The 57,671-nt window shown below is 34.9% G+C and carries 43 protein-coding genes (2 of these 43 running past the window's edge); 19 read left to right on the forward strand and 24 right to left on the reverse strand.

Features of this window, described 5'->3' with window-relative positions; translation table 11 throughout:
• Nucleotides 1-256, reverse strand: partial view of a phosphoribosylformylglycinamidine synthase gene (purL, locus tag ABJ955_RS10250; protein ID WP_347374807.1) — the beginning only. The gene continues 3,443 nt to the left of window position 1, outside the view; only the first 256 of its 3,699 coding nucleotides appear in the window; it begins with the start codon at nucleotides 254-256; its stop codon lies beyond the left edge, outside the window.
• Between the two features lie 161 nt (nucleotides 257-417).
• Between purL and ABJ955_RS10255 the strand changes: the two genes are divergently transcribed.
• Complete coding sequence (locus ABJ955_RS10255; protein ID WP_347374528.1) at nucleotides 418-3,336, forward strand: GEVED domain-containing protein; 2,919 nt, start codon at nucleotides 418-420, stop codon at nucleotides 3,334-3,336.
• A gap of 162 nt (nucleotides 3,337-3,498) precedes the next feature.
• A complete protein-coding gene (locus ABJ955_RS10260) occupies nucleotides 3,499-6,423 on the forward strand; it encodes a GEVED domain-containing protein (protein ID WP_347374529.1) in 2,925 nt (974 codons plus the stop codon).
• 88 nt (nucleotides 6,424-6,511) lie between these two features.
• Here the strand turns inward: ABJ955_RS10260 and ABJ955_RS10265 are convergent, their stop codons facing one another.
• The gene (locus tag ABJ955_RS10265; RefSeq protein WP_347374530.1) at nucleotides 6,512-7,723 is read right to left on the reverse strand and encodes a methyltransferase domain-containing protein; all 1,212 of its coding nucleotides are present in this window, start codon (nucleotides 7,721-7,723) and stop codon (nucleotides 6,512-6,514) included.
• A gap of 146 nt (nucleotides 7,724-7,869) precedes the next feature.
• Here ABJ955_RS10265 and ABJ955_RS10270 point away from each other — a divergent pair, with 146 nt between their 5' ends.
• Complete coding sequence (locus ABJ955_RS10270; RefSeq protein ID WP_347374531.1) at nucleotides 7,870-8,913, forward strand: oxidoreductase; 1,044 nt, start codon at nucleotides 7,870-7,872, stop codon at nucleotides 8,911-8,913.
• A 70-nt stretch (nucleotides 8,914-8,983) separates the two neighbouring features.
• Complete coding sequence (locus tag ABJ955_RS10275; RefSeq protein ID WP_347374532.1) at nucleotides 8,984-9,604, forward strand: hypothetical protein; 621 nt, start codon at nucleotides 8,984-8,986, stop codon at nucleotides 9,602-9,604.
• 34 nt (nucleotides 9,605-9,638) lie between these two features.
• Here the strand turns inward: ABJ955_RS10275 and ABJ955_RS10280 are convergent, their stop codons facing one another.
• The 9 genes from ABJ955_RS10280 to ABJ955_RS10320 form a co-directional block, all read right to left on the reverse strand.
• Nucleotides 9,639-11,345: a sodium:solute symporter gene (locus tag ABJ955_RS10280; RefSeq protein WP_347374533.1), complete on the reverse strand. Its 1,707-nt coding sequence runs from the start codon at nucleotides 11,343-11,345 to the stop codon at nucleotides 9,639-9,641.
• 122 nt (nucleotides 11,346-11,467) lie between these two features.
• Nucleotides 11,468-13,960, reverse strand: a complete 2,493-nt coding sequence (locus tag ABJ955_RS10285) for a PIG-L family deacetylase (RefSeq protein WP_347374534.1) — start codon at nucleotides 13,958-13,960, stop codon at nucleotides 11,468-11,470.
• 52 nt (nucleotides 13,961-14,012) lie between these two features.
• Nucleotides 14,013-14,573, reverse strand: coding sequence for a mechanosensitive ion channel family protein (locus ABJ955_RS10290; protein ID WP_347374535.1), 561 nt, complete (start codon nucleotides 14,571-14,573; stop codon nucleotides 14,013-14,015).
• A gap of 6 nt (nucleotides 14,574-14,579) precedes the next feature.
• Nucleotides 14,580-15,536, reverse strand: a complete 957-nt coding sequence (locus tag ABJ955_RS10295; RefSeq protein WP_347374536.1) for a septum formation inhibitor Maf — start codon at nucleotides 15,534-15,536, stop codon at nucleotides 14,580-14,582.
• A 13-nt stretch (nucleotides 15,537-15,549) separates the two neighbouring features.
• Entirely contained in the window at nucleotides 15,550-16,137 is a 588-nt protein-coding gene (locus tag ABJ955_RS10300; protein WP_347374537.1) for a Maf-like protein, read from the reverse strand.
• A gap of 31 nt (nucleotides 16,138-16,168) precedes the next feature.
• Nucleotides 16,169-17,080, reverse strand: coding sequence for a geranylgeranylglycerol-phosphate geranylgeranyltransferase (locus tag ABJ955_RS10305; RefSeq protein ID WP_347374538.1), 912 nt, complete (start codon nucleotides 17,078-17,080; stop codon nucleotides 16,169-16,171).
• Nucleotides 17,081-17,125: 45 nt separating this feature from the next.
• Complete coding sequence (locus tag ABJ955_RS10310; RefSeq protein WP_347374539.1) at nucleotides 17,126-17,659, reverse strand: HAD-IIIA family hydrolase; 534 nt, start codon at nucleotides 17,657-17,659, stop codon at nucleotides 17,126-17,128.
• A complete protein-coding gene (locus ABJ955_RS10315) occupies nucleotides 17,643-18,407 on the reverse strand; it encodes a DUF2520 domain-containing protein (RefSeq protein WP_347374540.1) in 765 nt (254 codons plus the stop codon). The genes ABJ955_RS10310 and ABJ955_RS10315 overlap by 17 nt, the downstream gene beginning before the upstream one ends.
• A 25-nt stretch (nucleotides 18,408-18,432) precedes the next feature.
• Complete coding sequence (locus tag ABJ955_RS10320) at nucleotides 18,433-19,020, reverse strand: Crp/Fnr family transcriptional regulator (RefSeq protein WP_347374541.1); 588 nt, start codon at nucleotides 19,018-19,020, stop codon at nucleotides 18,433-18,435.
• A 79-nt stretch (nucleotides 19,021-19,099) separates the two neighbouring features.
• On the opposite strand from ABJ955_RS10320, the gene ABJ955_RS10325 reads away from it, so the two are divergent.
• From ABJ955_RS10325 to ccsA, 3 genes are read left to right on the forward strand one after another with little or no spacing between them, the layout of a single operon-like run.
• Nucleotides 19,100-19,387: a hypothetical protein gene (locus ABJ955_RS10325; RefSeq protein ID WP_347374542.1), complete on the forward strand. Its 288-nt coding sequence runs from the start codon at nucleotides 19,100-19,102 to the stop codon at nucleotides 19,385-19,387.
• Between the two features lie 3 nt (nucleotides 19,388-19,390).
• The gene (locus ABJ955_RS10330) at nucleotides 19,391-19,795 is read left to right on the forward strand and encodes a group III truncated hemoglobin (protein WP_347374543.1); all 405 of its coding nucleotides are present in this window, start codon (nucleotides 19,391-19,393) and stop codon (nucleotides 19,793-19,795) included.
• A gap of 60 nt (nucleotides 19,796-19,855) precedes the next feature.
• The gene (gene ccsA, locus ABJ955_RS10335; protein WP_347374544.1) at nucleotides 19,856-23,095 is read left to right on the forward strand and encodes a cytochrome c biogenesis protein CcsA; all 3,240 of its coding nucleotides are present in this window, start codon (nucleotides 19,856-19,858) and stop codon (nucleotides 23,093-23,095) included.
• Nucleotides 23,096-23,178: 83 nt separating this feature from the next.
• On the opposite strand, the gene fumC is transcribed toward ccsA, so the two are convergent.
• Complete coding sequence (gene fumC / locus ABJ955_RS10340; RefSeq protein ID WP_347374545.1) at nucleotides 23,179-24,564, reverse strand: class II fumarate hydratase; 1,386 nt, start codon at nucleotides 24,562-24,564, stop codon at nucleotides 23,179-23,181.
• A 161-nt stretch (nucleotides 24,565-24,725) separates the two neighbouring features.
• On the opposite strand from fumC, the gene ABJ955_RS10345 reads away from it, so the two are divergent.
• Nucleotides 24,726-24,899: a hypothetical protein gene (locus ABJ955_RS10345; RefSeq protein WP_347374546.1), complete on the forward strand. Its 174-nt coding sequence runs from the start codon at nucleotides 24,726-24,728 to the stop codon at nucleotides 24,897-24,899.
• Between the two features lie 69 nt (nucleotides 24,900-24,968).
• Here ABJ955_RS10345 and ABJ955_RS10350 read toward each other — a convergent pair whose 3' ends face one another.
• From ABJ955_RS10350 to ABJ955_RS10360, 3 genes are all read right to left on the reverse strand, one after another.
• Nucleotides 24,969-27,464, reverse strand: coding sequence for an outer membrane beta-barrel family protein (locus ABJ955_RS10350; protein ID WP_347374547.1), 2,496 nt, complete (start codon nucleotides 27,462-27,464; stop codon nucleotides 24,969-24,971).
• 85 nt (nucleotides 27,465-27,549) lie between these two features.
• Nucleotides 27,550-27,891, reverse strand: a complete 342-nt coding sequence (gene arsC, locus ABJ955_RS10355) for an arsenate reductase (glutaredoxin) (protein WP_347374548.1) — start codon at nucleotides 27,889-27,891, stop codon at nucleotides 27,550-27,552.
• 41 nt (nucleotides 27,892-27,932) lie between these two features.
• Nucleotides 27,933-28,412 (reverse strand): hypothetical protein, encoded by a 480-nt coding sequence (locus ABJ955_RS10360; RefSeq protein ID WP_347374549.1) that lies wholly within the window; start codon nucleotides 28,410-28,412, stop codon nucleotides 27,933-27,935.
• 226 nt (nucleotides 28,413-28,638) lie between these two features.
• On the opposite strand from ABJ955_RS10360, the gene ABJ955_RS10365 reads away from it, so the two are divergent.
• Genes ABJ955_RS10365 through ABJ955_RS10380 form a run of 4 tightly spaced genes read left to right on the forward strand, consistent with a single transcriptional unit; the run spans nucleotide 28,639 to nucleotide 35,099 of the window.
• Complete coding sequence (locus tag ABJ955_RS10365; RefSeq protein ID WP_347374550.1) at nucleotides 28,639-29,373, forward strand: hypothetical protein; 735 nt, start codon at nucleotides 28,639-28,641, stop codon at nucleotides 29,371-29,373.
• Between the two features lie 19 nt (nucleotides 29,374-29,392).
• Nucleotides 29,393-32,146, forward strand: a complete 2,754-nt coding sequence (locus tag ABJ955_RS10370; RefSeq protein WP_347374551.1) for a carboxypeptidase-like regulatory domain-containing protein — start codon at nucleotides 29,393-29,395, stop codon at nucleotides 32,144-32,146.
• A gap of 5 nt (nucleotides 32,147-32,151) precedes the next feature.
• Nucleotides 32,152-33,363 (forward strand): DUF4249 domain-containing protein, encoded by a 1,212-nt coding sequence (locus ABJ955_RS10375; protein ID WP_347374552.1) that lies wholly within the window; start codon nucleotides 32,152-32,154, stop codon nucleotides 33,361-33,363.
• A gap of 2 nt (nucleotides 33,364-33,365) precedes the next feature.
• Nucleotides 33,366-35,099 carry a hypothetical protein gene (locus tag ABJ955_RS10380; RefSeq protein ID WP_347374553.1) on the forward strand — a complete coding sequence of 578 codons (1,734 nt, stop codon included), beginning with the start codon at nucleotides 33,366-33,368 and terminating at the stop codon, nucleotides 35,097-35,099.
• A 32-nt stretch (nucleotides 35,100-35,131) separates the two neighbouring features.
• Here the strand turns inward: ABJ955_RS10380 and prfB are convergent.
• A protein-coding gene (prfB, locus tag ABJ955_RS10385; protein WP_347374554.1) for a peptide chain release factor 2 occupies nucleotides 35,132-36,239 on the reverse strand; the annotation gives its coding sequence in 2 pieces (ribosomal slippage) (nucleotides 35,132-36,175 and nucleotides 36,177-36,239; 1,107 coding nt in all).
• A gap of 107 nt (nucleotides 36,240-36,346) precedes the next feature.
• On the opposite strand from prfB, the gene ABJ955_RS10390 reads away from it, so the two are divergent.
• Both ABJ955_RS10390 and ABJ955_RS10395 read left to right on the forward strand, forming a co-directional pair.
• Nucleotides 36,347-36,973: a hypothetical protein gene (locus ABJ955_RS10390; protein ID WP_347374555.1), complete on the forward strand. Its 627-nt coding sequence runs from the start codon at nucleotides 36,347-36,349 to the stop codon at nucleotides 36,971-36,973.
• Nucleotides 36,974-36,979: 6 nt separating this feature from the next.
• Nucleotides 36,980-38,002 carry a GntG family PLP-dependent aldolase gene (locus ABJ955_RS10395; protein WP_347374556.1) on the forward strand — a complete coding sequence of 341 codons (1,023 nt, stop codon included), beginning with the start codon at nucleotides 36,980-36,982 and terminating at the stop codon, nucleotides 38,000-38,002.
• On the opposite strand, the gene ABJ955_RS10400 is transcribed toward ABJ955_RS10395, so the two are convergent.
• From ABJ955_RS10400 to ABJ955_RS10420, 5 genes are all read right to left on the reverse strand, one after another.
• Nucleotides 37,999-40,812 carry a metalloprotease gene (locus tag ABJ955_RS10400; RefSeq protein WP_347374557.1) on the reverse strand — a complete coding sequence of 938 codons (2,814 nt, stop codon included), beginning with the start codon at nucleotides 40,810-40,812 and terminating at the stop codon, nucleotides 37,999-38,001. The two genes, ABJ955_RS10395 and ABJ955_RS10400, sit on opposite strands and share 4 nt — an antisense overlap.
• A gap of 13 nt (nucleotides 40,813-40,825) precedes the next feature.
• Nucleotides 40,826-41,515: a TIGR00730 family Rossman fold protein gene (locus tag ABJ955_RS10405; protein WP_347374558.1), complete on the reverse strand. Its 690-nt coding sequence runs from the start codon at nucleotides 41,513-41,515 to the stop codon at nucleotides 40,826-40,828.
• A 56-nt stretch (nucleotides 41,516-41,571) separates the two neighbouring features.
• Nucleotides 41,572-44,403 carry an excinuclease ABC subunit UvrA gene (gene uvrA / locus ABJ955_RS10410; RefSeq protein ID WP_347374559.1) on the reverse strand — a complete coding sequence of 944 codons (2,832 nt, stop codon included), beginning with the start codon at nucleotides 44,401-44,403 and terminating at the stop codon, nucleotides 41,572-41,574.
• Nucleotides 44,404-44,543: 140 nt separating this feature from the next.
• Complete coding sequence (gene ggt, locus ABJ955_RS10415) at nucleotides 44,544-46,256, reverse strand: gamma-glutamyltransferase (protein ID WP_347374560.1); 1,713 nt, start codon at nucleotides 46,254-46,256, stop codon at nucleotides 44,544-44,546.
• The gene (locus tag ABJ955_RS10420) at nucleotides 46,253-46,837 is read right to left on the reverse strand and encodes an acyl carrier protein phosphodiesterase (protein ID WP_347374561.1); all 585 of its coding nucleotides are present in this window, start codon (nucleotides 46,835-46,837) and stop codon (nucleotides 46,253-46,255) included. Before ABJ955_RS10420 ends, ggt begins: the two co-directional genes overlap by 4 nt.
• Before the next feature lie 158 nt (nucleotides 46,838-46,995).
• On the opposite strand from ABJ955_RS10420, the gene glmM reads away from it, so the two are divergent.
• The gene (glmM, locus tag ABJ955_RS10425; RefSeq protein WP_347374562.1) at nucleotides 46,996-48,384 is read left to right on the forward strand and encodes a phosphoglucosamine mutase; all 1,389 of its coding nucleotides are present in this window, start codon (nucleotides 46,996-46,998) and stop codon (nucleotides 48,382-48,384) included.
• Here the strand turns inward: glmM and ABJ955_RS10430 are convergent, their stop codons facing one another.
• Entirely contained in the window at nucleotides 48,385-49,260 is an 876-nt protein-coding gene (locus tag ABJ955_RS10430) for a lysophospholipid acyltransferase family protein (protein ID WP_347374563.1), read from the reverse strand.
• Nucleotides 49,261-49,381: 121 nt separating this feature from the next.
• Between ABJ955_RS10430 and ABJ955_RS10435 the strand changes: the two genes are divergently transcribed.
• Both ABJ955_RS10435 and ABJ955_RS10440 read left to right on the forward strand, forming a co-directional pair.
• On the forward strand, nucleotides 49,382-50,032 hold the full coding sequence (locus ABJ955_RS10435) for a rhomboid family intramembrane serine protease (RefSeq protein WP_347374564.1): 651 nt from the start codon (nucleotides 49,382-49,384) through the stop codon (nucleotides 50,030-50,032).
• A gap of 18 nt (nucleotides 50,033-50,050) precedes the next feature.
• Entirely contained in the window at nucleotides 50,051-50,737 is a 687-nt protein-coding gene (locus tag ABJ955_RS10440) for an SIMPL domain-containing protein (RefSeq protein ID WP_347374565.1), read from the forward strand.
• 70 nt (nucleotides 50,738-50,807) lie between these two features.
• Here ABJ955_RS10440 and ABJ955_RS10445 read toward each other — a convergent pair whose 3' ends face one another.
• Nucleotides 50,808-51,923: a TlpA disulfide reductase family protein gene (locus ABJ955_RS10445; protein ID WP_347374566.1), complete on the reverse strand. Its 1,116-nt coding sequence runs from the start codon at nucleotides 51,921-51,923 to the stop codon at nucleotides 50,808-50,810.
• Between the two features lie 134 nt (nucleotides 51,924-52,057).
• On the opposite strand from ABJ955_RS10445, the gene ABJ955_RS10450 reads away from it, so the two are divergent.
• The gene (locus ABJ955_RS10450) at nucleotides 52,058-54,424 is read left to right on the forward strand and encodes a GAF domain-containing protein (RefSeq protein ID WP_347374567.1); all 2,367 of its coding nucleotides are present in this window, start codon (nucleotides 52,058-52,060) and stop codon (nucleotides 54,422-54,424) included.
• Nucleotides 54,425-54,426: 2 nt separating this feature from the next.
• Here the strand turns inward: ABJ955_RS10450 and ABJ955_RS10455 are convergent, their stop codons facing one another.
• A complete protein-coding gene (locus tag ABJ955_RS10455; protein WP_347374568.1) occupies nucleotides 54,427-55,611 on the reverse strand; it encodes a Pycsar system effector family protein in 1,185 nt (394 codons plus the stop codon).
• Nucleotides 55,612-55,663: 52 nt separating this feature from the next.
• On the opposite strand from ABJ955_RS10455, the gene ABJ955_RS10460 reads away from it, so the two are divergent.
• Nucleotides 55,664-57,671, forward strand: the 5' portion of a protein-coding gene (locus ABJ955_RS10460) for a phosphoesterase (protein WP_347374569.1). 1,673 nt of this gene lie beyond the right edge of the window; only the first 2,008 of its 3,681 coding nucleotides appear in the window; its start codon is at nucleotides 55,664-55,666; its stop codon lies off the right edge, out of view.

A 57,671-nucleotide genomic window follows, 5' to 3' on the forward strand; every position in this document is an offset into this window, starting at 1 on the left:
TTCCGTCAATCCCCATGTTTTGGGAAATCTCAACAGCATTTGTGCTCCAAGGAGTAACCATAGCTGCTCGGGGACCAATAAAAAAATCCGCCGTGTTTGTAGACAGGACGGATTTTTCTATTTTAGGTTGGTTTCCGAAAAGCCATTCTAACTTTTTAATAGTTTCTGTTGAAATTTCTCCGTGGGTCTGGACTGCAAAAACGTTGTTGTCAACGTTCCCAAAAAAGTGAATCATACGTTTAAATATTTGTTCAATTTTGAAGCTGCAAATATAACCAAATTTGAGGATAATTAAATTATTATATGATTCATGAATTTTCTATTGTGTTTTTTTTTATAATCTACTGGTTTGTATGGGGGAATAATTAAAAACAAACCTTTACCTTTCGGTTCTTAAAAATTTAAAAACCAAAAACCATGCAAAACAAATTACTGTTAACACTAATTCTTTTTTCAAGTCTTGGAGTTTTTGCACAACAAAAATTTGCGCCAGAGCAAGTAATTGTTGGAGAACTTGTAAGACAGACAATGCCATTAAGGGACTACCCAACACTTCCAAATAACCTTAATTTGGATCCAAAAACATTAACAATAGTGCCTAATGAGTCTAAAACTCAGATTGAAATTAATGAAGTACCCCCGACAGTTATTGATAATATTCAAGAAACTATTGGTAAAATTGCTTCAAGAAATTTAGAACAAAACTTTATTGGTGCATCTTCTACCGAATCTGGGTTTTATCCACCAGATCCAACAGGAGCTGTTGGACCAAACCATTATGTACATTCGGTAAACTCACTAGTTAAAATATTTAGTAAAACAGGAACTTTATTATTAGGTCCAGTTAATCTAGGTACTTTTCTAGGTTTTGGAGGAAATAGCGGAGATCCTATTGTATTATACGATCAATTAGCTGACAGATGGGTTGTTAGTGAGTTTGGTAATATTAGTGGTGGAAACTCATTAGCTATTGGCGTATCAACTTCAAGTGATCCTACAGGTAGTTATAATGTATACCAATATACATTTAGTGGTTTTCCAGATTATCCAAAATATGGAATGTGGCCAGATGCATACTATGGAACTGTAAATTTAGATGGGGCATCAACACGTGCATTTGCTATGGAACGCGATGCCTTATTAAGCGGAGCTCCAAATCCTAAATTTGTAATATTTTCACTTCCTGGAGTTGTGGTTAATCCAAATCAAGTTAAAAGTCCTGTGCCGGTTAATCTTTTAGGACAAGATCTTGCTCCAAATACGCCTGGGTATATAATCTATTTACAGGATGACGCATGGACAGGAGTTTCAAACGATCACTTAAAAATATGGGAGATTGATATGGATTGGAATAACACTTCAAATTCTACTATTTCTTCACCTATTGAAATTCCAACAGATCCTTTTGATGCAGGTGAAATATTTGGACAGGGGGCGGTCTCACAACCTGGAACCAATCAAAAATTAGCTGCTCACGGTGGGATTATTTCATTTGGAGCCAACTATAGAAGTTTTGCGAATCACAATTCATGGCTTATCACATTTAATACTTTTATAGATGCTAACGATACAGGAGGTATACGATGGATAGAATTGAGAAATAGCAATACCGATCCATGGTCGTTATATCAAGAAGGAACATACGCACCCGCTGATGGTCATAGCCGCTTTATGAGTAGTTCAGCTATGGATGCTTTAGGAAATATTGGGCTGGCTTACAGTGTAGGGAGTTCAACCTTACCGGTTGGTCTTCGATATACAGGGCGTTTTGATGGAGATCCATTAGGAACTATGACAGTTGCAGAAACAACCATCATTAATGGAGTTGGTGTGCGTACTAATAGTTATAGATATGGGGATTATGCGCATACGTCTATGGATCCAGATAACTTAACATTTTGGCATACTTCAGATTATTTTTTTGCTAATAACGCATGGAGAACACAAATTGCTTCATTTAAAATTTCAGGAACATTTGCAAAAGATGTTGGTATTAGTGCTATTATTCAACCTGAGAATGGTGTTTTAACCAATAACGAAACAGTACAAGTTACTGTGCGAAATTATGGTACTGTATCACAATCTAATATTCCACTTCAGCTTCGTGTGAATGGAAACTTGATTGCAACAGAAACACTTTCTGCAGCAGTAGCATCTGGCGCTACAGCCAATTATACATTTACTCAAAAAGCAGATTTGTCTACTCCTGGAGCGACATATACTATTGAAGTAAAAACCAATTTAACTGGTGATGAATTTAACCCTAATGATCCATACTCCAAAGAGGTTACTAATCTTTTCGCGAATGATGTAGGTGCAACTACAATTACAGAGCCTATTTCTGCTCCTGAATTATCGAACAACGAGACTGTTAAAGCAGTAATTAGAAACTATGGCGCTGCTCCACAGTCAAATTTTAATGTTCAATATGACATTGATGGGGGCACTCCAGTAATTGAAGCATTTACCGGTACTATTGCTCCAGAACAGGAAGCAACCTATACTTTTACACAGAAAGCAGATTTTTCTGTAATAGGAACTTATAATCTTACTGTAAAAACTGACTTAACAGGAGACGGAAAACCTACAAATGATGCAGTTACTACAGAAATTGAAAATTTGATTTGCCAGCCTAATATGAATTGTTCATTAGGTCATGGATTTAGATTGTTTTCAGTTGCTGAAATTAACAACCCATCTGCTTGTGAAGGATATGGTGACTTTACTGATATGGTAGCTAATCTTGCCCCAAACAGTACCAATCAGTTGGAAATTACAACAAATTATGGTGGTCAATATGTAAAAGTTTGGATAGACTTTAATGATGATTCAATTTTTACAACTGACGAAATAGTAGTCGAAAGTGAACAACTTAACCCAGGGCAAGGAGCAGGTACTTATACTACCACGTTAGATATGAACATACCGGCTGTAAATGCGGTAGGTTTACATCGTATGAGAGCAAAAACGAACTGGAATGGCGTTGTTCCAAATGATGCTTGTGAGGACACTCCTTTTGGGGAAACTGAAGATTATACTGTAAACTTAGGTGTATTGGGAGTTGATGATTTGTCAATTAGAAACGGTGAACTGCTAATTACAAGTACAGACAATAAAGTTTTTAATATATCATTAGTTTCGGACTACGATGGTATGGGATATATTTCAGTTTATAATATTGCAGGACAGGAATTAGGTTTTAAGCCAATCGGTAAGGTTGACGGTGCTTACAACTTAAAATTAGATATGTCCTTTGCTGCAAGCGGGGTATACATTATTAAAGCTGGCGGACAATCAACCAAAGTCAATAAAACGGCTAGAATAATTGTGAGGTAATTAGTTGATTATTAATCTTATAAGCCACCTTGAAGTATTTTTTAGGGTGGCTTTTTTTTTAAAAAAATAACATAACAGTGAATTTTTTTACATTATATAGTTCATTTACAATCAAATAAATGCATTTAATTATTTAAGTTTACCTTCTTAAAACCATATCATATGAAATTAAAAAACCTATTAGTAGTAAGCTTTCTATTATTTTGGGCAGGGATTTCCGCCCAACAGAATTTTCCCCCTGATGAAGTTATCGTTGGAACTTTTATTGGAAAAACTATTCCCCTGAGTGAATTTTCCAAACAAGAACATATTGGAAATATAGATGTTCAAGAGATAAAAATTGTAACTAATAAATCTCGTTACAACCCACAGGTTAATGCAAATGCTTTACCAATTGGGATAGACCAAAATGCACAAAGAGATTTTGGTATAATCAATACACGGGCCATAGAGCAAAATTTTATTGGAGCATCTTCCTCAGAGTCTGGTTCAGTGCCACCAGACCCAACTGGAGCTGCAGGTCCAAACCATTATGTTCACGCAGTAAACTCTATTGTAAAGATTTTTGATAAAACAGGTGCTCTTTTAGTTGGACCAGTACCATTAGGAACCTTTTTAGGAATTGGCTCAAATTCTGGAGATCCTATTGTTATGTATGATCAACTTGCTGATCGTTGGTTTGTAAGTGAGTTTGGTAGTATTAATAATGGAAACTCTTTAGCAATTGGAGTTTCTGAATCTGGTGACCCAACGGGCGCTTATAATGTATATCAATTCACCTTTAGTTCTTTCCCAGATTACCCTCATTATAGCATCTGGCACGATGCGTATTACCTTACCGCCAATATAGGAACTGCTAATAAAGTATATGCAGTAGAAAGAGATGTAATGCTTGCAGGTGGACCAGCTCCAAAAATAGTTGGATTTCCACTTCCAGGAAGTACACAAAACACCAATACCGTATTAAGCCCAGAACCGGCAAACCTTTTAGGAACAAATTTTCCGGCAAATGCACCTGGTTATGTAACATATCTTCAAGATGATGGTTGGAACGGAGTAACCTTCGATCATTTAAAAGTCTGGGAAATAGACCTTGATTGGGCTACTACAACTAACTCTACAATTTCAGCAGCATTAGAAATTCCCACAACCCCATTTAACTCAGTCTTTGCACCATTTGGATCCGGTGATGTTGCACAACCTGGCACAAATAATAAAATAGATATGATAGGAGGTGTAATTTCTTACGCCGCTAATTACAGAAGTTTTGCAGGACACAATAGCTGGGTTATTACTTTTAATACGGATGTTGACAACAATGATACTTCAGGGATTCGGTGGATAGAATTGCGAAATGACTCCACAAATCCTTGGTCAATATTTCAAGAAGGTACCTATGCACCTGCTGATGGACATAGCCGATTTATGGGGAGCGCAGCAATAGACGCAGCAGGAAACATAGGCTTAGCTTTTAATATTGCTAGCTCAACTATTCCAGTAGGAATTAGATATACAGGAAGATTTGATGGTGATCCCTTAGGACAAATGACTGTTGCCGAAACAGAAATTGTTCCTGGAGTTGGAGTTCAAACTTTTACAAATAGATTTGGCGATTATTCACATTTAACAATGGATCCAAATAATTTTACTTTTTGGCATACAGCTGAATATTTTTCATCAAATAACAATTGGCGCACCCAAATCGCAGCATTTTCATTGTCAGGTGGCTTTGCAAAAGATGTAGGTGTAAGTGCAATAGCTCAACCAGAAAATGGTATGTTATCGAATGCCGAAACAGTTGAAGTAAGTATTCGAAATTTTGGTACTGCTGCTCAAAGTAACATTCCTCTCGAGCTTCGTGTGGATGGAAACCTTATAGCAACTGAAACCTATACAGGTTCTATTGCTTCCGGCATATCTGCTAATTATACCTTTACTCAAACAGTAGATTTATCTACCACAGGGCAAACATATGAAATAGAAGTAAAAACCAATTTAATTGGCGATGAGTTTAATCCTAACAATCCATACACAAAAGAAGTTACCAATCTTTTAGCGAATGATGTTGGTGCAGTTGAAATTATAGCCCCTCTTTCTGGTGCAGGTTTAGAAAATGAAACTATTACTGCAAAAATTAAAAATTTCGGGGCAATACCACAATCAAATTTTAGTGTGCAGTATGCAGTTGATGGAAATCCGCCAGTTGTTGAAACTTTTGCAGGACCCATAGCGCCTGAGCAGGAAACAACGTATTCTTTTATGCAAACAGCTGATTTTTCTACTGTAGCAACTTATAACCTTAGTGTTTCAACTGCACTAACGGGTGATGGAATGCCAGCAAATGATGAGGTTGCTACAGAAATTGAAAGTTTAATCTGTCAACCGACTATGAATTGTTCGCTAGGTCATGGATTTAGATTGTTTTCAGTTGCTGAAATCAACAATCCTTCTGACTGTGAAGGTTATGGTGATTTTTCAAATTTGGTAGCAAATTTAGAACCAAATACTACATACCCACTAAATATTAGAACCAACTACGGTGGTCAGTATGTAAAAGTTTGGATTGATTTTAACGATGATGCTGTCTTTACTGCAGACGAAATAGTTGTAGCAAGTGAACAACTAAATCCTGGGCAAGGCGCAGGAACCTATAATGTAACTCTTGATATGAATATACCAGCTGTAAATGCTGTTGGTCTTCACCGTATGAGAGCAAAAACAAATTGGAATGGACCTGTTCCGAATGATGCTTGCGAGGATACTCCTTTTGGTGAAACAGAAGATTATACAGCGAATATAGGTGTTTTAGGTATTGAGGATTTATCAATCAGAAATGGTGATTTCACAATTACAACTGAAGGAAATAAAAGATTTGAAATAAATTTAACGACACGCTTTGATGGGCCTACCTATATGGCAGTTTACAATATGTTAGGGCAGCAACTAAAAGTGAAAATGATCAATAAGCTTGGAGATTCATATAAAGCTATACTAGATATGAATGAAGCGGCAAGTGGTGTTTATATTATAAAAATTGGTGGTAAAGACACCAAAACTTTTAAAACAGGACGGATTATTGTTGAATAATTTTTTATTAGTTCTCCAACTAGAAAAGAGCGAGTATATACTCGCTCTTTTCTAGTTGTTGTAATTACGAAATGCTTGTTGTATGTTTTTAAGCTTTCTTCTGAAGTAAAGAAATATAAAATCCATCAAAGCCACTTTTGCTCGGCATTATTTTTTCTTCGCTCAATAATGAAAAATCCTTCCCAGATTCACGTCCTAAAAAAGCTTTTATTTGTAATTCATTTTCTGAAGGAAGTATTGAACAGGTAGCATAAACTAATTGCCCGCCTGGTTTTACCATTCTAGAATAACTATCTAAAAGTTCTTTTTGTGTTGCGCGAATAGTTTCTAAAAATTCTGGTTGCAATTTCCATTTTGAATCAGGGTTTCTTTTTAAAACACCTAAGCCAGAACATGGAGCATCAATTAAAACTTTATCTGCTTTATCTATTAGTTTTTTTATCACTTTCGTAGTATCAATCACCCTCGTTTCAATATTGAAAATATCATTTCGGCGTGCACGACGCTTTAATTCATTCAATTTGTTTTCATAAATATCCATAGCAATCAACTGGCCTTTATTTTCCATCATTGTAGCAATGTGAAGACTTTTCCCACCAGCTCCCGCACAGGTGTCTATAACGCGCATACCAGGTTTTGCATCGAGAATTTCAGCCACCCTTTGTGAAGATGCGTCTTGTACTTCAAAATGTCCGTTTTTAAAAGCCTCAGTTGTAAACACATTTCCACGTTCTTTTAATTTTAAAGCGTCTGGATATCCTTTTATAGTTTCCGTTTCAATCTCTAAATCTGAAAGTTCATTTTGAAGCTTCTCAACAGTAGTTTTTAAAGTATTTACACGTAAAACCACATCTGCTAATTGGTTTAGCGCTGCAATTTCTTTATCCCACTTTTTGCCTAATTCTTTATGCCCTAATTCATCTAACCAATCAGGAATAGATTCACGGTATTTTCTAATTTTTGAAAGCTCATCAAATTTTCCTTTTATTCGGCGTGTAGGCGTATCTTCAAATTGCTTCCATTCTGGAATTGTAATTCCATTTAAAGTTGCCCAAACAGTAAATAATCTAAATAGGTTTGGACGGTCAAAAGGTTCGCGAACTTCAGCGATTTCGGCATAAAGTCTTTTCCAACGAACAATATCATACGTAGTTTCGGCAATAAACCCTCTGTCGCGCGCGCCCCATCGTTTATCTCGCTTTAAGGTATTTTTAAGTACTTTGTCAGCTTTCTTGTTTTCGTTAAAAATTAAATCCAACGAATCAATAGTTGCAAATACTAAATTTCTGTGTAGTTTCATTTTAATTATTTTATTTCCGCTTAACATTTATTAAAAAACATTTTGCGGTTGCAAAGGTATCACAATTTTAGATGTAAGATTTTAGATTTTGAATTTAAGCGCAAGGAATTTAAAGTTATTCTTACTTTTGACAAAAAAATGAATCTATGCGCTTTATAATTATTTTACTTACCGTTTTTACTTTTATCTCTTGCCAGCAGAAATCCAATATTGAATTTAGCTCTGTAAAAATAACTGCTGTTTTTATTGATAGTCTCAGTATTCGTGCTATTCAGCCTTTAGATGAAAACCGAGTGTGGTTTGCTGCAGATAAAGGAAAGGTTGGTTTAATAGCCGGCGATACACCGAAACTTGCTGTGATAAAGTATGGGGATTCTTTGCTACATTTTCGTTCAATAGCTACTACAAAAGAAGCGGTTTTTGTGTTGAGTATTGCAAACCCTGCGGTGCTTTATAAAATTGGTTTTAATGGTACTGAAGCTACAAACATTGAAGAAGTTTATATTGAAAAAGGAGAAAATGTTTTTTATGATTCTTTGAAATTTTGGAATGAAATGGAAGGCATTGCTATTGGGGACCCCATAGCAAACTGTATGTCTATCATAATTACCCGTGATGGTGGAAATTCTTGGAAGAAAATTTCTTGTGAAAACTTACCAAAAGTTGAAAAAGGGGAAGCTGCTTTTGCAGCAAGTAATTCTAATATTGCAATTGTAGGTGATCACGCATGGGTTGCAACTGGGGGTAAAAAAGCGAGGGTTATGCATACAGCAGATAAAGGAAAAACTTGGGAGGTTTTTGATACGCCAATTATTCAAGGCAAAGCAATGACAGGAATTTATAGTATCGATTTTCTTGATGAAAATAATGGAATTATTTTCGGAGGAAATTGGGAAGACAAATCGTTTAATGAAGGCAATAAAGCTATTACTGAAAATGGTGGCAAAACATGGAAACTTATTGCAAACGGCAAAGAACCAGGGTATAGATCATCTGTTAAATACATCCCGGGCACAGAAGGGCAGGGGATTGTTGCTATCGGGTCGCCAGGGATTTCTTTTAGTGGGGATGGCGGAAAAACATGGAAAGAACTTTCAAAAGAAGGTTTTTTCGCTCTTGAATTTGTAAACGATAGCATTGCCTTTGCTTCAGGAAACAATAGAATTTCAAGACTGGTTTTTAGGAAATAATTTTTTTTAAATATTGAAACATATTGTATTATTACATCAATAAATAACCTTTACTATTTAAACCTCACTGATGAAAATGTTTAAAATCACACTGCTTCTTCTTTCAATTATTTCACTAACAAGTTGTGCTTCAGGCTATAAAACAATACAGCCAAATACAATTAATTATCTTTCTGCAGATGTAGCTAACGATATTAAAATGGAGTATAAATATGATTTACTTCGTAAGAAATATGCTAAAAAGGAAGTAAAAAAAGGAATTAAGTTAGTTGCAATTAAAATTACCAATGATTCAGATAAAGATGTGATGTTTGGTCGCGATGTAAAACTGACATATGAGAATGGTAAGGAGATACATATTGTTGAAAATGATTTAGTTTTCACAACGCTAAAGCAAAGTTCGGCTTCCTATCTTTTATATCTTCTACTAACGCCATTAAATCTTTATACTTCAAAGACATCAAGTAATGGTATAGAGGAAACTACTTCTTCTTTTCCTGTAGGTTTAATTTTAGGGCCTGGAATTGCTGTAGGTAATATGATAACTGCAAGTTCTGCCAATGCAAATTTTAAATCCGAATTATTAGTTTATAATATAAACGGCTCGGTGATTAAAGCTGGCGAATCTAAATATGGTTTGATTGGAATAAGAACGGACTCTTACGATGCTTTAAAAATAAAAGTAGAATAAAAAGGCAGCTTTTCGTATTCCAATCAAACCGTATTTATATTTCTTCGGAAGTAATTATGCCTGGATTAGGATCTTTCGGCAATAAAACTTGAAGTACTATTGCAATCCCCATTACCAATGCACAACCTGCAACATTTAACCATAAATAGGGCATTAGGTCAATATACCAGATATAAACAATAATTGCTTGTGTTATTAATGCTGCAATAAAAACGGCTTTACTTCGCACATATTTTATAAAAAATGCTAGTAGGAAAATACCCAGCACATTTCCGTAGAAAATAGAACCAATAATATTGACTAACTGGATAAGGTTATCAAATAAATGTGCTGTACAAGCAACAATTATTGCGATAACGCCCCATAAAAGCGTAAACCCTTTAGAAGCATTTACATAGTGTTTTTCTTGCTTGCCGTGTACGTTTCTTTTGTATAAATCTATAGCAGTGGTGCTTCCTAAAGCATTCAATTCTGAAGCAGTTGAAGACATAGCAGCACTTAAAATTACAGCCAAAAGTAAACCGATTAATCCCCGAGGAAGATTGGTTAAAATAAAATGTATAAAAACATAATCCTTATCGTTTGTTTCCGCATTTGGATTTGCTTTTTTAATTACCGCAACAGATTGTTCACGTAATTCGTTTTCGGAAGCGTTTAGTCTTTTTATTTCTTGCGCATAGTTTTGTTTTTCAAGCTCATTTGCTGCTTTTGAGTAATCAATTTGTGTTTTAGCAAGCTCTTTGTCTATTGCTGCTTTTTTTACTTCTAATGCTTGGTACTCGTCTGCATGCTCCGAATTTTTAACATCTTTTACTGCTGCAGGGTTAAAATGAAGTGGTGAAGCGTTAAATTGATAAAAAACAAAAACCATGATCCCCACTAATAAAATAAAGAATTGCATAGGCACTTTTAGAAGCCCATTCATAATTAAACCCATTTGGCTTTGCTTAACAGATCTACCAGAAAGATAGCGTTGTACTTGGCTTTGGTCTGTTCCGAAGTAGGAGAGTGCTAAAAAGCTTCCACCAATAATTCCACTCCAAAAAGTGTATCGGTTATCAAAATCAAAGGAGAAATCAAGAATGTCCATTTTCCCATTAGCACCAGCAATTTCTAGCGCTTTCGTAAAAGTAATATCAAGAGGTAAGTAATTTAAAATTAGCATAAAAGCAATAAACATTCCGAAGAAAATAACAGCCATTTGCTGTTTTTGTGTTACACTCACTGCCTTGGTACCTCCACTAACAGTGTATATTATTACTAAAACTCCTATGATAATGTTTAAGTAAATTAGATTCCAACCCAATACTGCTGAAAGTATAATGGAAGGCGCGAAAATGGTAATTCCACAGGCTAATCCACGTTGTATTAAAAAGAGAATTGCGGTTAGCGTTCGTGTTTTTTTATCAAAACGCGTTTCAAGATATTCATATGCAGTGAAAACTTTTAGCTTATGGTAAATCGGAATAAAAACCAGGCAGATAATTACCATTGCAATGGGTAGCCCGAAATAGAACTGTACAAACCCCATTCCGTCATGAAAAGCTTGTCCTGGTGTAGAAAGAAAGGTAATGGCACTGGCTTGCGTAGCCATAACACTTAGCCCAATAGTCCACCAATGTGCATTGCTTCCACCTTTTAAATAATCGCCCACATCTTTTTGCTGGCGGGATTTCCAGGTGCCATAAAGAACGATGAAAAGAAGGGTTCCAATTAAAACAATCCAATCAATTTGCTGCATTTAGGAGAAGTTTTGCATTAGTAGATAAAATAGCCAAATATAAACTGCGTTGAGTAAAAGAACCAGCGTAAATTTTGATTTCCAAACGAATTTTTGTTTTTCTTCTGTCATATTTTCAAAAATTAGTTGCCCAATGAAAGCAGATTGGTAAAGAGTCTATAAGCCCCTGGAACGCCTGCTGGAAGTTCACGAAAGAAACTCAATCCAGTATATATATAATATCCCTTTCCGTAGTTAGCAACAAGTAAAGCGCCTTTAGTTTGGGCTTCATTTTTGTCGTTCATTCCTAAAATTGGGGTGAATTCCTTAGCCCATTCATTTGGAAAATATAAACCGCGTTCCTGCACCCAACCTTCAAAATCTTTTTGAGTAATTTTATTTGGAGTATGTAGCAACTGATTTTCTGGCGCAAGTATTTTTACTTCCGAAAATTCATCTGTAACACGCTCACGAGAAAGTTTTAGCCTATAAGGTGCAATGTTTTCAGAAACCAACCCTCGACTGGTGTTGTACTGTACAATCATTGTTCCGCCATTTTCTACATATTTATTAAGAATAGGTTGTATAAAAGCGAGTTCAGGTACTGTGTTGTATGCACGAATTCCAATCACGATTGCATCATAATCCTGTAGCTTCTCTTCTTGTATCTTAGAAGGATCTATCGTAGTAACGGTATAGCCAATTTGCTTTAAACTTTCTGGAATTGCATCGCCAGCCCCATTTATATACCCAATATGCGCACCTTTTTTCTGAAGATCAATTTTAGCAACTTTTGCTTCCGAAGGCAAAAGCACACTTTGATAAGGTATGTGCTCATAATCGATGGTTACTAATTCCTTGTCATAAACCTGCCCTTCAGCATTTACAATGGCTTTTAAATACCCCTCACTTTGGTTGCTAGGAGGCGTAACTGTAAAATTGAAGGATTGTGTTTCTCCCATTCTTTTAAGTTGAAAATTTTGTTGTGCAGGTGCAACTTTCCAGCCTTTAGGGTGCTGTAGACTTACATTTCCAGCTATATTATCTTTTCCAGCGCGAACAATTACAGAAACATTTTCGGATGAATTATCAGCAAAAATCAACACTTTTTCAGGAATAGATGCAGTTACTTCTGGAAGCACTTCCAGCGGACGATATACTTCTCCTTTTACAGGATCATTGAATTTATATATTATATTTTTTGTGAAAGGAATTGTAATAGCTCCAAATTTAAGCTCAAAGACCAACTGCTCTAATGCTGGAGTTTCAGGGAAACCTATTAATTTTTCAGGCGCATTATACATTCCAAGTGTTCCTTTTTCATTCAACCAATAGGGGGAAGAATAGGGTGGGTCTTGTATTTCAGCATGCAGAGAAACTGTTATTTTTTTATTGTCGTTATATGGAAGCGTTTCTGATTGATTCCAAATGATTTTTCCGTCAACTTTCTTAATTGAATTTAAAATTACTTGGGTAGTACCGCGATTAATAACTTCAATGTTTACATTAAAATCTTTTTTTGGATTGATAGCATTTTCTTCGGAAGCAGCTTCAATAAAAATACCACCACAGTCCAAAATAAGTTGTTTTAACTGTTTAATCTTTATGGTTCGCCAATGTTTATCTTCTAATTTTGAAATCAATACATACGCTTTTATAAGCTCTGGCAGTATTTCGGAAGGGTTTTTAAAATTGAAATTATCTTGTAACGGATTTAAAATGGAACCGATTTCTTTGCCGCCTTTAAGTCGCGACCAGTTGGTATTTATACCTTCAAAAAGATTGTTTTCTGAAGGCATACTACCTTTTAAAAGTTCTAAATATTCCGTTTCCATTCCACGTGAACCAGTACTTCCAAAGCCTTGTGATTTATGCATGCTTCTACTTAGAGAAGCTATTTCGCCATTGGAAAGACCTAGGGCAGGGAAGTAGCTTCCAGTTTGCACTGAAACGAGATTTGATTTATCTGCTTTTTCAAATTTCTCCTGACTTCCGTAAAACCACCAAGAGGTATTAAAAAACAAACGTTGGGGTTTCCAAGCACCGTATTTCGAGGCAGATTTCGGAAATTTTGATATGTCATTAACCATATCAAAAGCATCAACGCTCAACATTGCCGAGGCTGTGTGGTGGCCATGAGTGCTTCCAGGACTGCGGTGATCGAAACGGTTAATGATAATATCTGGCTTAAATTTTCGAATGGTTTGTACTACATCGCTTAAAACATTTTGACGATTCCAAAACTCAAAAGTTTCATCAGGGTTTTTGCTATAACCAAAATCATTTGCTCGTGAAAAGAATTGGTGTCCCCCATCAGTTCTTCTCGCTGCTACAAGTTCTTGTGTGCGAATTACACCAAGCAGTTCCCGTAATTCAGGACCGATTAAATTTTGCCCACCATCGCCACGCGTAAGGGATAAATAGGCTGTTTGGGCATGTATGTCATTAACTAAATAACTAATTAGTCGGGTGTTTTCATCGTCTGGATGCGCAGCAATATATAATGCCGAACCTACAAAATTGAGCTTTTGTAGTGAATGATAAATTTCAGATGCTGTGGGTTTTTTTGGGGTTTGTGCGGCGGCAACTATTGAGAAAAAAAATAATAGAAGTTTGAAAAAAAATGATTTTTGCATAAAATTGTGTACTGGTATATTGAGACTTTTCAAATATACTTATTTGTAAAAATTAATCGTGTGGAAGCGCTTTCTTATTTTTATCCAATTCGTGTTGCTGTTCATAAAACGCTTCCGCCTTTACTATGCTTACACCTTTTTGTAGCATCATACTGTTTGGATAGGTAATTATTTCGTTGTTGGTAGTGTGTAGGATGATATGAAATGTTTTAATGTCTTCTATAATTCCTTCACAGGGCATTTCTTTGTCATGAATTTTTATGTAATCGCCAATTTTATAAGGAAAAGTAAAAAACATAATAACGCCGCTTGTTATATTACTAAGTATAGACCATTGCGCAAAAAAAGCAATGCCAATTACGGCAAAAACGGAAGACATTACTAAGCCTAGATTTCTAAAATCTACGCCCCAAATTAAAATTAACCCTATACCAACGATACTAAAAACAGCAAAGTCCACATGCTTCATAATTAAGCCTGTTCTGTGTTCTAGTCGTTCAATTTTTTTTGCAAAATTGCGTACCGCTCTCTTTAAAGCCAGTCTAAGAATAATAAAAACCACAATAAGTATTGCAGATTCAATTAATTGTAAAGAATAGTCTTGTATATTCATAAAAACCTATTTTAATCCAAGTGAGTCTTGTAGGAAACTATGTTTGTTCTTATTTTCATTCCAGTACGCACGGCGCATTCGTTTTATTTTAACCGCAGTGGTTTTCAAATTTAAGGTGTCGTTTTGATTAGCGGAATTTACTTCTTCCCATTTTTCAATTTCATATGGAAAAACACTGTTAAAATATACGATTAATTGTCGTTGTAAATCTTTGTAATTCAAGGTGTATGTAGTAATGGAATCACCTTGTTTTATACTCGCAAAGGCATTATACTGTTTTACTTCTTTATGGTAAAGTCTTAAATATTCAAACGAAGGAATAACAGAAACATCCCCAGTTGGTAATTCCTCAGGACTTATACGTATCAGATTCCAAAGTTCATTTTCGAGCCATGTTTTGGGGACATTGAAAATTTGATCTGCATCCCCTTCGAAATACGAATGACTTTTAACCTCAAATTCAGAGCGATTATTAAGTTGCATATACACTTGTCCGCACCATTCCTGCACACTATTACTCACTTTTATAGCATGCGCTTTACTTGAAACCGGATTAAAAGTGCTCGTCATTATAGCGTATGGATAAATACCGGTGTTAAAATTTTTCATTTGGTTCAGTTTTAAAACGGAGGTGTTTTTTTCTGAAAAATTAGTTGCCTTAACGTGTTCTTTTGGTAAAAAATCTTCTGTAACAAAAATTGTTACTGCTGTACCTTGCCGAATTTCGCCATAGCGTTCCTGTAAAAGATTGTAGGAAGTAATTTCCGCTTTGCCATCATACCAGTGTTTTTTAAATTGCTCTGAATTTACTCTTGGTGGTGCCGTTTGGTGCACTTCATTATTTGTTGAAGTGATTTTAGAACTATTCTTTGTTTTAGAATTGGTGCAACTACTCACTGCTAAAAGAAAAATTGAAAAGGCAAGAAAATGATGATAGTTCATTTGTGGTGGAATTTCTTTCAAAAATACCACATTTTCAATGGTCGGCAATCTCAGTTAACGTTTTATAAACAAGTCGCGTGGGAAGCCCCATTACATTAAAATAACAGCCTTCTATTTTTTCAATACCAATGTACCCAATCCATTCTTGAATACCGTAACTGCCAGCTTTATCAAAGGGCTTGTAAGTTTCTATATAGTAGGTTATCTCTTCTTTAGAAAGTTTCTTAAACCAGACTTTAGTTACATCGTTCTTTGTTTTTTGAAACTCCTTGGAGGTAAAACAAACAGAAGTAATAACCTCATGCATTTGCCCACTTAAACTTTGAAGCATTTGTCTTGCTTCATCACTGTTTTTAGGTTTTCCGAGTGCTTTTTTAGCTTTCCATACAATGGTATCACTCGTAATTAAAATATCATTCTGTTGTAATTCTGTAAAAACAGCTGCTTTAAGTTGCGACAGAAAATCCGTTATTTCTGTGCGTTTTAAATTTTTATTGTAGGTTTCTTCTACTTCCTTTACTTGAATAGAAAAATCGATGTCTAATTCCTTAAAAAAAGCATGCCTTCTTGGGGAGGCTGAGGCGAGAATAATCTTATAATTTTTTAATTTATCGCGAAGCATAGAGGGGGTAATTTCCTATTAAAATGTATTCCTATAAAATAGTAAATTGAAACAATGGGATGGAACAAATTCCTAAAAACATTATTAATTTCAAGAGTTTTGATAACATTCCAAATTCACTTTTACTTTTTGCAGCCCATGTTTTTATACAGAAAAATAGCAATGGGCCAACTAGTGCTAACAAAAAATAGAGCATTAAAAATTGTTTGTCGTATAAATATTCATACATATAAAATACAACCGCCAAAGTGATAAAAACCCCTAAAGCGAAAACAGTTAAAACAGTTCTTTTTCTTCCAATTGCTATTGGTAAGGTATTCATTTCCCCTTTTTTATCTCCGTTAATGTCTTGTACGTCCTTTACAATTTCCCGAATAAAATTTATAAAAAAAGCAAATAAAGAATAGTGCAAAACAATTTTAAAAAGTGCCGATTGTGCAATTTGATTTTGAGCGTTTATTGCTGGAAGTACATCAAAAAGTACTACAATTATCAAACTCATCGCTACCAATGCAGAAACAACGAGGTTTCCAATTAAAAGCATGCCTTTTAAATAGGAAGCATATAAATACAGCAAGGCGGAAAAAATAATAAACATGGCCGCAAATCCAGGTTTTCCTATACTGTTTGAAAGATAAAAACCAATGCTAACACCTATAATATTCAAAATTATAAAGAGACGATTTGCATTTCTTTCAGGTATTTTTTTTCCAATCAATACCTTATTTGGTTTGTTTATTTTATCAATTTCTACATCATAAACATCATTGATGATGTTTCCTGCTGCGGCAATAGAAAGGGTCGCGATTACAAGTAAAGCAAAATCGAAAGTAGTTAAGGTAGTGTCAACTTCGAAGGGAAGAATGAGGCCGTATTTTATAAAAATTTGGACCAATGCTATAAATAGCAAATTTTGATACCGTATGAGTTTTAAATAATTCAAAATTGTGTCAAGTTTTCGATTTCAATTTTAATTTGGTTTATATTTTTAGTCATATTTTGCGCTTACACCACCAGTAATAATCCATTTTTCTTGAACTTTTAATACTTGTTCAATAACATCACGAACGCACCCTTTTCCACCCTTTTTATGAGAAACGTATTTGGAAATTGCTTTAATTTCCGGCACTGCATCTTGTGGACAACAAGGAAGACCTACTTCTTGCATTATTTTATAATCAGGTAAATCGTCTCCCATATAAAGTATGTTTTCCCGTTTTAAGTTATTGCTTTTCGCGTATGTTTCCAGAATTTTTGTTTTTTGATGCGCCCCCAAAAAAATATCTTTTATCCCTAAATTTTGAAGTCGCACACGAACACCTTCATTGGTTCCGCCAGAAATAATGCAAACTTTATACCCTTGTTCCACAGCAGTTTTAAGCCCGTAACCGTCTTTAATATTCATAGTTCGGAACATTTCGCCTTGCGTATTTACTTGTATTGTGCCGTCGGTTAAAACACCATCAACATCAAAAATAAAGGCGGTAATGTATTTTAAATATTCTTTATAGCTTTTTTCCATATTTCTGCTTTAATGCTTCTGTGAACAATTCGTAAAAATTTCGATTTTTAGAATCGCCCAACAAATGTAAATGTTTTTCAATGGTTTTACTATCATTGCGTTTTGCAGGGCCAGTCTGTGCTTCTTCAGGAGAAAGTTTTTCAATTTTCGAAGCGGTTTCTATAATAAGTGGTTTTAATAATTCAAAAGATACATCGTCTTCATTTAAAATTTCATTACCAATTTCATACAAGTGGTTGGTGAAATTATTAACAAAAACAGCTGCAAGATGTAGTTTAGCTCTTTTTTCGGAAGAAATTTCGACTACCGTATTTGAAATGGTATTTCCTAATTGTTTTAATAGCGCTAAATCTTTTGAGTTTTCGGCCTCAATACAAATTGGAATAGCCTTAAAATTTACGTCATGTTTTTTTGAAAACGTTTGTAGCGGATAAAATACACCACGCCTGTTTTTTGAGGAAAGCGCATCTAAAGCAACGCCACCAGATGTGTGAACAGTTAGTTTGTCTTGAAACTTTAAAGCAATAGAAAACTCTGTAATAGCATCATCAGGAATTCCAATAATATAAATATCGGCAGCGGCTACCTTTGAAATATCATCTGTAAAAGGAATATTTTCAATAACAGAATTTTGTTGGATAGCGTTTCTGTTAAAAATTTGTTTTATAACAACGGTATTGGCTTTGCTCATAGCCTTAACCAAATGGCTATTCACGTTTCCAAACCCTAAAAAAACCACATCTACCATAGTGCTAAATTAGTATTTTTAAAAATTAACGAAAGACTTTGTGCTTTATAAGTTTTAGTTCCTTTTCCTGTTCCAGTTGTTTTATGGCGCGAATTACTGTTTCTACACGTAACCCTGTTAAATCTGCAATTTGTTGCCGCGTTAATTCGACTTGATAATGTTCTTTAGCGCCATTTTTGATTTTTAAATAATCTATTAAAGTGAGAATCCTATGTTCTGGTGGATGTACGGATATTTCCTTTAAAATTGTGGCTTTATAGTAAAGCCGTTTTGCAAGTGCTTTGGTAATTTTTAAATTAATATCTGGATTTTCGGTAAGTAGTTTAAACAATTTTTGTTTTGGTAACTTGTATAGTTCTGTAGGTTTTACAGCCGCTGCAGTGGCAGGATATTTAAAATCACCTAAAAGTGGCGGTTCTCCAAAACTCTCCCCTTGATAAAACATACCTTGAACAAACTCCTTCCCATTTTCATTGAGATTGAACATTTTTACCGATCCAGTTTTTATTTGAAAATAAAAATATGCTTGTTTTTTTTCAGAAATAATTACTTCAGAAGCATTTATATTTTCAACAATCGCCCCGTAATCGAACAATATATTTTCTGGAATCATAGTGTATGATTTGCCTCATAAAATAAGGCTTGTTTTGGATTGTAAATTTACATCAATATAAACAAAATGTCATTATATTATGAAACCACTATCGATTAAAAACGTGCAAAAAGAGTTTGAAAATAATTATTATATGTACATTCCTCTAACCATTATCCTCAATAGCTGTATCGGATCTATAGCTGCAATGGCAATTTTAGCACAAGGCACTGCTTTTATTTATGGTATTGAGTTAACTGCTTGTGTTTCGTTATGTATGGGGTATAATGCAGCTTTACTTGCTGGTTCGAATAAAAAAATTGCATTTTGGGTGTTAGTATTAAGCTTGGTGGTAAATGCAATCTTAATTTTGATAAATTTGATATAAAAAATGAAAAAAAATATAGAATCTCGCGAAGATGTGTTTTTTCTGGTAAATACATTTTATTCAAAAGTTAGGAACGATAAGCTTCTGGGGCCAATTTTTAATAGAATCATTACCGATTGGGAAACTCATATGGAATTACTCACTGATTTTTGGGAAACAAACCTCTTTTTTGAACGAAAATATTTTGGAAACCCACTACATACCCATGTAGAAGTTGATAAAAAATGTAGCCATACCCTTAACGAACTTCATTTTGGGACGTGGTTAAATCTTTGGTTTCAAACCCTAGAGGAGCATTTTGAAGGGGAGGTAGCCGAGATTGCCAAAAACAGAGCGAGAGCCATGGGGACTTTTATTCACTTAAACATTTTTAATGCTAGAAAAAAGGATCAAAATATTAGTCAATAGTTACAAATTTCAATAGCTTAAATGGGCTTAATTCCTTATTTTTGCGCAAAATTCTTTGTAATGCAAAAAAAGCTTGCTGCCCTTCTTTTCTCTACTCGTTTAACCGCTGTTTTATTTATCGTTTTTGCCGTTGCAATGGCCGCAGGAACTTTCTTAGACGCCTCGTCACAAAGTCCGCCAACGCCATATACGCGAGAACTTATATACAATGCATGGTGGTTTGAAGGTATAATGTTACTTTTTGTAATCAATTTTGTGGGAAATATTTTTCGATATAACCTTCACAAACGAAAAATGTGGGCTTCTTTAACCCTGCATTTAGCATTTATCTTAATCATTGTTGGGGCATTTGTTACCCGTTATATTGGTTTTGAAGGCGTAATGCATATTCGTGAAGGACAAACTGAAAGTAGCATCCTTTCTGAAAAAACATACCTTACAGCTTTTATTGATGGTGATTATATGATTGATGGTGTGGCGCAAAGAAGACCCCTTAAACCATTAAAATTAAATCTTTCTGAAAGATTAAATAACGACTTTACAATTGAAACGGATTATAATAAACAACCCGTTACAATAAAATATAAAAACTACATAAAAGGTGCAAAAGAAGACCTTACAGAGGCTGAAGATGGAGAGAATTATCTAAAAATCGTTGAATCTGGCGATGGAGAACGCCATGAACATTGGGTAAAAGTTGGTGAAGTTTCTAGTATTCACAACATTCTTTTTGCAATCAATAACCCCACAGAAGGCGCAATAAACATAACGTATACCGATGAAGATGCTTATAAAATTGAAGCTCCTTTTGAAGGTAGCTACATGAATATGATGGAGTTAAGTGCTGCAGGAATAGACCCAACACAACTAAATCCAACAGATTTTGGAATGATTGAAAAATTCCGTCAGTCATTTGTAAAAGATAGTTTGCAGCCTTTAATGTTGCGTTCGCAATATCAATTAGCAGGAATGGCTTTTGTAATTCCAGAGCCTGTAACGAAAGGAAAGTTTGGCGCCGTAAAAGTGGAAGCTGATGAGCCTGCTAATCAAGATGCATTGATTGTAGAAGTTACATCAAACAATGAAACCAAAACGGTTGATCTTATAGGTGGAAGGGGTACAGCTCCAGATCCTGAAGAAGTGCTAGTAGGAGGTTTGAAAGTTTATTTAGCCTATGGTTCTGAAGAAATTAAACTTCCTTTTTCTATCACATTAAAAGATTTTATTGCCGAAAAATACCCTGGAACTGAAAAAGGATATTCTTCCTTTAAAAGTGAAGTAACAGTTATTAATGAAGATAAATCACATTTTGATGCTGCTATTTTTATGAATAACGTTCTGGATCATCAGGGATATCGTTTCTTTCAATCAGGTTTTGACCCCGATGAAGGAGGAACCATTCTCTCTGTAAACCACGACTGGTGGGGTACTTGGATAACATACATTGGTTATTTTCTATTGTATTTTGGGTTAATGGCAATTCTTTTTAGTAAACACAGTCGCTTTGGGAAGTTAGAGGAAATTCTTAACCGTATTAAGAAAAAGAAAAAAAGTATGATTTCAATTCTAGTTTTACTTTTTTCGTTTTCTGGAATCGCACAGCACGAACCATCAGCACATAATGAAGTTCAAAAACATCAGATAGATTCATTAATACAAGTGAATGCGGTTAGTAAAGAACACGCAGCAAAATTCGGGCATTTAATTATTCAGGATAATGGACGGATGAAACCTGCAAATACATTTGCGAGCGAACTTTTACGAAAAATTAGCCGAAGCGATAGCTATGAAGGTTTGGACGCCAACCAAGTTTTAATTTCAATGTCTGAATTTCCAAGACTTTGGGTGGAAGTTCCTTTAATTGCCTTAAAATGGCAGAACGACAGTATCCGCAAAGTAGCAGGAGTTGCTGCCGATGAAGATGATCTTGCATTGCTTGACCTTTTTGATGATAAAGGAAATTATAAATTAGAACCTTATCTAGAAGCTGCTACGCGAACAAATACACCAAACCAGTTTCAAAAAGACTTTATAAAAGCACATGAAAATTTTTCGTTATTAAATTCCGCCTTGGTAGGAAGTATTCTAAAAATATTTCCAATTCCTGAGGATCCTGGCAACAAATGGGTTTCGTACCCAGAACTTGCAGATGCTAATTTAAAGGGAATGGATTCCCTGTATTCAAAAAATATTCTCCCATTGTATTTTGATAGCTTGAAAAAAGCTAGAGAAAGTGGCGATTACGCTAAGGCCGATGAGTTATTAGAAAGTATAACTAATTTTCAGAAGAAACATGGGGCGGAAGTAATGCCTTCAGAAAATAAGCTGCGCGCAGAAACCATTTATAATAAAGCCGATATTTTTAACAGGCTCTATAAATACTTTACAGTCTTTGGAATATTAATGATGGCATTTATTATTGCTCAATTATTTAAAGACCGAAAAATACTGCGAACTTTAATAAAGGCCTCTAAAGTTATTATGTGGTTTTTATTTGCAGCTATGACTTTAGGTTTAGCATTGCGATGGTATGTAAGCGGTCATGCTCCGTGGAGTGATGCGTATGAATCTGTAATATATGTAGCTTGGGCAACCATATTCTTTGGATTGTCTTTTGGAAGACGAAGCGATTTAACGGTAGCTTCTACAGCTTTTGCGGGAGCAATAATATTATGGGTAGCTCACGAAAACTGGCTAGACCCTTCTATTTCTACGCTTCAACCGGTATTAGATAGTTATTGGTTAATGATACACGTAGCTGTAATTGTTATGAGTTACGGACCTTTTACTTTAGGCCTAATTTTAGGGGCAACTTCATTGTTTTTAATGATTTTTACGAATAAAAATAACTTTAAAAACATGGAAATTAACATCAGTGAACTCACTGTTGTAACCGAAATGGCCTTGACTGTAGGTTTGGTATTGCTTACAATAGGGAACTTTCTGGGCGGACAATGGGCCAATGAGAGTTGGGGGCGGTACTGGGGTTGGGATCCAAAAGAAACTTGGGCGCTAATTAGTATTATGGTTTACGCCTTTGTAATTCACGCTAGATTAGTTCCAGGGCTACGCGGCCGTTGGATATTTAATGTATTTGCAGTATTTGCTTATGCTACTATTATGATGACATATTTTGGTGTAAACTTCTATTTAAGCGGGCTGCATTCCTACGCGAGTGGTAATGCACCAGTAACACCAACCTTTGTGTGGTGGATTACACTCTTTGCAGTTGTTTTAAGTGTGGTATCATACTTTAGGTATAAGAAGTTTTACGGAAAGAAAAAGAAATCAAAAGCATAAAAAACCCACGAATTCACGAATAAATGCATTCGTGAATTCGTGGGTTATAAATTTACAATTGTAAAGCTACAATTGTAAATTGGTTAAACCATATCTTCAGGCTTTACCCACTCATCAAATTCATCAGCTGTTAAATAACCTAGGTTCACAGCTTCTTCTCTAAGCGTTGTTCCGTTTTTATGAGCAGTGTTTGCAATTTCAGCAGCTTTATAATACCCAATTTTAGGATTTAAAGCAGTTACAAGCATTAAGCTATTGTTTAACTGTTTTTTGATTACTTCATAATTTGGTTCAATTCCTTGGGCACAATGCACATCAAAAGAAACACAGGCATCACCAATTAATTGGGCAGATTGAAGAAAATTTGCCGCCATTACAGGTTTAAATACATTTAGCTCAAACTGTCCTTGCATACCGCCAACAGCAATAGCCATATCGTTGCCAATAACTTGTGCGCAAACCATTGTTAAAGCTTCACATTGCGTAGGGTTTACTTTGCCTGGCATGATTGAAGAACCAGGTTCATTCGCAGGAATATTGATTTCACCAATTCCACTTCGTGGACCACTGGCAAGCATTCGCACATCATTCGCAATTTTGTTTAAGGAAACAGCCAATTGTTTTAAAGCTCCGTGAGACTCTACAAAAGCATCGTGTGCAGCAAGCGCTTCAAATTTATTTTTTGCTGTTACAAAAGGTAGTTCGGTAAATTCTGAAATATAGGCAGCGACTTTTACATCATATCCTTTTGGAGTGTTTAATCCCGTACCCACAGCAGTTCCTCCCAAAGCCAGTTCTGCCAAATGCGGCAAGCTGTTTTTTAGTGCTTTAATGCCGTATTCTAATTGTGCAGCGTAGCCGCTAAATTCTTGCCCAAGCGTTAAGGGAGTGGCATCCATAAAATGCGTTCGCCCTATTTTTACTACATTTTTATATTCGGCAGCTTTTTTTGCAAACGTTTTTTGAAGCTGCTCAACACCCGGAAGCGTAGTTTCAATTAATTTTTTATAAGCCGCAATATGCATTCCCGTTGGAAATGTATCGTTTGAAGACTGTGATTTGTTTACATCGTCATTCGGTTGAAGTGTTTTATCGCCTTCGCCTATAGTTTTTCCTGCAAGTTGGTGTGCGCGGTTGGCAATCACTTCATTTACATTCATATTACTTTGCGTTCCACTTCCAGTTTGCCAAATTACCAAGGGAAATTGGTCATCGTGTTTTCCTTCCAAAATCTCATCGCAAACCGTTGCAATTAAGTCTCTTTTTTCTTTAGAAAGCACCCCAAGTTCACAATTGGTATAGGCTGCTGCTTTTTTAAGATATGCAAAACCATAAATTATCTCTAGCGGCATGGAAGCTTTCGGGCCGATTTTAAAATTTTCAAAAGAACGCTCTGTTTGGGCGCCCCAAAGTTTATCGGCAGGTACTTTTACCTCGCCCATAGTGTCTTTTTCTATTCTATACTGCATTATAAAATGATTTTTAGTGAATTGGAGGCAAAGGTAACGAAAAGCCAAAAGTTGTTCAACCTGCACAACTGTTTATTTGTTGTGAATAAATAGAAAATTTTTGTTGTCGTTTTTCAAAAAAACCTTTTATCTTTGGGGCATCAATATAAAAAAGCCATACCATGTTTACTTTTGAACAATATTTAGGATTTCTTGCATTTTTAACCATACTTACCATGGGTTTTTGGTTAATGATATTCTTAGTAGGCATACTTCCATATTGGATAGGTGGTTCGCTTCTAGAGAAGTGGAAAATGAGCCAAGAGGAAAAGAAAAAAAATAAGTTGAAGTCTTAATTCACTTACCCATATAAAAAAAGGGAACCAATTTGGTTCCCTTTTTTTATTGCAATAATCTAGGTTTAATTAACCTTCAAAACCTCCATCGTCATCTCCTCCGCCATTTCTGTCTGGACGCTGACGCTGTTTTTTCTGGTTGAATCTGTATGTAAACGAAAGCGTCACTTGGCGTTGTCTCCATTGAAATTCACTTTCACTCGTAAAGGTGTCTGTCGTTGTTAAACTATTACGCTTTCTACTGTTTAAAAGATCGCTTACATTCAATGATAAGGTAGCTTTATCGTCAATAATATCCTTACTCATCGCCATATCTACAGAAAGAATTCCGTCAGATTCAGTTTGCGAATTGTTTGATGGCCCGCGGTAAAAAGCATTTGTTTGCCAATCTATTTTTGCAGGAAGTTTTACTTTACTACTAAACCTTCCAAAATAACTTGTGTTTTCAGCACCATAATCTACACCATTAAAGAACCCTTCTGTCTTAAACTGAAAGTAATTAAAACTCCCGTTCAAAGTTAACCATTTTGTAGGATTGTATAATAAACCAAGTTCAAAACCATAACGATCGTTGGTAGATAGGTTGATTGGTAAGGTGCGGATTACTGGGATTCCGTTGCTAGTAACTTCCCCCGTTTCTTCTTGAATACGTTCAAACGCATCTGTTTCGTGTTGAAAATAGATAGAGGTGGTTAATGTAAGTTTTTTCCAACGTTTTAAGTAGCCTAAATCAAATGCACTTGCATAAGCAGGGTCAAGGTCTGGGTTTCCTTGAAATATATTTGCTTCACTTGAACGCGAAGGGAAGGGGTTTATAAACCAATTTCGAGGTCTGTTTATACGTCTGTTGTACCCAAGGGTTATGTTTTCGTTTTCTTTAATCTCATACGTTAGGTTAACCGTTGGGAAGAGACCAGTGTAATCCTTATCAAAATTTAAGTTGATAGGAGTTTCATCGTCTATGTTTTCGGCAGCTACTTCTCCTTTTAGTTGGGTGTTTTCAAGACGTAAGCCCAATAAAAAAGAGAATTTACCAAACTTATTACCGTATTGTGAATAGATGGCATTTACATTTTCATCGTAATTAAATACATTTGAAAGATCATCATTTTGAATAAAATTGCCAGACGTACCGTCTTCCTCAAAAAGGGTGTAGTCTGTAACAGATTCTTTGAAATTACCACGGTAACCCGCTTCAAATTGAGCATTTTCACCAATTGGGAGTACATAATCTACTTGCGCCAAATACTCCTTTTGGTTTTCTTTATTGATAATATCTTCAGCCGATAAAATTTCTAAGGCAGGGAGTGTTTCTTGCTCTTCAATGAAGGAACGCTCCGTTTCTTTATCACGTTCGTACTGCAAATCGGCAGTAAGTTTATGCCCGTCATCGTTGAAGTTATTAACGTAATTCAATGAAAATTGATAGCTGGTATCTTCTTCGTCTTCTGTCTCGATTCGTGTAATTTGCTTTTCGGCGATATTATTATTGAAGTTTAATGTATTGTTTGTGGTAACATCATTACCAGTGCTAGAACGTAAAAACCCGCTTGCAGTAATAGACGATTTATCGTTTATAAAATATTCGATACCTAGGTTTGTATTAAAACCTTGTCTCATTCTATCATAGTCTCTATCTTCAGTTACTCGGTCGTATTCTGGAGTAAAAGTTATAGGATTGTCGTCTTCATCAAGATAGGTTCGTGAATAATATTGATTGTTAAACGATGCATTTCCAGGTGCTTTTCTGTAACTAACGCCTGTAGTATTAAAAATATTAAACTTATCTGTTCGCAGGTTAATATTTCCTGAGGCACTACTATTTAAAGGCACGCCAATACTTGTGCTTAACGAACCATTAAGCCCCAATGTTTTTTCTTTCTTCAGAATAATATTAAGAATCCCTGCGGTACCTTCGGCATCATAGCGTGCGGAAGGCGAGGTAATTACTTCTACGCGCTCAATAGCTTCCGCTGGAAGTTGCCCAAGAGCATCTGTAGAGCCAAACCCAGCAATGGCTGAAGGTTTTCCGTTAATTAAAATTTTTACATTTTCGTTTCCACGAAGCGCAATTGCACCTTCAACATCAACCGTTACTGAGGGTACGTTATTTAGTGCATCGCTTACGGTAGCACCACCAGTGGTAAGGTCTTTACCAATATTGTATATTTTTTTGTCAAGCCTAATTTGCACTTCAGTAGTTTCTGCCCGTACAACAACTTCATCCAAGCTTGCGGCATCTAATGCTAAGGTAATATTAGGAAGCGTAGTGTTTTTAAAGATATTTTGATTTGCAAGTTGTTTAGTTTTATATGAAATAAACTCATATTGAACCGTGTATTTTCCCTCAGGAACCTGAATATTGTAGTTACCTTCGGTGTCGGTAATACCGCCAGTAATGGTTTTTCCTTGAGGGTTTATAAAAGAAACGGTAGCATATTCAAGGGGATAATTGGTTCCCTCTTCATAAATAGTTCCTTTTACGCTAACTTGTTTTTTTTCTTTTTCTTGTGCAACCATTGAAAATGAAGCACATAGGAGTAGTACAGATAATATAAATTTCATAGAATTCTTTAGCCAATTTGACGCACGAAAATAGCCGTGGTTTAATGGAGAAAAGCCAAAATTCTGTTAAATAAAAGAAAGCAAATTATAAAATATCTAAAATGCGTTCCATAGGGCGTCCAATTACAGCATGCGTTCCCTTAATAATTATAGGACGTTCCATAAGTTTTGGGTAGGCTATCATTGCGTCAATAAGTTCGTCGTCGGTAAGGTTTTTCCCTTTAAAATTTTCTTTCCAGTCTGCTTCTTGGGTACGTACCAAAGCCATGGGCGAAATGCCTAATAATTCTATTACTTGTTTTAGTTCTTGGCGGGAAGGTGGAGTATCAAGGTATTTTATGATTTCTAGAGGTTCCCCTTTTTCTTCTAATAAATTAAGGGCTTGGCGAGATTTGCTGCAACGTGGGTTGTGATAAATTGTAGTCATTATACTGTAATATTTGTTTTAAAACGGTACCTTAAATAATGCTATTTATTTTTGAGTTCTTCCAACTCCAGTTCATAATCATATTGCAAATCTTCATGAAGTGTCTTCACTTTTTTTGAAATATAATCTAACTGTCTGTTGTATAAATTAATAAGTGTGGTGTTTCGTTTTATGGAAGGATTAAAGTCTTTTAATTTCTGACAAAAATAAAGCAAAAGTTCAACTTCTGTTTCTTTGTTTTGAGAATAACGGATAAATTTTTTTTGCTCTCTAAGTATTTTCCGAACACTTTTTTTGATGTAAAAGTATGTTTTAGTGTTAATTGCATCAAAAGCTGTATCCATTTGTGCTTTTATGCTAGTTATATAAGCGGTTTCATTTGCAGCTTCAAAAAGCAAATAAGTGAGGAGTTCTTTATTCTCTTTTTTAAACTTTGAAAGTCGAAGACAAAGCTCCAACAATTCCTGGGTGGAACGATGTGTAAGCTCTGTTTTTAGCTCTTTAAGTGATGCGGCTTTCATATACTTTTTAAGTAAAAATACATTCGTTTTATTAAAATAAGGCAAAAATACATCGCAAAAATTACCTTTTAATTTTACTTCTGCGACTGCTTATTTTTACAAGATGTTGAAATTAGGATGCTTATGGCTCTAAACCCTATGTCTTTATGATTAGGACATGATTTTAAGTTCATATTTTGCAAATCAAAAGCAATTTTGTGTACTTTTAAAAATCCAAAAATATAATATGTCTTTCACAAGATTTCAAATTTCTTTTGCAATTCTTTTCTTCCTCGGAATTAAAACGTTTTCACAAACCCACTCAAAAGAAAAAATATTCGAAACTTATGATAAAATCATAGGTTTAGAAAACACAAATTTATTTAATGGTTCAGAGTTTACAGACCTATATTTAAATACAGATGGTACGTATCGATATTTTATAGACTATGATTATACTAAAGGTTCTGTAGTTTATAACAATCAGTATTATGTAAATGTCTCATTGAAATACGATCTTTTAGATGATAATTTGTTAACCCATTCGGAAGATAATTTAAGTGTATTTAATGTAAAGCTTATACCGAGTTTTATAGATACTTTTTCAATTTACAACCACAATTTTGTGCGTTTGGATGCTACAGGACTTGATATTTCAGCAAATGGTTTTTTTGAAGTTGCCTATGTTGGGAACGAGCTTGAACTTTATATAAAACATACTAAAAGAAAAAAAGAAAAAGCTTTAAGTAGTGGCATTCAATATAGGTTTACGAATGCTAATTTTTATGTGCTTAAAAGTAACGGAAACTACACTATAGTTAGTTCTGCAAGAGATTTAATTAAATTGATTCCTGAGCAGGAGGAACAAATTCGTACGTTTTATAAAAGCTACAAAGCCTTGTATAAATCAAACCCTGATAGCTTTATGACAAAGCTCATACTGTATCTGGATAGGTCTTTTGATAAAGCAAACAAATACTAATTTGAAGATATTTTTTTCTATGCAAAATAGATTTTTTGTCATTTTTATATTTTTATTGACCACAGGAATGTTTGCACAGTCCGGTCAAAATATAACGGTCACTTTTAGTAGTACTCCTTTAAGTGAAGCTATTATTAAAATAGAATCCCTTTCTGGTAAAACATTCTATTTTGATGATTCCTGGCTGAAAGGGCAGTATGTTACCAAAGAATTTAAAAATGAACCCTTACGAAATGTTCTCAACGGACTGTTTGGCGATACAAATATTAACTACGTTTTAAAGGATGAAAAAATTATTCTTCTTAATAATACCTATGTTTTTACGGAATTGCCTTCAGATTATTTTAACGAAACAAAACAGAACATAAATATTGCCTCAAGCAATGCACCAATTTTTCAAGAGGAGTTTGTTGAAAGTCAATCGGTGCAAACAAGAAAACTGGTAACTATAGGCAAGCAACAGCCTAATGCGGCTAATAAAAGTTATACCCTTTCAGGAGTTTTTAAAAATTCAAAAACAGGTGAACCCCTTCAAAATCTTTCAATTTCTACTATAGATAGAACGAAATACGCCGTGACAGATGCTAGTGGAAACTTTAGTATTCGTTTGCCGTATGGTTTAAATAAGCTTGAAACAAATCTTTTGGGTTTCGAAAAAATCCGTCAAGACGTTATTATGTATGGCGATGGAAGATTAAATATTTCCTTGCAAGAAAATTCCGAATCACTCGAAGAAGTTGTTGTAAAATCTAATAAAAATGCAAATGTTCGTGATGCTGTAGTTGGAGTTACAAGCATTGATATAGAATCTATTAAAACAATTCCTTTGGTTTTGGGTGAGCGTGATATTCTAAAAGTTGCTACGACCATGCCAGGTATAAAAACTACTGGTGAAGGTTCAAGTGGGTTTAATGTTCGCGGTGGACGCGCCGATCAAAACCTAATTTTGTTAGATGATGCCGTGCTATACAATCCTTCACATTTTTTAGGATTCTTTTCTGCGGTAAATCCATTTACAACTGGGAGTTTAGAAGTATTTAAGGCAAGTATTCCAGCCGAATACGGTGGAAGACTTTCTGCTGTTTTTGATATTGAAACAAAATCAGCTAACACTGAAAAATTTTCAGGGGAAGGTTCTGTTGGTCCAATTACTGCCAATTTAGCGGTTGAAGTCCCTGTTGTTAAAGGAAAATCTTCGCTAACGGCAGGTTTTCGAGCTACTTATTCCGATTGGATTTTAAGAAGTCTTGATGAAGAAGAATTAAAAAATAGTCAAGCTTCTTTTTACGATGGGATTGTTAAGTACAAGCATAATATTGATAACGACAATACAATTCAAGGTACTTTTTATTACAGTAAAGATCGCTTTAGTATAACTTCAGATTCTATATTTGATTATAATAACCGTTTAATTTCCTTGAAATATGGCCGTAATTTTAATGAAAAAAGTAGGGGAGAAGTTATATTGGTAAATAGCCAATACAAATACGGAATCAACTATGAAGCAGATGCAAATCAAGATTTTGACTTTGGTTACGAATTAAACGAAACCCAAGCAAAGCTTAATTTTAACTATAAATTAAACAGCAAACATAAGTTTAGTTATGGAATTAGCAGCAAATTATATTCTATTAACCCAGGAAAAATTGAGCCAGTAGGAACCATTTCTGATGTGCAGGCGAAAACAATTGATAGCGAAAAAGGTTTGGAATCGGCTGTTTATTTTGCAGATTTATTCGAAATAAGTGACAAGTTATTACTCGATATAGGTTTGCGCTATTCCTTGTATGCAGCCTTGGGAGAAGCTACTCAAAATGTTTATGAAGACGGTGTTACCAGAGGCGAAAGTGCTATTATTGAAGTAAAAAATTACGATAACAATGAGCTTATTGAAACCTACGGCGGACCAGAGTACAGGGTTTCAGCCCGCTATTTGTTAGGGAATGATTTTTCTATAAAAGGAGGTTTTAATCGCACCATTCAATATTTACATCTACTTTCTACAAATACAACGCAGTCGCCTACAGATATTTGGAAGCTTTCAGATTTAAATATTGCACCACAACGTGCCAATCAATATAGCTTAGGAGTTTTCAAAAATCTTCCCGGGAAAGATATAGAATTTAGCCTTGAAGGTTACTATAAAACAATGGATGATCTTCTAGATTATAAGGTAGGGGCACAGTTAATTTTAAATGATAACTTAGAAACAGAACTATTACAAGGGGAGGGAAAAGCATATGGAGTTGAATTTTTAGTAAAGAAAAATTCTGGGAGATTTAATGGTTATTTAGGGTATAGTTTTTCTCGTACCTATGTAAAATTGGATAGTCAAATAATGCAAGAACGCGTTAACAATGGTGAATTTTTCCCCGCAAACTATGATAAACCACACGACTTTTCGGTTGTTGCAAACTATAAGCTTACCAAACGATTTAGTTTTTCAGGAAACTTCACCTACCAAACAGGACGACCAATAACCTATCCAATTGGACGTTTTGTATTTGCTGGGGAAGAACAAGTGCTTTATAGTGACCGTAATCAGTTTCGAATTCCAGATTATTACCGTCTCGATTTAGGAGTGAATATCGAAGGAAATCATAAACTAAAAAAACTAGCACATAGTTTTATTAATATATCTGTTTACAATGTTTTAGGGCGTAATAACCCATACTCCGTGTTTTTCGTGAATGAGGAAGGACAGATAAAAGCATATAAAACTTCTATATTTTCTGTTCCCGTGCCAACAATAACATATAACTTTAAGTTTTAGGAATAATGAAGAAGACCAAAATTTTATATATAGCATTCATTTCTATATTTCTCCTTCAAATAGGCTGTACAGAACCTTTTGAAATTGAAACATTAGACTATGAAAGTGTTTTAGTTGTTGAAAGTACTATTACTGATGAATTGAAACCGCAAATAGTAAAATTAAGTAGAACTTCAACTTTAGAAAGTTCCGCAATTTTAACTGAAAATGATGCTACGGTAATTATTACAGGCAATACGGGTGAAAGTTATAGTTTTTCACAAGATGTGGAAACTGGGGTTTATATTTCAAATGAGGCATTTAGTGCCCAACCAAATGTTTTATATACTTTAAATATTAAAACAAGTAATGCTAGAAATTATAGCTCATCTACCATCAGCTTAACTCCTGAAGTAGCAATGGAGAAAGTATTTGTGGAACGTGTTGTAGATCCGGTTGATAATAAAGATGGTGTTCAAGTTTTGGTAACTACTAAAGACCCAACGGGGCAATCACAATATTTTAGATATGAATATGAAGAAACCTATAAAGTAATAGCACCATACCCTTCATCTTATACTTTTGAAATAATTAATTTCGATGTAAAAAACTATACGTACGAGGTGGTAGTAACTCCTAGAGAACCAGAAATAACGTGTTATACAACAGAGCTTTCTACTGGAATTATACAGACTGCCACCGAAAATTTAAATGATAATCAGGTACTTCGTTTTCCTGTTCGGTATTTAAGTAAGGAGGATGCGAAACTACAAACACGCTACAGTCTTTTAGTAAAACAATTTGTGCAAAGTGTGGAAGCCTATACGTTTTATAAGAAAATAAAGGAACTAGGAAGTATTCAAAGCTTATTATCACAAAGTCAACCAGGATATGTAAGAGGAAATATAACTTCTGAAAATGATCCAGATGAAAAAGTATTAGGATTTTTTGATGCTTCTTCTGTAACATCAAAACGCATCTATTTTAATTATGAAGATTTCGGATTAGAAAAACCTCCATACTTTGTAGCATGTAATAAATTAGTACTTGATTATAGAGACAACTCTACATTGGATAATGATCCAAATGAACGCGAAATAATTTATACATATTTAAAACACTTTGATTATCAAATAGTTGATTATGGACAGCCCTTCTTATTTACTATTGCAAAGCAAGAATGTTCTGTATGCACCTCTTTTTCTTCAAATGTAAAACCAGATTTTTGGGTAGATTGATTATGACAAAAAAACTAGCATTTATACTATTTATTTTTCTAGGAATTACGGTGACAGCACAAATTCCAACGGAAAATGTTTCGGAAGACATTGGTGTTTTTCCAAACGAAAAAGTTGAACTTTCTATTAATTCAAACGTAGTATTGGCAGGAGAGTTACTGCAGTATAAAGCTTTTAGTTTGAATGTAAGTAACACTAAAAGCGATTTGAGTAAAGTGCTATATGTTTCCATGCGAAACGATGCAGATTCTATTGTATTTAATCATAAATTGAAAATAAAGAATGGTACTGCCAGTGGAGATTTTTTTATTCCCTCAACCTTAAAAACTGGAATTTATAGGCTTATTGGGTACACTAATTTTTCGAGAAATAATACTCAAGATGCTTTTACACTTAAGAACATATATGTTGTAAATACATTTTTGAAGAATGAAAGTGTTTCAAAAAACAGAAAAGATTCTGTTGTAATAAAAAGTAAAGAAATCCTTTCACTGAAGCAAAATCAAAGTGTACAATTAGATAAAATAGCAATTGCTACTGATAAAAAAACATATGGTTTAAGAGAAAAAGTAACGCTTAATCTTAAAAGTACGCTCGATACTAATGATGGTAACTTTGTTCTTTCGGTACGAAAAATAAATCCAATTAGCATTTCAGATTATAATTTAAAAAGCAATAACAACACTCATTCAGGATTATTTTTTATTCCAGAACTTCGCGGGGAGCTACTTTCTGGTGTAGTTATCGCTAAGGAAAACAACCTTCCCGTTGCCAACAAAGTTGTTTCGCTTACCATCCCTGGAAAAGACTACGTTTTTAAAATGGCTAAAACCAATGCTAATGGTCAATTTTTCTTTTCAATATCGGAAAATTACGATGTTGAAAAAAGCATTGTTCAATTGAATGGAACTAAAAGTGAACTTGACGCTTTTAGTGTACAAATTGATGATAAAAATCTTAAAATTGGGGAAGATAAAGCTGCTTTCTTAAAACTAAATTCAGATATAAAGGAGTGGTTGAATGAACGCAGTGTGCAATTGCAAATTGAGAATGCTTATTTCGACACCAAAAAGGATAGCATACTTCCAAATACAGTTACTCCACCGTTTTATAAAGACTTGGGAACACTATTTTTATTAGATGATTATACTCGTTTTCCTTCAGTAAAAGAAACTTTTGTAGAAATAGTTGCACTGGCTGCAATTCGTGGTAGCGGTGCCGATGCAAAATTTATTGTAAATAATGAGTATGACCCAAATAATATTGCAAAGTTTTATAATATAGACCCTTTGGTGCTAATGGATGGGATGCAAATTCAGGATAATGAGGAACTTATAAATTATAACGCAAGGGATATTAATAGCGTTCGCGTAGTTTCCGAGCCCTATCGTTATGGTCCAAAATTATACAGCGGTATTATTGCAGTTGAAACAAAAAGTGGAGATTTTAAACCACGTTTAACAAAAAACTATGTTGAAGAATTAAATTTGGCTCCTGCTGTTAAAGAAAAAAGCTATTTCAGTCCAGATTACAGTCAGATGTCTACACTTTCAAGAATCCCTGATTATAGAGTACAGTTACTTTGGCATCCTGATATTCAATTTGAGAACAATCAGTTTTCAAAGTCATTTTATACTTCAGATGTCGCAGGAGATTTTGAAATTACTTTAGAAGGTTTTTCAAGCAATGGAACATTTATTTCTTCTAGAACCTACTTTTCTGTTTCAGAAAATTAATAAACGTGTCAGTTTCTAATCAATACTTTTCATTAAAGTTCATCTGATTTCTCCTTCTGTCCAGACATCATCAAATAGGCTTTTAAAAACCCATCTATTTCCCCATCTAGCATCGCATCGGTATTTCCTGTTTCGTGTGCGGTTCGCACATCTTTAACCAATTTGTAAGGATGTAAAACATAATTTCGTATTTGCGAACCCCATTCAATAGCGAGTTTGCTATCTTCAATTTCGGCGCGTTGCGCAAGTTGTTTTCGCAATTCAATTTCATATAACTGCGATTTTAGCATCTGCATAGCTTTTTCACGGTTATCTAGCTGACTTCGAGTTTCGCTGTTGTGAATCACGATTCCAGAAGGGTGGTGGGTAAGGATGGCTTTAGTTTCAACTTTATTTACATTTTGTCCACCTGCACCACTACTACGCGCAAATTCCCAAGAAATATCGGCAGGGTTTATATCAATTTCAATGGTGTCGTCAACGAGTGGGTACACATATACACTGGCAAAACTGGTGTGTCGTTTCGCATTGCTATCAAAAGGAGAAATTCGTACCAATCGGTGCACACCATTTTCACTTTTTAACCAACCAAAAGCGTATTCACCTTCAATTTCGAGGGTAACGGTTTTCACCCCAGCCACATCGCCAGCCTGAAAGTTAAGTTCCTTTACTTTATAGTCGTTTTTCTGAGCCCACATGAGGTACATTCGCATTAGCATTTGCGCCCAATCGCAGCTTTCAGTTCCGCCAGCTCCAGCGGTAATTTGAAGTACGGCACTCATATCATCACCTTCTTCCCCTAGCATATTACGAAACTCTAAAGCTTCAATTGCGTTTGCAGCTTTTTCAAAAGCAGCAGTTACATTTTCTGCTTTGCCTTCACCTTCTTTAAAAAAATCTAAAAGAATTTCAGCTTCTTCAGTGAGGTTTATTGCAGTATCATAATCTGTTACCCATTTCTTTTTGGTACGTAAAACCTTCATAAAAGCCTCTGCTTCCCGTGGATTGTTCCAAAAATTAGGGTCGAATGTTTTTTCTTCGTCGTTAGTAATCTCTATGCTTTTGCCAGCAATGTCAAAGATAGCGCCTCAAGGCATCTAGCCGCACCTTAAGGTCTTTGATTTGGTCTGTTGTAATCATTATGTGATAAGAATTTAGGCAAAAATACTATTAACTTCGTGAGTGGGACATTTTTTTCGGCTAATTTTATGCTTTCTAAAAAACCCAATAAAATTATCCATTTTATTATGAAAAAAATCATTTTTATACTGTTCTTAACCATGTCAACCTTTTCTTTTTCTCAAAATGATGAAGCTTTTGTTGATGCTCTTGTGGCTCAGAAAATGGCAGAATTAGAAATGCAGGCGAATCCTGAATATTTTTATAGAAAAGAATATTGCGACGGAAACAGCCAAGCATTCACTTTACGAAACGGAGAACTTTGTACTTCAAAAAACACTTATTATGCGGTGTATCTTTTTTGGAGAGAAGATGAGAATTTAAGGTTTCAAAAATTTGATAATTGTGGGCGTTTTTCACCTTTTACCATTAGTGCAAGCAAACAAATGGCTAGAAGTTTAAAAGAGAAAGAGGCGCTTAAAGCTGAAAAAATTAGACCGTTTGCGTCTAATAAATTAAACGATGCTACTTCTGAAAATTCAGCAATGCAATCGTGCCACAAAGAGTACAAATTTGTTTTTGAAGGTGTTACTTTCGAAAAAAGCTTTAAGGATATTGACTTAGTTGAAAAGTCTAAAAAGGAAAGTAAAAATGCCAACCATAACAAATCACTTGCATTAGTTAAGCTGGAGGGCGAAATTTCTGAATTAGTCCGTAATTTTGAAACTGCTGGAAAATTTTTCAGAGAAAATTAATTAAATATGATTATAGATTTAAGAAGCGATACTGTAACGCGTCCCACTCCAGGAATGCTACAAGCAATTATGAATGCTGAAGTAGGGGATGATGTTTATAAAGAAGATCCAACAACAAATAAGCTGGAACAAAAATTAGCCGAAATGTTCGGTATGGATGCTGCCCTTTTTTTTCCTTCAGGGAGCATGGCCAATCAAGCCGCACTAAAAATGCACACGCAACCTGGAGAGCAATTAATTGCAGATAAATGGGCTCATATTTATAATTATGAAGGGGGCGGAGTTTCATTTAATAGTGGAGTTTCATGTAAGCTTATAGACGGAAACCGAGGGATGATTACTGCTGCACAAGTTGAAGAAAGCATCAATCCTCCAGATTTTTACCATAGTCCATTAACAAGTTTGGTTTGTTTAGAAAATACAACCAATAAAGGCGGTGGCGCATGTTATGATTTTTCTGAAATTGAAAAAATTAGAAAAGTTTGTAACACTCATGGTTTAGGTTTTCATCTTGATGGGGCAAGATTATTGAATGCTTTAGTAGCTAAAAAGGAAGATCCAAAAGCATACGGGAAGGTTTTCGATACCATTTCTATTTGTTTAAGTAAAGGTTTGGGCACGCCTATGGGAAGCGTTTTATTGGGGAACAAACAAATTATGCAAAAAGCAATGCGCGTTCGGAAAGTGCTGGGCGGCGGTATGCGACAAGTAGGTTTTATGGCTGCGGCAGGTTTGTATGCTCTGGAAAATCACATAGAACGATTGGCGGAGGATCATAAAAAAGCTTTAGAAATTGCAAATGTGCTTTCTAAGCAAACCTACGTGAAAAATGTAGAACCTACAGAAACTAATATTGTGATTTTCTACCTTTTAGAAGGAATTTCAGAAGAAAAATTTATAAACGATTTACTGCAGAAAAACATCAAAATAAGTGGCATGGGGCAGGGGAAACTGCGAGTTGTAACGCATTTAGACTATACCGATGCAATGCATGAAACCTTTTTAAAGGTTTTGAATAATTATAATTAATACCATCGACGGTTGAAAAGCCCGAGTAGTGTTTTAGGACTTAGAGTAACAATAAATCGAACTTTTTCATCATAATGCGGTAAGTTAGGTTCAAAACCAAGGCTGGAATAGATAGGGAAATAAAGTTCAAAATAATCAGCGACTAAACTTAAACGAATTCCACTGTCAAAAACAGCTGTGGTGCCTGTTGCACTGTTGTTAACAAGCCCTGCATCGCCATACGCATAAATCCATTTCCAAATATTGGTGCTTGCATTTACCGTAGTTATCCATCGGTTTGCAAACGCGGGCGCTAATTGCGATTTAAAACCACCTTCAGCAATGATTAACTGTTGACTAAAAAGTCCAGAATCTTCACTTCTTCCGTAATAGTTATAATCAAAAAGATAATCATTAGGACGGTCTAAGGCAAAACTGAAAAAGTTTTCTCCTTCTCGGGTATCATTAAATAGAAAGGCTCCTGCGAAAAAACGTAGGTTTAATTGGCGGTTGCTTAAAAAGAGTTTTCGATACTCAAAATTTACTGAAAGCTTACTAAATTTTGAAGAAATTTCATAATCTACAACCCCTCTAAAATAATTTATAAGATTCGGATTTGAATATACATACTGCATATTAAAAACACTGTAATTAGGCTCTTGTTCTGGGTTGTTAGGGTCTTCATCTTGATACACGTTTACATTTCGAAGATTTATAAATTGTTTTTCGTTATCCCGTAAATCGTTATTTCTAAAAGAAAAAGTAATGTATGGAGTATATCGCTTGTAGAATAATCCACGATCGTACGAATAATAATTTCCAGAGAAACCATAGCGCATCGAATATAGGCTTCCTTCATTTAAAAGCTGCGTATAGCTTATAGAAGCTCGTCCAACAAGGGTTTTTGAACGAAACCCAAACTGAGGTTCTAAACTATAATGAACAGCCTTTGGAAGCACTGTTTTATTGTAAAGTCGAAGTCCCGCAGATACACCATCATACAGGTTGTATTCAAAAATAGGCATAAAGAAAAACTGCGTGTAATTTGGATCTTCCACATCTTGAAACAACCTAAATTGAAGCGGTTTATTAAACAAGCCATTAACCGATTTAAAATTATTTCTACGGTTATACTCAGATATTCTTCCTTCATAATTTAGTGCTAGCTTCTTAATATTTGCAGCAGGAATTGTTATTGTTGAAATACTATCTATAGGTTTTGTCCATGTTTTATAGACTATTTCATCATTATTAAGTCCATATAACGAAACAGGAAGCTCAGTTTTTCGTGTGTTTTTTATAAAAACCTTTAACGAATCCCCTTGTTTCGCTACTTTCTTTATTTTGAAATCTACGGTGGCTCTATTAGCTACATAATCTTCAAAAAACCAATTAATTGGAAGTGTGGTTTTTTTAGAAATTAAAGTTTCAAACTCGGAAGACTTTATAGGCTTTAACTTGTTTTTAGTATAAAACTCTTTAATGCTTTCCTGTAAAATATTTTCCCCTAAATAATCGCTTAAATAGCGTAACCCACTTCCACCATAATAACCATTGGCGATATTCATATTGAATTTTAACAATGAATCTTTAGGCGTAGTAAGGGATTGATGTATGTTTTTTCGCGCTACATTTAAGTAAAGAATAGGGTATTGGTCGTTAAACTCTAATGCTGCTGCATGCGCCCAGCGGATTACCCACCAATTACTCAGATTGCCAATTATCTTCATTTTTGGATAGTAAGTATCCACATACTCCATCATCAAATATATCTGTAAAGCATCTTGTAGCCAGTAATCTTCACGGGAATTTAAAACCAATGTATTGTCAATATAATGACGCGTTATGGTTTTAAGCTGCTCCATATCATACTCAAAACCATCAGGAAAAGGGCTTATAAAACTAGGCAGTTGGTTAAGACCATATACCGGATTTGTTTTGTAATCTGTTTCGCTTATCATCATTTTTTCATGAGGATAAGGCCCTAGTTTGGAATCTAAAAAATGAACCACACGATCTACCACTAACGCTTGAACAGGCGGATTTACTCTTTTGTTTTCAAGATTGGTGATTATTTTAAACTTATCGGTTTCAATAGTTTCAAAATTTGGATTTTTTTCGATGTAAAGAATGGCTTTTGTTCTGTTTTCACCTTTAAGAACAACAATTTTTTCGGCTACGGTAGTTGCAGCCATTTCAACATCAAAATCTGAAGTAACGCTATAAGTCGGCGGAATATGAAGTTTTATAGAAAAATTTGATGGGGTTAAAAATAAATCATCCGTATTTTTATTGCTGTAAACTTGCCATTTCCCATCATAAAAGGCAGGAGCAATATACCAATAGCGAAGTTTATAATCATTTAGTTTATCAATCCCGTAACGCGTAAAACGATCGTTGGAAATTTTAACGGTGTATTCTAAATTGAAAGTATAACTAGCTCCTGGTTGAAGCGCAGTTTCTGGAATAATTTTTAAAATATCTACCGCCTCACCACGTTCCCATTTTATTGGGATTGCGGCATTGTTATATATCTCTTCTATAGTTGTTTTTCCACGTTCTTCGTCTTTTTCAAAATGAAAAGCACTTTCATAGTTTTCAGAAAAACGTTTTCCTAAAGGTGTTGTTTTGGATGAGAAACTATTAGCCCAATCAAACAGATAAATTTCGGTTAAGGTGTCTTTAGAAGTATTTTTATACGTTATCTGCTGCTTTATAGCAAGTGTTTTAGCATCCGGGTTTAACGTAGCGTCAATATTAATAATGTGTTGTGCCGTTGCTTGAAGGGCAAAACAAAATAATACTACAAATAGAATTCTAAAGTTTCTCAAAAATTTGGGGAATTTAAAAGTTAGGACTTAGGTTATATTCGTTGTAAAAGTCGTTTAAAATTTGCAATACTTCATCTTCGTTATCAACTAAATGCACTAAGTCTAAATCTGCTGCGCTAACATTATTATTAGCTTCCAAAAGGGTTGTTTTAATCCATTCAAAAAGACCTCCCCAGAATTCTGTTCCAACAAGAATAATTGGAAATTTATCTATTTTATGGGTTTGTATAAGGGTTAGGGCTTCAAAAAATTCATCTAAGGTTCCAAAGCCTCCAGGCATTACTACAAACCCTTGAGAATATTTTACAAACATTACTTTTCGAACAAAAAAGTAATCAAAATCAATACTTTTATCACTGTCAATATACGGGTTGTCATGTTGTTCAAAAGGCAATGTAATATTTAAACCCACAGATGTTCCGCCAGCCAAATGGGCGCCTTTATTTCCAGCTTCCATAATTCCTGGACCACCGCCAGTGATTACTCCATAGCCATTTTCAGTTATTTTTTTGGCAATACTTTCAGCCAATTGGTAATATTTATTATCTGGTTTTGTACGTGCAGATCCAAAAATTGATACACAGGGACCAATACGGCTCATTTTTTCATAGCCATTAACAAATTCCCCCATGATTTTAAAAATTGCCCAAGAGTCATTTGTTTTCACTTCATTCCAGTTTTTAGGTGCGTGTTCGTTTCTCATTAAATTTTAGTATTCAGTTTTTTGTTTTTTTACTTAGCATGGTCACTAAAGACTGCCTAAAGTAACTCTTTTTTAAGAAAGCGTGCTGTGAAACTTTTTTTGTTCGTTGCAACTTCTTCTGGAGTACCAAGCGCCATAACTTTTCCGCCTTGTTTTCCCCCTTCAGGACCTATATCTATAATATAATCTACGGTTTTAATAACGTCTAGATTGTGTTCAATAATTAGAACTGTATTTCCTTTTTCAACCAGTTTATTCAAAACAAGCATTAATACACGAATATCTTCAAAATGCAATCCTGTTGTGGGCTCGTCTAAGATATAAAAAGTATTGCCAGTATCGCGTTTTGAGAGTTCCGTAGCTAGTTTAATTCGTTGTGCTTCACCTCCAGAAAGTGTTGTAGATTGCTGGCCAAGTGTAATATAACCTAAGCCAACGTCTTGAATTGTTTTTACTTTCCGGTAGATTTTTGGAATGTTTTCAAAAAAGTCGCAAGCTTCATTTATCGTCATCTCAAGAACATCGTAAATAGATTTTCCTTTATAACGAATTTCTAAAGTTTCACGGTTAAATCGTTTTCCTTGGCAGGTTTCACATTCCACATAAACGTCTGGAAGGAAATTCATTTCAATAACACGCAAACCAGCGCCTTTACAGGTTTCACAGCGTCCGCCAGCAACATTAAAACTAAAACGCCCTGGTTTATAGCCACGAATCATAGCTTCAGAAGTCTTTGCGAAAAGATTCCGTATTTCAGAAAAAACACCAGTATACGTAGCCGGATTGCTACGTGGCGTTCTCCCGATGGGCGATTGGTTAATATCTATAACTTTATCAATATTTTCAAGCCCTTCAATTTTTTTATATGGCATTGGTTTTTTCACACCATTAAAAAAGTGAGCATTCAAAATAGGGTAGAGGGTTTCATTGATTAGAGTAGATTTCCCACTGCCTGAAACGCCTGTAACGCCAATCATTTTCCCCAAAGGAATTGTTATAGAAACATTTTTTAGATTGTTTCCTGAAGCTCCTTTTAGCGTAAGGGTTTTTCCGTTGCCTTCTCTGCGTTTCTTCGGAATTTCAATTTCTTTTCTCCCTGTAAGGTAATCTGCAGTTAGTGTATTGTGTTTTTTTATTTCTTCTGGGGTGCCTTCAGAAACAATTTCGCCACCGTGTTTTCCCGCGGCAGGACCAATGTCTATTACATAATCGGCACTTTCTATCATGTCTTTGTCGTGTTCCACCACAATTACAGAATTCCCTATTTCTTTTAACTGTTTTAAAGAAAAGATTAAACGTTCATTATCACGTTGATGTAAGCCAATACTGGGTTCATCTAAAATATAAAGCACACCAACAAGTTGTGAACCAATTTGTGTTGCTAAGCGAATTCGTTGCGCCTCTCCCCCCGAAAGTGATTTCGAACTTCTGTCTAAGGCCAAATAAGTGAGTCCAACATCTATTAAAAACTGAAGTCGAGTTCGCACTTCTTTTATAATTTCTGAAGCGATCTTTAGTTGGGTTTCTGAAAGGTCTTTTTCAAGATTTTTAAACCAGTCCGCCAACTCAACAATATCCATGTTAGCTAATTCAGCGATGTTTTTTGAATTCACTTTAAAGTAAAGTGATTCTTTACGAAGCCGTGTGCCTTCACATTCTGGACATGGAATTTTATCCATATATTCCTTCGCCCAACGTTTTAAGGAAGTAGATTCGTTGGCATCAAAAGTGTTTTGAATAAATGTAGCAACACCTTCAAAGTCTATTTTATAGCTTCGTGTGATGCCAAGTTCCTTAGAGGCTACATCAAATTTTTCATTTCCTCCGAAAAAAATAACTTCTTTGGCTTCCTTTGGAATGCTGTCAAAAGAATCACTTAATTTAAAATTGAAACGCTCAGCAATTAGCTCCAATTGCTTAAAAATCCAATTGTTTTTTTGTGGTCCATGCGCTACTAAAGCCCCTTGTTTAATAGATAGTTTCGGGTTTGGGACGAGTTTATTTAAATTTACTTCATACAGCTTTCCAAGGCCTTTACAACTTGGGCACATTCCTTTGGGCGAATTAAATGAAAAGTTGTTTGGTTCTGGATTTGGGTATGAAATTCCTGATGATGGGCACATTAAGGAGCGGCTAAAATAGCGTGCTTCATCGGTAGCATTATCAAGAACCATTAAAACGTCATCGCCGTGATACATGGCTGTATTTATTGTTTCAGAAAGGCGTTTGGCATTATCGGTTTCAGTAGCTACTTTCAACCGGTCTATTACAATTTCAATATCGTGGGTTTTGTAACGATCTACTTTCATTCCCTTTACAATATCCCGAATTTCACCATCAACACGAACTTTTAGAAAGCCTTGTTTGGCAATTTGCTCAAAAAGCTCGCGATAATGACCTTTTCGGGAACGAACCACAGGGGCGAGAATGCTAACTTTTTTGTCGGTAAAATCTTCAAGAATGAGTTTTTTAATCTGCTCATCACTATAACTAACCATTTTTTCTCCGGTATTATAGCTATATGCGTCACTTGCGCGGGCATAAAAAAGACGAAGGAAATCATAAATTTCAGTAATTGTACCAACGGTAGAACGTGGGCTTTTACTGGTAGTTTTTTGTTCAATGGCAATTACAGGAGAAAGCCCTTCAATTTTATCTACATCTGGACGCTCCAAACTTCCTAAAAACTGACGGGCATAGGCTGAAAAAGTTTCAATATAACGACGTTGCCCCTCAGCATAAATGGTATCGAACGCCAAAGAGGATTTTCCACTGCCTGAAAGTCCTGTAATTACTACTAATTTCTCTCTTGGAATACGAACGTCAATGTTCTTTAAATTATGGACGCGCGCGCCCAAAACTTCAATAAAATCCTCATTTTTTGACATAGCTTGCAAAGGTACTCAATTGATTGTAAAATAAAGAATGCATGCCATTTGTAAGCTGTTAATTTTGATGAAAAATGACTATATTTTTTATTTTTTCATAATGGAAGCAGCTTATTACTGAGAAGATAAATTCCTATACTTTAATACCCAATGGCAGTATCATCCCCACGTGGATCAGCACCGCCTTCCAATTTGCCGTTTGGAGAAATCAATATAGCATCCACACTGCCAATTTTTGGAAGTAATTTAGTATTTGTTGTATATCCTTTGGTTTCAAGTAAATTCAAAATTTCTTGTGAAAAACCTTCTTCTTCCATCATAATCATATCTGGCAACCATTGGTGGTGGAAGCGTGGCGCACTCACCGCTTCTTGTATATTCATGTTAAATTCACTTACATTTAGAAAAGTTTGCAATACCGAAGTGATAATTGTGGAACCTCCTGGAGTGCCTATAACGAGTACTAGTTTTCCGTCTTTTTCAACAATAGTAGGCGTCATTGAGCTTAACATTCTTTTTTGTGGTGCAATAGCGTTTGCTTCGCCACCGATTAAACCAAACATATTTGGTGCTCCAGGTTTGGCACTAAAATCGTCCATCTCATTGTTTAGAAAAAAGCCTAATTCCGAAATATATAGTTTCGAGCCATAGGAAGCATTTAAAGTGGTGGTAACAGAAACAGCATTCCCAAATTTATCTACAATAGAGTAATGGGTTGTTTCTAAGCTTTCATAACTACTTATTTCTCCAGGTTTTATAACTTCCGAAGGGGTTGCTTTTTCAAATGAAAAGTCTTTCATTTGCTGTGAAAGATAGCTTTTAGAAAGTAAGGAATCTGTGGGGATAGCTACAAAATCTGGGTCTCCAAGATATTCACTTCTATCCGCATAGGCGCGTTTTTCTGCTTCAACTAAAATTTGAATGTATTTTTCTGAATTATGTTCGTACTCAGAAAGAGGAAATGATTCCAACATTTTTAAAATTTGTGCAAGACAAATACCACCGCTAGAAGGTGGCGCCATTGAAATTAAATTATAGTTTTTATATTTAAAAACCATTGGTTCACGCCAAATGGCTTCATACGCATCTAGATCTATTTGGGTGATGATTCCCCCTTTCTTCTGAATGAAATCGACCATTTTTTTTCCAGTTTCCCCTGAATAAAATTCGGCTCTCCCATTTTTTGCAATTTTGGTTAGCGTAGTTGCAAGGGCCGTATTTTTTAGAGTATCACCTACATTATAAAGTTTAGTAAAAAGAGAAGATTCCCCGTTTATTTTTTCAAATTGTGCTTTAAATTCATCAAAGCGATTTTTTTGTTTTGAAGTAACTAAAAAACCTTTATTAGCGCGTTCAATTACAGGCTTAAAAAGCATTTCAATAGGAAGTGTTCCAAATTTTTCATGAACTGCAAAAATTCCGGCAATAGTTCCCGGAACACCAACCGCAAGGCCGCCTTCAGTACTTTTTTCTGGCAAAAAATTTCCTGTTTTATCCAAATACATATCGCGTGTGGCTGCTAAAGGCGCTTTTTCACGAAAGTCTAAGGAACCAATCTCGCCATATTGAGTTCTATATACCATAAATCCACCGCCACCAATATTTCCTGCATTTGGGTGTGTTAAAGCCAAAGCCATTTGGGTTGCTATCATTGCATCAAAAGCAGTGCCTCCTTTTTTTAGAATTTCAGCGCCAATTTGTGATGCTTCCTCTCTTGCTGAAACCACCATAGCACTATCGGCAACAACACTCTTTATTTCTATTTTAGATTTTTCGACTGTGGTTTTAGCTTGTGGTTTTTCTTTACATGAAAACAACAGCAGTACTATAAAGAAAGAGAATGGAAACTTCATAATTCAAGCAGTTTTTGTTGTGAGTGTTGTATTAATTCATCAAAAAAAGAAGTGAATTCGGCTTCAAATTCATCGTAATATGCTTCAAGTTCTGCAACGGCAAGATTCATCTTGGACACCCCTTTTGTGCGAATATTCATTTGCGCCAATATGGTTCCTATTCCTGCTACACTTGCATAGCTTAGTAGCCAATTATCGGCAATCATATGCGGCATCATTTTTTGAATTCTTGTAGGAAGAATGGTGAAATTATTTTTCAATAAATTATAAAAATCCTCAATGTATTCAGCTAGAGGTTGATCGGAATACTTATGCCAGTTTTTAGCTAGAAAATGATCGTATAAAATATCTACGATTACCCCGCTATAATGACTGTAGTTTTTATGAAGGCGTGCAGTGCTTTGATGTACAGTGGGATGCGAATCTGTATAGCTGTCTATGGCACGGTGTAACAAAATGCCTTTTGCTATTTTTGGAGGGTATTTCTGATAGTTTTTTCCTTTAATACCGTCGGCTATAAAATTACCAATAATAATGCTTTCGTCCTCGCCAGAAAGGTAAATATGCGCTAAAAAATTCATTCAATAAATATATGTATTTTTGTTTTGTAAATTGGATGAAATCCAAAACCTTAATGCAGTTTTAACCTTAATTATAATATAGCTGCTTATCTTCGCAGCAACGCTTTGGTAATCTATAAAATTATTAAGGCTTTATTTTTTAAATATAAATTCAAAAAATGACATTAATTAAATCTATATCAGGCATCCGCGGTACTATTGGCGGGGCTCAGGGTGATAATTTAACACCGATTGATGCGGTAAAATATGCAGCAGCTTATGGAAGCTGGGTAAAACTACAGCGGAACAAAGAAAATTATAAAGTTGTTGTAGGCCGTGATGCTAGAATCTCTGGTGAAATGATTCAACAATTAGTAATGAACACACTTGTAGGAATGGGAATTACGGTTATAGACCTTAATCTTTCAACCACACCAACGGTAGAAATGGCGGTTGCTATGGAACATGCCGATGGGGGAATAATCCTTACCGCTAGCCACAACCCAAAACAATGGAATGCATTGAAATTACTCGACAATAAAGGAGAGTTTTTAAATGCTGAAGCTGGGCAGCACATTCTTGATATTGCTGAGAATGGAACCCTAACCTTTTCTGAAGTTGATGCGTTAGGTGAAATTCATAAAAACGATGCTTATATCGATCTTCATATCGATGAAATTTTAAACCTTCCATTAGTAAATACAGCAGCTATAGAAAAATGTAAATTCAAGGTTGTTGTAGATGCGGTTAATTCAACCGGAGGGATTGCGATACCTTTACTTTTAGAGGCTTTAGGTGTTGAGACTGTAAAGTTACATTGTACGCCAAATGGTCAATTTCCTCACAATCCTGAACCTTTAAAAGAGCATTTGGGCGATTTGATGGAGCAAGTAGTTGTGGAAGGTGCAAACTTTGGAATTGTAGTAGATCCTGATGTTGACAGACTTGCTTTTGTTGATGAAAATGGGGAAATGTTTGGGGAAGAATATACCTTGGTAGCAGTAGCAGATTATGTTTTGCAAAACAAGCCTGGAAATACGGTTAGCAATATGTCCTCCTCCCGCGCTTTGCGAGATGTTACCGAAAAGCACGGCGGAACCTATACTGCCAGTGCAGTTGGTGAAGTTAATGTCGTTGAGAAAATGAAGGAAACAAACGCTGTAATTGGGGGGGAAGGAAACGGTGGAATTATCTATCCAGAGCTTCATTACGGTCGTGATAGCCTAGTAGGGGTTGCTTTATTTTTAAGCTTTCTAGCAGAAGAAAAAATTGCCGTTAGTGAACTTCGAAAAAAATATACCGCTTACTTTATGAGCAAAAAGAAGATTGCACTAACGCCACAATTGGATGTGGATGCAATTTTAAAGGCGATGGAAGCAAAATATGCTTCTGAAGAAATAAACACGGTGGATGGCGTAAAAATAGATTTCGCAGAAAACTGGGTGCATCTTCGTAAATCAAATACAGAACCCATTATTCGAATTTATACAGAAGCAAAAAGTCAAGAAGAGGCAGATGCTTTGGCGGATAGGATTATAAAAGAAATTAAAGCTGTTGCAGGAATATAATTAATTTATATTGCGAAGCTTCCAGCGTTTATGTGACCATAAATAATACTCAGGTTTTTCTTTGATTTGTTCTTCTAACGAATCAAAAAACATTCGTGTAATCTGAAAATCTGAGTATTCTTTGGGGTTATCAACCAAAGGAACAAAAGTAGCTGTATAATACCCGCGTTTTACTTTTTCAACCTTTAAATAAAGCACAGAGAAGTCTAATTTTTTTGCAAGTTCTTCCGTTCCGGTAAACATGGGTACGTCTATGCCTAAAAAAGTATCACGATGCTTAAACCCACCAAGTTTTGGAGTTTGATCTGAAAGTATATAGGTTAAAGTTTTAATTCCTTTTTTCCACTTTCTAAAAAGCACGCCTACAATTTTTTTATTGCTTACAATAATGCCTCCAAAATGTTCCCGTGTTTTTTTTACCAAGGCATCAAATTGCTTATTATCTAAGGGTTTATATACCGCATGCGCTTGGTGCTGCATCAATTTATTTAATATTCCGCTCCATTCCCAGTTGCCGTAATGCCCCGCCATGAGCAAGATGCTTCGATTGTTTTGATAATAGCTATCTAATATTTCAGCATTTGTAACTACAAAACGTTTACGGATTTCTTTTTCAGAAATAGTAAGTGCTTTTATGGTTTCAACAATAATATCACAAAGGTGTTTAAAGAAATTTTGCGCAATTCGATTTCGTTCTTCCTGTGTTTTTTCAGGAAATACTAAAGCTAGGTTATCTTTCACCACTTTTTTTCGATAGCCAATAACATAATACACCAAAAAATACAAGGCTGTAGATTTGATGTACAAAATGCGCATTGGCAAGATGGAATGCATCCAAAGAATTGGATATACCAGTATATAAAGCAATCTTTGCATAGGAATTTATACCACAAAACTAACTAATTTTATCGCAAGAATTAGAATTGTAGGTTCAAGATTCAATGATTCAATGCAATATTTTTTATTAACGTATTAATAATTAAATTTTTACAACATAATGCAAAATTTACATATCGTTACAATTATTATCATCGCAGCTAATGTTATTATTTCCTTAAAAGGCTTCAATGATTTTTCTTTTTTTGAAAAATATAAATTCAACATCGCTGGAATCCGTCGTGGAGAGCAAATTAGAATGTTTACTTCTGCTTTTCTTCATGCAGATTTTTCACATTTATTGTTCAATATGCTTACGCTCTATTTTTTCGCTAATGTAGTAATAGGAAGTGTTGGCGTTACCTATTTTGTTGTAATCTATGTGGTTAGCCTTATTATGGGTAATCTGTTGTCTTTTTATTTTCACAAAGACGAATATCATTATAGTGCTATTGGCGCCAGTGGTGCCGTGATGGGAGTTTTGTATTCTGCGATACTTTTTTTTCCAAATATGGGGCTGTATCTTTTCTTTATTCCTATCGCAATTCCTGCCTGGTTATTTGGCTTGGCATATTTGTTGTATTCTATTTATGGAATGAAAAAAAGAATGGGGAATATAGGTCATGACGCACACATTGGCGGGGCAGTTGGAGGTTATGTATTAACGCTTTTATTTGCACCGTATTTGTTTCAAACAAGTTTGTGGATTGTTGTACTACTTGCCATTCCATTAATTATTTTATTCATAATGCATAAACTAGGAAAAATTTAAAAAATCAAAAAATTGACTATGAAAACTTTAAAAACCGTATTAATTTTAGTACTAACCACAGCTACAATGATGGCACAAAACACAACACCACAACCAACGATAGATGTTAAAGGCGAGGGCATTGTTAAGGTAGTTCCAGATGAAGTTACCATTAATATTCGCGTTGAAAACACGGGCGAAAACACCAAGAAATTAAAAGAACTAAATGACGAAACGATTAGTGAAGTTCTAAAGTTTCTAAAAAAAATGAATGTTGACGATAAAGATGTGAAAACAGAATATATGAACCTCAATAAGAATTACGATTACAATACTAAAACATACACTTTTGCCGCAAATCAATCGCTTTCTATAAAATTACGTGATCTTAATAAATACGAAGCTGTAATGAAGGGGCTTATTGATACTGGAATTAACCGAATTGATGGTGTTGCATTTTCTACTTCAAAAAAAGAAGCATTAGAAAGCCAAGCTCGAAAAAAAGCTGTAGAAAATGCGCAACTGAAGGCAAAGGAATATACTTCAGTTTTAAATCAAACGATTGGAAAAGCAGTTTCAATTAGTGAGTTTTCTAGTTCTGCTGGGCCACAACCAATGTATAAAATGGCGATGATGGATTCTTCTTCGGGAGGAGGAGAACAGACCATAGCGTTGGGGGAGATTGAAATTAAAACTACCGTTACTGTTAGTTTTCTTTTAAACTAACACTAATGAATTAAAAAAAACCTCGATCTAAATTAAAGATCGAGGTTTTTTCTTTGTCTAATACTTAAGTTTATTTATCACCTAAAAGGGTTTCTAGTTTTGCTCCTAAAGCAGCTCCACGAAGGTTTTTGTCAATAATAATTCCGTTCTCATCTAATAAAAAAGTAGCAGGAATAGAACGCACACTGTATTGCTTAGCGATTGGATCTTGCCAAAACTGAAGGTTAGATACGTGATACCAGTCCATTTTATCATCTTCAATTGCTTGTATCCATTTGTCTTTTTGTGTTGCTTTATCTAGAGAAACGCTAATAATATTCAAACCTTTATCGTGGTATTTATTATACACATTCACGACATTTGGGTTTTCCATTCTACATGGCTTGCACCAAGAAGCCCAAAAATCAATGATGGTGTATTTGCCCATAGCCTCTTTTAAAGACAATGTTTCTCCAGTAGGAGTAGGAGCGCTAAAATTTGGTGCTGCACTACCTACATCTGCTTTCTTCAACGCTTCAAGGTTTGTTTTTAAGTCCTGTGCTAGATCTGATGCTGCAACTTTAGGATTTAAACCTTCAATAAGCGCTGATGCTTCAGCTGGGGTAATTTCTTTTCTGCTTGTCATTTCAGAAATAAGCATTACTGCAAAAAGCGAATTGGTATTTTCTTTTAAGAATTCTTTTTTATAAGCAGTTTCATCAGCCACCATATTTAGGTTTTCACTTTGAATTTGCGCCACTGCCCCCGTATCGTTTTGCTGTCTTGCTTCACGAAAACGCTCCATATTAACTTGTTTCTGCTTGTTAAAAACAACCATTTTGTCTATAAAGTTACTGTATGCGTCATTTTGTTTTCCCCCGGAAATACGTGAAGATTGAATGCTATCTTTATAAATAGTCGCTTTCATATCTGAGTTTTCAGGAAAAAACAATACAGAACCATTAACTTCTGCAATGCGTAAGAAATTTAAATTTACGGCATCGTTCTTAGGAAAAGTTGCAGAAAACGTACCTGCTGTAACTGTTAAAGTGTCAATTACTTTAGGCTGTTTGTTTTCAAGTGTATAAACATATATTTCTGTTCCATCTGCAAAACCTACTGCATCACCGTCCAGTTTGAAGCTATTGGTATCTTTATTGCAAGAAATTAATGAAAGTGTAAGGATTGAAGCTAAAAAGAGTCTCATAAATTATATTTTAAATTTTCGCAAAAATAGTAGTTTATTATCGCATTGCGAGATATGTGTACTTTTTTTATTTTATATTAACATAATACGGCTTTATTAAGTATTATTTTTACAAACTATCTAGTTAACATAGCATGAGTACAGAGAAAAGGGATTTCCCATTAGAAATAAAAATAGGTTTTAAAAAAGTTTTTGATGCCTATAGAGAAAAGGCGGGTAAAAGTGAAGGAGGAAATAAACAAGTCTCTGAAATTCTTGCTTTAGAAGAAAAGTATCCAATTCTTACTAGCGGAATAAGTGATTATGCTCAGCTTAAAGAGTACGAATCGGAAATAGACACTATATTAGATCCAATTTTTCCAGCAATTCTGGAAAACAATGAAATTAAATTTGCAACCATCCCATTTCAGGAACTTGCTTTTAAATGTTCTACTCGCTATAAAAATATAATGAAGGCCGTTGGGCCAGATTTTTCGTTAGACATTATAAATTTTAATGCAGATCAATTTTATATCATGGGCTGTAGTATAATTCTGTCTCAGTATTATGGTAAAAAAGTAGATTTCCGTCGTTCTTTCTATTACAATATTCCAGATTCAGATGGCTTGGTTAGAAATTATAGATTGCTTTATAATGCAGATTTTGTGGATATTCAAAAAACCTCAAAAGCGAAAGATATTACTGCTGAAGATGTAAATGAATTATTAGAAAGTTTTGAAGATGTTTCCGTATGGAAAGAAAAATTTCCACCTGAAAGCTGGGTTTTTAATGGTTTTGTTCTTGCGACACTTTCTGATGCAACGATGGATGTGTCTATTTCTGAATTTAAATCCAACTTGCTAAAGCTTGAAAATAACGGAGGTTTATACAATAATGAAATAAATAATACATTCCGTTCCATTTTTGGGTTAAAGGATTTACAAATAGGTTTTACAGATTATAACGAAGAATCGGATCTCTTTGAAAGAATACTTTACAAAGAAGTTTCAAGTTTTATTCTACATGGTGAGAAATCACAACTTAGCAAAAATGCCCTTTGTGACGCTTCCTATTATACACTCTTTAAGAAAAATGAATTTTACTGTGTAACCGATGCGGCACGTTACCATACATTGTATCCAGACAATTTGCTTTATAAGAAAATGTTGGATCAAGGTATGAAGAGCGCCATTTTTGCAGCTATCGTTCATGAGGATAGAGTTCTAGGTGTTTTAGAGCTCGTTTCTCCAAATGCAAACGACTTAAACACCATAAATGCCAATAAGCTTCGCGATATAATGCCTTTTCTAATTGATTCGGTTGTACGGGCAAAAGAGAACCTAGAAAACGAATTGGAACTTATTATCCAAGACGAATGTACTTCTATACACAGTAGTGTTCACTGGAAATTTAGAAGAGAAGCTAAACGTTATTTAAAATCAATTACAGAAGGAAATCCTACGGTTTTTCGTGAAATTGTTTTTGAAGATGTGCATCCGCTTTATGGACAAACAGATATTAAAGGTTCTTCGGAAACTAGAAATGAAGCCACAAAAAAAGATCTTATAATTCAATTAGAGTATGTTGAAAATATGCTTAAAAAACTGAACAACCACAGTCCGTTGCCAGTTTTTGAACAAATGAATTTTACGATATCAGGCTTTTTAAACGAAATTAAAGAAAACCTACAAGTAGATACCGAACGAAAGATTATGAACTTTCTTTTATCGGAAATTATCCCATTCTTTAAATATATAAGAGATAAAAATAAACTCTATAAGGGTATGGTAGATGAGTACTATGAGCTTATAGATATAAATACAGGTTTTGTTTATCAGCATCGAAAAGATTATGATGAGTCTGTAATGTTAATAAATAAAAGGCTAGCGTCTGTTTTAGATAAAAAGCAACAAGATGCGCAATTAATGTATCCACATTATTTTGAACGTTTTAAAAGCGATGGGGTAGAGCACAATCTTTATATTGGGGAATCTATTACCAAAGAAATTTCTTTTAATGAAATTTATCTTAAAAACTTAAAACTGTGGCAACTACAAGTTGTTTGTGAGATGGAAAACAGTTACTACCGTCTTAAAGAAAAACTACCAGTAGCTTTAGATGTAGCGTCTATGATTTTAGCTTTCAACGGGTCACTTTCGTTACGTTTTAGAATGGATGAAAAACGTTTTGATGTCGATGGAACCTATAATGCGCGTTATGAAGTTGTAAAAAAGCGTGTTGATAAAGCACATATAAAAGGTACTGAGGAACGGATTACACAGCCTGGAAAAATTTCAATTATCTATTCTCAAAAAGAAGATGAGGAAGAGTATGTCAAATACATCCAATTTTTACAGTTTAAAAAACTTCTTGGGGATGATATCGAGGTTCTTGAATTAGAGGACCTTCAAGGTGTTACGGGTTTAAAAGCTTTGCGTGTTAATGTTCTGTATTCAAAGAGTAGTGATAATGATAAAGAGTATTATACATACGAAGACTTAATTTCTCAAATTCAGAATTAAAACTACACACCAAAGTAAAAGAAAACCGCAAAGGAAATCAAAGAAATTATGGTTCCTGCCACAAATATGGTGTAGGTAAGTCTTAAAATTCGGTACTTACGGTCTAATACCTTTCCAAGAAAATATAAATCCTTTGTAAGCGATTTGTACACATAATTTCTGTCTTTCAATAACTCTTCAATAGCCCATTCGTATTGTTCTAATTCCATTTTATGGAAATTTCCGAAGAAAGTTAAATTCACACTTTTATTTGCCACATCTTCTTTGGTAAATTCCCCTCGAGTTACATTAGGACGCGTTGCTATTACTGCCAGAATCATCGTAATGGCGCTAAAAAGTATAAATATTGCAGTAGGAATAATTAAATAATTATTGTTGTCTAACTTCGAAATTAAATTTGAAAGTACCAACGAAATAATAATTGCATTTACCGAAAGCATAATATTTGCTTTTGTATCTGCAATGTCGCTCAATTTCATGTGATTACGAAGTGCCGTGCGGTAAAAAGTTTGAATCCCTCGCTCCGGACTATCGTTTTTATACTGTGCTTTCAATTGAGCTTTTACTTTTTCTTTCTGTAGCTTGGCTTTATCCTTTTTACGCTTGCTTAATAGGTTAGAAAGATTTTCTTCTTTAACAGGTTGCCAATTTTTTAGTGCGTAATCAGTGTAAAATTGATGGTTTTCAACTAAAAATTTAATGTTTTCATCTAGCCATTCCTTTGCGCTATAATTATGTACATTTTGAAATAAAAATTCCTGTCTTAAAAACTCGCTAGCTTCTTCAAAGTACTCCTTTCCAAAGTGGGATGAATCAGCATCACGGATTATTTTTTCAAGCTCAGAGCTTGGAGTTGTATTTTTAAATTTTGTTGCAAGTATGCATTTTTCTACGCCCTCAATAATAGCGTTTTCTACCTTTTGTTTTTTTAGGAAATCGACTGCTATTTTTACACTTTCCTCTTCATGATTTTCACGCGAAACAGTATAACCTGTATCATGAAGTAATGCCGACAAACGTAGTATTGTAGCATCTTTAACATCAATTTGTGAGTTTTCAATGATTTCATTTATACTTTTATAAACACGTTTTGAATGCGTGTAATTATGATATACAAATGTATTTGGAAGCTTGTCTTTAAATAACTGAAAGATAAAATTATCAGCAGTTTGAACTATATTGCTCATAGAAAATATTTAAGTATCCAAAGTACTAAAAAATCAATGTACAGCTATATATATGAATAAAATTAACATCTTTATAACTTTTATCACGATTCTCGTTTTTTCTTCATGTGCTACCTACCAGCCTCAGTATCGTGCTGGCAACATTACTTCAGCTACCGAAGCAACAGAAAAGAGTACTATTAATAAAACTTTTTACCTTATTGGTAATGCTGGAAATAATGAAGCAACTGCTTCAAAACCTGTTCAATCCCTAAAAAATTATCTCGCTAAAAACAATTCAAAAGATAGCTATGTTTTATTTTTAGGAAACAGTTTTTACCCTCAAGGTATGCCACCAAAAAATGAGGAAGCTAAGAAAAAAGCTACAACTGCTATGCAATTGCAAATTGATGCTTTAGCAAACTTTAAAGGAAAAGTTATTGTGCTTCCCGGAAATCGCGATTGGAGAAGTGGGGTTGATGGCCTTGAATTGGAAGAAGATTTTTTAAAAGCACAGTTTAATGATGCCGATGTGTTGCAGCCCAATAACGGATGCCCTTTAGAGAGTATAGCCATTAATGACGAGCTTCATTTAATGGTTTTAGACAGTCAATGGTTTATAGAAAATTGGGACAACTACCCAAAAATGAATGATAAATGCGATATAAAAACCCGTGAAAAACTCTTTGAAGAAATAGAAGGCGAATTAAAGAAAAACGCTACTAAAACAATTGTTTTTGCAATGTATCACCCCTTAATCTCAAATGGTGAACACGGAGGTAAATACCCATTAATTCACAAAGATTTTTTTAGCACATTTATCAAACCAATCAAAATTCAAGGCGCTATCTCTAAACAAGACCGTTATAATGAGCGCTATAATGAATTAATGAGCCGTATGAAGGTGCTAACAAAAGATTTAAAACGTCTTGTTTTTGTATCTGGACAAGACAAATCCTTACAGTACAGCGAAAACGGGCAGACAAAACAGATAGTGTCTGGTTCTGGCTCTGGTGCTACAGCGGCAGCACTTGGGCAATACGGACAGTTTGCAGCGGGACAAGAAGGTTTTGTACGTTTGGATGTAACAAAAGATGGCGCTTCAGAAATACGCGCATTTAAAGCAAATGAAGACGGCTCGGTATCACAAATCTTTCAAAAAGAAGTATTTCCTGCCGAAAAACAATTTGATGATTCTCACCTAAAAGATTCGTTTCCACAGGCTATAAAAGCAAAGATTTATAGCGATGAAATGGTTGAAAAAACGGGTTTCTACAAAACAGCATGGGGTGCGCATTACAGAAAAGTATATGGTACTGATGTGGTAGCAAAAACAGTGCTTTTAGATACCCTTTATGGAGGATTAAAAGTAATTCGAGCAGGAGGAGGACACCAAACACGCTCGTTAAGGCTTGAAGATAAAGATGGTAAAACCTATAATATGCGGGCAATGAAGAAAAGCGCTGTGCAATTTCTTCAAAATGTAATTGTGAAAAATAAAGCGATAGAAAATGATTTTAAAAACACAATTCCAGAAGATTTAATTCTCGATTTTTATACAGCAGCACATCCTTACGGTGCGTTTACAGTTCCAAAATTGGCAGCTGCAGCAGCAATTCTTCATACAAACCCAAAACTTTATTACGTTCCAAAGCAAAAATCATTAGGGAAGTTTAATGAAACGTATGGCGATGAACTTTATATGATTGTGGAACGACCTGATAAGGAATTTGAAGGTGCAATTTTTAATTATCCGGACGACATAGAAAGTACAGACGATTTATTGGCAAAACTTCGTGAAGATGAAAAATACAAAGTGAACGAAAAATCATACATCCGCGCAAGGGTTTTTGATATGCTACTTGGCGATTGGGATCGTCATAATGACCAATGGCGTTTTGCGCAACACGATAAAGAAGATGGTACAAAAGTTTTTGAACCAATTCCTCGTGATCGCGATCAAGTGTATTCAAATTTCGATGGTGGCTTGTTTAATATTGCGCGAGCTCTTTTCAATACCTCCCGTCAGTTTCAAGTGTATGGTGAAGATTTAAAACATACCAAATGGTTTAATGCCGCAG

The organism is Aequorivita sp. Q41, from assembly GCF_039831855.1.
GTDB lineage: Bacteria > Bacteroidota > Bacteroidia > Flavobacteriales > Flavobacteriaceae > Aequorivita.

Bases quoted from the DNA above. Each gene is read 5' to 3' on its own strand.
- ABJ955_RS10405 (WP_347374558.1), bottom strand. From the start codon at position 41,515: ATGAGAAACGAACACGCACCTAAAAACTGGAATGAAGTGAAAACAAAT.
- ABJ955_RS10430 (WP_347374563.1), bottom strand. From the start codon at position 49,260: ATGCAAAGATTGCTTTATATACTGGTATATCCAATTCTTTGGATGCAT.
- uvrA (WP_347374559.1), bottom strand. From the start codon at position 44,403: ATGTCAAAAAATGAGGATTTTATTGAAGTTTTGGGCGCGCGCGTCCAT.
- ABJ955_RS10255 (WP_347374528.1), top strand. From the start codon at position 418: ATGCAAAACAAATTACTGTTAACACTAATTCTTTTTTCAAGTCTTGGA.
- ABJ955_RS10435 (WP_347374564.1), top strand. From the start codon at position 49,382: ATGCAAAATTTACATATCGTTACAATTATTATCATCGCAGCTAATGTT.
- ABJ955_RS10270 (WP_347374531.1), top strand. From the start codon at position 7,870: ATGCGCTTTATAATTATTTTACTTACCGTTTTTACTTTTATCTCTTGC.
- ABJ955_RS10420 (WP_347374561.1), bottom strand. From the start codon at position 46,837: ATGAATTTTTTAGCGCATATTTACCTTTCTGGCGAGGACGAAAGCATT.
- ABJ955_RS10365 (WP_347374550.1), top strand. From the start codon at position 28,639: ATGTCTTTCACAAGATTTCAAATTTCTTTTGCAATTCTTTTCTTCCTC.
- ABJ955_RS10275 (WP_347374532.1), top strand. From the start codon at position 8,984: ATGAAAATGTTTAAAATCACACTGCTTCTTCTTTCAATTATTTCACTA.
- ABJ955_RS10280 (WP_347374533.1), bottom strand. From the start codon at position 11,345: ATGCAGCAAATTGATTGGATTGTTTTAATTGGAACCCTTCTTTTCATC.
- ABJ955_RS10455 (WP_347374568.1), bottom strand. From the start codon at position 55,611: ATGAGCAATATAGTTCAAACTGCTGATAATTTTATCTTTCAGTTATTT.
- ABJ955_RS10395 (WP_347374556.1), top strand. From the start codon at position 36,980: ATGATTATAGATTTAAGAAGCGATACTGTAACGCGTCCCACTCCAGGA.
- arsC (WP_347374548.1), bottom strand. From the start codon at position 27,891: ATGACTACAATTTATCACAACCCACGTTGCAGCAAATCTCGCCAAGCC.
- ABJ955_RS10285 (WP_347374534.1), bottom strand. From the start codon at position 13,960: ATGCAAAAATCATTTTTTTTCAAACTTCTATTATTTTTTTTCTCAATA.
- fumC (WP_347374545.1), bottom strand. From the start codon at position 24,564: ATGCAGTATAGAATAGAAAAAGACACTATGGGCGAGGTAAAAGTACCT.
- ABJ955_RS10290 (WP_347374535.1), bottom strand. From the start codon at position 14,573: ATGAATATACAAGACTATTCTTTACAATTAATTGAATCTGCAATACTT.
- glmM (WP_347374562.1), top strand. From the start codon at position 46,996: ATGACATTAATTAAATCTATATCAGGCATCCGCGGTACTATTGGCGGG.
- ABJ955_RS10440 (WP_347374565.1), top strand. From the start codon at position 50,051: ATGAAAACTTTAAAAACCGTATTAATTTTAGTACTAACCACAGCTACA.
- ABJ955_RS10260 (WP_347374529.1), top strand. From the start codon at position 3,499: ATGAAATTAAAAAACCTATTAGTAGTAAGCTTTCTATTATTTTGGGCA.
- ABJ955_RS10330 (WP_347374543.1), top strand. From the start codon at position 19,391: ATGAAAAAAAATATAGAATCTCGCGAAGATGTGTTTTTTCTGGTAAAT.
- ABJ955_RS10445 (WP_347374566.1), bottom strand. From the start codon at position 51,923: ATGAGACTCTTTTTAGCTTCAATCCTTACACTTTCATTAATTTCTTGC.
- ABJ955_RS10350 (WP_347374547.1), bottom strand. From the start codon at position 27,464: ATGAAATTTATATTATCTGTACTACTCCTATGTGCTTCATTTTCAATG.
- ccsA (WP_347374544.1), top strand. From the start codon at position 19,856: ATGCAAAAAAAGCTTGCTGCCCTTCTTTTCTCTACTCGTTTAACCGCT.
- ABJ955_RS10450 (WP_347374567.1), top strand. From the start codon at position 52,058: ATGAGTACAGAGAAAAGGGATTTCCCATTAGAAATAAAAATAGGTTTT.
- ABJ955_RS10320 (WP_347374541.1), bottom strand. From the start codon at position 19,020: ATGATTCCAGAAAATATATTGTTCGATTACGGGGCGATTGTTGAAAAT.
- ABJ955_RS10265 (WP_347374530.1), bottom strand. From the start codon at position 7,723: ATGAAACTACACAGAAATTTAGTATTTGCAACTATTGATTCGTTGGAT.
- ABJ955_RS10370 (WP_347374551.1), top strand. From the start codon at position 29,393: ATGCAAAATAGATTTTTTGTCATTTTTATATTTTTATTGACCACAGGA.
- ABJ955_RS10345 (WP_347374546.1), top strand. From the start codon at position 24,726: ATGTTTACTTTTGAACAATATTTAGGATTTCTTGCATTTTTAACCATA.
- ABJ955_RS10315 (WP_347374540.1), bottom strand. From the start codon at position 18,407: ATGGTAGATGTGGTTTTTTTAGGGTTTGGAAACGTGAATAGCCATTTG.
- ABJ955_RS10325 (WP_347374542.1), top strand. From the start codon at position 19,100: ATGAAACCACTATCGATTAAAAACGTGCAAAAAGAGTTTGAAAATAAT.
- ABJ955_RS10300 (WP_347374537.1), bottom strand. From the start codon at position 16,137: ATGCTTCGCGATAAATTAAAAAATTATAAGATTATTCTCGCCTCAGCC.
- ABJ955_RS10375 (WP_347374552.1), top strand. From the start codon at position 32,152: ATGAAGAAGACCAAAATTTTATATATAGCATTCATTTCTATATTTCTC.
- ABJ955_RS10310 (WP_347374539.1), bottom strand. From the start codon at position 17,659: ATGGAAAAAAGCTATAAAGAATATTTAAAATACATTACCGCCTTTATT.
- ABJ955_RS10380 (WP_347374553.1), top strand. From the start codon at position 33,366: ATGACAAAAAAACTAGCATTTATACTATTTATTTTTCTAGGAATTACG.
- ABJ955_RS10390 (WP_347374555.1), top strand. From the start codon at position 36,347: ATGAAAAAAATCATTTTTATACTGTTCTTAACCATGTCAACCTTTTCT.
- ggt (WP_347374560.1), bottom strand. From the start codon at position 46,256: ATGAAGTTTCCATTCTCTTTCTTTATAGTACTGCTGTTGTTTTCATGT.
- ABJ955_RS10360 (WP_347374549.1), bottom strand. From the start codon at position 28,412: ATGAAAGCCGCATCACTTAAAGAGCTAAAAACAGAGCTTACACATCGT.